Origin of the sequence: Pseudoselenomonas ruminantium, assembly GCF_900113715.1 — a bacterium.
GTDB lineage: Bacteria > Bacillota > Negativicutes > Selenomonadales > Selenomonadaceae > Selenomonas_A > Selenomonas_A caprae.
The window spans coordinates 1-53540 of record NZ_FOQK01000011.1 but is presented as its reverse complement, the minus strand read 5'-3'; the positions used below and the strand labels follow the sequence as shown (position 1 = coordinate 53540).

76 protein-coding genes and 1 pseudogene (1 of these 77 running past the window's edge) are annotated in these 53540 nt (G+C 48.1%); 63 read left to right on the top strand and 14 right to left on the bottom strand.

Features of this window, described 5'->3' with window-relative positions:
* The 12 genes from BM181_RS07375 to BM181_RS07320 form a co-directional block, all read left to right on the top strand.
* Positions 1–802, top strand: partial view of a pentapeptide repeat-containing protein gene (locus BM181_RS07375; protein ID WP_075443460.1) — the 3' portion only. Its footprint begins 257 nt before the window's first position; 802 of the gene's 1059 nt are visible here — the last part of the coding sequence; its start codon lies off the left edge, out of view; it ends in the stop codon at positions 800–802.
* A complete protein-coding gene (locus BM181_RS07370) occupies positions 777–1346 on the top strand; it encodes a hypothetical protein (protein WP_075443458.1) in 570 nt (189 codons plus the stop codon). The genes BM181_RS07375 and BM181_RS07370 overlap by 26 nt, the downstream gene beginning before the upstream one ends.
* A 31-nt stretch (positions 1347–1377) precedes the next feature.
* Entirely contained in the window at positions 1378–1947 is a 570-nt protein-coding gene (locus BM181_RS07365) for a hypothetical protein (RefSeq protein WP_218150106.1), read from the top strand.
* Between the two features lie 27 nt (positions 1948–1974).
* Complete coding sequence (locus BM181_RS07360) at positions 1975–2523, top strand: hypothetical protein (protein ID WP_075443454.1); 549 nt, start codon at positions 1975–1977, stop codon at positions 2521–2523.
* 122 nt (positions 2524–2645) lie between these two features.
* On the top strand, positions 2646–3335 hold the full coding sequence (locus BM181_RS07355) for a WecB/TagA/CpsF family glycosyltransferase (protein ID WP_075443559.1): 690 nt from the start codon (positions 2646–2648) through the stop codon (positions 3333–3335).
* A gap of 12 nt (positions 3336–3347) precedes the next feature.
* Complete coding sequence (locus tag BM181_RS07350; protein WP_075443452.1) at positions 3348–3980, top strand: phosphatidylserine decarboxylase family protein; 633 nt, start codon at positions 3348–3350, stop codon at positions 3978–3980.
* A complete protein-coding gene (gene pssA, locus BM181_RS07345) occupies positions 3980–4690 on the top strand; it encodes a CDP-diacylglycerol--serine O-phosphatidyltransferase (RefSeq protein ID WP_075443450.1) in 711 nt (236 codons plus the stop codon). Before BM181_RS07350 ends, pssA begins: the two co-directional genes overlap by 1 nt.
* Before the next feature lie 33 nt (positions 4691–4723).
* Positions 4724–5959 (top strand): glycosyltransferase family 2 protein, encoded by a 1236-nt coding sequence (locus BM181_RS07340; RefSeq protein WP_075443557.1) that lies wholly within the window; start codon positions 4724–4726, stop codon positions 5957–5959.
* Positions 5960–6115: 156 nt separating this feature from the next.
* Positions 6116–6763: a hypothetical protein gene (locus tag BM181_RS07335; RefSeq protein ID WP_143092138.1), complete on the top strand. Its 648-nt coding sequence runs from the start codon at positions 6116–6118 to the stop codon at positions 6761–6763.
* A gap of 115 nt (positions 6764–6878) precedes the next feature.
* The gene (gene queD, locus BM181_RS07330) at positions 6879–7256 is read left to right on the top strand and encodes a 6-carboxytetrahydropterin synthase QueD (protein ID WP_075443446.1); all 378 of its coding nucleotides are present in this window, start codon (positions 6879–6881) and stop codon (positions 7254–7256) included.
* 3 nt (positions 7257–7259) lie between these two features.
* The gene (locus BM181_RS07325) at positions 7260–7991 is read left to right on the top strand and encodes a 7-carboxy-7-deazaguanine synthase QueE (protein ID WP_075443444.1); all 732 of its coding nucleotides are present in this window, start codon (positions 7260–7262) and stop codon (positions 7989–7991) included.
* A gap of 268 nt (positions 7992–8259) precedes the next feature.
* Positions 8260–9141, top strand: coding sequence for an Rpn family recombination-promoting nuclease/putative transposase (locus BM181_RS07320; protein WP_075443442.1), 882 nt, complete (start codon positions 8260–8262; stop codon positions 9139–9141).
* Positions 9142–9553: 412 nt separating this feature from the next.
* On the opposite strand, the gene BM181_RS07310 is transcribed toward BM181_RS07320, so the two are convergent.
* Complete coding sequence (locus tag BM181_RS07310; RefSeq protein ID WP_075443438.1) at positions 9554–9898, bottom strand: helix-turn-helix domain-containing protein; 345 nt, start codon at positions 9896–9898, stop codon at positions 9554–9556.
* 435 nt (positions 9899–10333) lie between these two features.
* On the opposite strand from BM181_RS07310, the gene BM181_RS07305 reads away from it, so the two are divergent.
* Genes BM181_RS07305 through BM181_RS07290 form a run of 5 tightly spaced genes read left to right on the top strand, consistent with a single transcriptional unit; the run spans position 10334 to position 12716 of the window.
* Positions 10334–10723, top strand: coding sequence for a helix-turn-helix domain-containing protein (locus tag BM181_RS07305; RefSeq protein WP_075443436.1), 390 nt, complete (start codon positions 10334–10336; stop codon positions 10721–10723).
* Positions 10724–10764: 41 nt separating this feature from the next.
* A complete protein-coding gene (locus tag BM181_RS15290; protein ID WP_177207179.1) occupies positions 10765–11004 on the top strand; it encodes a hypothetical protein in 240 nt (79 codons plus the stop codon).
* Positions 10955–11473: a hypothetical protein gene (locus BM181_RS07300; RefSeq protein ID WP_075443434.1), complete on the top strand. Its 519-nt coding sequence runs from the start codon at positions 10955–10957 to the stop codon at positions 11471–11473. Before BM181_RS15290 ends, BM181_RS07300 begins: the two co-directional genes overlap by 50 nt.
* Positions 11463–12146 carry a hypothetical protein gene (locus tag BM181_RS07295; protein WP_075443432.1) on the top strand — a complete coding sequence of 228 codons (684 nt, stop codon included), beginning with the start codon at positions 11463–11465 and terminating at the stop codon, positions 12144–12146. Before BM181_RS07300 ends, BM181_RS07295 begins: the two co-directional genes overlap by 11 nt.
* Before the next feature lie 12 nt (positions 12147–12158).
* On the top strand, positions 12159–12716 hold the full coding sequence (locus tag BM181_RS07290) for an N-acetylmuramoyl-L-alanine amidase family protein (protein WP_075443430.1): 558 nt from the start codon (positions 12159–12161) through the stop codon (positions 12714–12716).
* 51 nt (positions 12717–12767) lie between these two features.
* Here the strand turns inward: BM181_RS07290 and BM181_RS07285 are convergent, their stop codons facing one another.
* A complete protein-coding gene (locus tag BM181_RS07285) occupies positions 12768–13772 on the bottom strand; it encodes a PDDEXK nuclease domain-containing protein (RefSeq protein WP_075443428.1) in 1005 nt (334 codons plus the stop codon).
* Between the two features lie 304 nt (positions 13773–14076).
* Between BM181_RS07285 and BM181_RS07280 the strand changes: the two genes are divergently transcribed.
* From BM181_RS07280 to BM181_RS07200, 17 genes are all read left to right on the top strand, one after another.
* Complete coding sequence (locus BM181_RS07280; protein WP_075443426.1) at positions 14077–14274, top strand: hypothetical protein; 198 nt, start codon at positions 14077–14079, stop codon at positions 14272–14274.
* Positions 14264–14947 (top strand): hypothetical protein, encoded by a 684-nt coding sequence (locus BM181_RS07275; protein WP_075443424.1) that lies wholly within the window; start codon positions 14264–14266, stop codon positions 14945–14947. Before BM181_RS07280 ends, BM181_RS07275 begins: the two co-directional genes overlap by 11 nt.
* An 11-nt stretch (positions 14948–14958) precedes the next feature.
* On the top strand, positions 14959–15519 hold the full coding sequence (locus BM181_RS07270; RefSeq protein ID WP_075443422.1) for an N-acetylmuramoyl-L-alanine amidase family protein: 561 nt from the start codon (positions 14959–14961) through the stop codon (positions 15517–15519).
* Positions 15520–16234: 715 nt separating this feature from the next.
* Positions 16235–16588, top strand: a complete 354-nt coding sequence (locus BM181_RS07265; RefSeq protein WP_075443420.1) for an N-acetylmuramoyl-L-alanine amidase family protein — start codon at positions 16235–16237, stop codon at positions 16586–16588.
* 241 nt (positions 16589–16829) lie between these two features.
* The gene (locus BM181_RS07260; protein ID WP_075443418.1) at positions 16830–17051 is read left to right on the top strand and encodes a helix-turn-helix domain-containing protein; all 222 of its coding nucleotides are present in this window, start codon (positions 16830–16832) and stop codon (positions 17049–17051) included.
* The gene (locus BM181_RS07255; protein ID WP_075443416.1) at positions 17044–18135 is read left to right on the top strand and encodes a DNA cytosine methyltransferase; all 1092 of its coding nucleotides are present in this window, start codon (positions 17044–17046) and stop codon (positions 18133–18135) included. Before BM181_RS07260 ends, BM181_RS07255 begins: the two co-directional genes overlap by 8 nt.
* Positions 18135–19175: a DNA cytosine methyltransferase gene (locus BM181_RS07250; RefSeq protein WP_075443414.1), complete on the top strand. Its 1041-nt coding sequence runs from the start codon at positions 18135–18137 to the stop codon at positions 19173–19175. Before BM181_RS07255 ends, BM181_RS07250 begins: the two co-directional genes overlap by 1 nt.
* Positions 19176–19190: 15 nt before the next feature.
* Positions 19191–19979: a hypothetical protein gene (locus BM181_RS07245; protein WP_075443412.1), complete on the top strand. Its 789-nt coding sequence runs from the start codon at positions 19191–19193 to the stop codon at positions 19977–19979.
* Between the two features lie 10 nt (positions 19980–19989).
* On the top strand, positions 19990–21033 hold the full coding sequence (locus BM181_RS07240) for an McrB family protein (protein WP_075443410.1): 1044 nt from the start codon (positions 19990–19992) through the stop codon (positions 21031–21033).
* Position 21034: 1 nt separating this feature from the next.
* The gene (locus tag BM181_RS07235; RefSeq protein WP_075443408.1) at positions 21035–22522 is read left to right on the top strand and encodes an LlaJI family restriction endonuclease; all 1488 of its coding nucleotides are present in this window, start codon (positions 21035–21037) and stop codon (positions 22520–22522) included.
* A 4-nt stretch (positions 22523–22526) separates the two neighbouring features.
* The gene (locus BM181_RS07230) at positions 22527–22898 is read left to right on the top strand and encodes a very short patch repair endonuclease (RefSeq protein ID WP_256211320.1); all 372 of its coding nucleotides are present in this window, start codon (positions 22527–22529) and stop codon (positions 22896–22898) included.
* Positions 22899–23101: 203 nt separating this feature from the next.
* A complete protein-coding gene (locus tag BM181_RS07225; protein ID WP_075443404.1) occupies positions 23102–23959 on the top strand; it encodes a hypothetical protein in 858 nt (285 codons plus the stop codon).
* A gap of 377 nt (positions 23960–24336) precedes the next feature.
* Complete coding sequence (locus tag BM181_RS07220) at positions 24337–24870, top strand: super-infection exclusion protein B (RefSeq protein WP_075443402.1); 534 nt, start codon at positions 24337–24339, stop codon at positions 24868–24870.
* Positions 24871–25031: 161 nt separating this feature from the next.
* On the top strand, positions 25032–25259 hold the full coding sequence (locus BM181_RS07215; RefSeq protein WP_075443400.1) for a DUF1659 domain-containing protein: 228 nt from the start codon (positions 25032–25034) through the stop codon (positions 25257–25259).
* Positions 25260–25280: 21 nt separating this feature from the next.
* Positions 25281–25496 (top strand): DUF2922 family protein, encoded by a 216-nt coding sequence (locus tag BM181_RS07210; RefSeq protein ID WP_075443398.1) that lies wholly within the window; start codon positions 25281–25283, stop codon positions 25494–25496.
* An 11-nt stretch (positions 25497–25507) separates the two neighbouring features.
* Positions 25508–25651 (top strand): YvrJ family protein, encoded by a 144-nt coding sequence (locus BM181_RS07205; protein WP_072022702.1) that lies wholly within the window; start codon positions 25508–25510, stop codon positions 25649–25651.
* A gap of 306 nt (positions 25652–25957) precedes the next feature.
* Complete coding sequence (locus tag BM181_RS07200) at positions 25958–26182, top strand: hypothetical protein (RefSeq protein WP_075443396.1); 225 nt, start codon at positions 25958–25960, stop codon at positions 26180–26182.
* A gap of 64 nt (positions 26183–26246) precedes the next feature.
* Here the strand turns inward: BM181_RS07200 and BM181_RS15130 are convergent, their stop codons facing one another.
* Entirely contained in the window at positions 26247–27191 is a 945-nt protein-coding gene (locus BM181_RS15130) for a hypothetical protein (protein ID WP_143092136.1), read from the bottom strand.
* A 173-nt stretch (positions 27192–27364) separates the two neighbouring features.
* On the opposite strand from BM181_RS15130, the gene BM181_RS07185 reads away from it, so the two are divergent.
* The 20 genes from BM181_RS07185 to BM181_RS07090 all read left to right on the top strand — a co-directional run bounded on the left by BM181_RS07185 (position 27365) and on the right by BM181_RS07090 (position 38148).
* On the top strand, positions 27365–27949 hold the full coding sequence (locus BM181_RS07185) for a ClpP family protease (RefSeq protein ID WP_075443390.1): 585 nt from the start codon (positions 27365–27367) through the stop codon (positions 27947–27949).
* 15 nt (positions 27950–27964) lie between these two features.
* Complete coding sequence (locus BM181_RS07180) at positions 27965–29383, top strand: type IV secretory system conjugative DNA transfer family protein (protein ID WP_075443388.1); 1419 nt, start codon at positions 27965–27967, stop codon at positions 29381–29383.
* A gap of 2 nt (positions 29384–29385) precedes the next feature.
* Positions 29386–29877 carry a hypothetical protein gene (locus tag BM181_RS07175; protein WP_075443386.1) on the top strand — a complete coding sequence of 164 codons (492 nt, stop codon included), beginning with the start codon at positions 29386–29388 and terminating at the stop codon, positions 29875–29877.
* Positions 29878–29879: 2 nt separating this feature from the next.
* Positions 29880–30761 carry a metallophosphoesterase family protein gene (locus BM181_RS07170; protein ID WP_075443384.1) on the top strand — a complete coding sequence of 294 codons (882 nt, stop codon included), beginning with the start codon at positions 29880–29882 and terminating at the stop codon, positions 30759–30761.
* Positions 30762–30764: 3 nt separating this feature from the next.
* Positions 30765–30965 (top strand): nucleotidyltransferase domain-containing protein, encoded by a 201-nt coding sequence (locus tag BM181_RS15760; RefSeq protein WP_075443382.1) that lies wholly within the window; start codon positions 30765–30767, stop codon positions 30963–30965.
* 143 nt (positions 30966–31108) lie between these two features.
* Entirely contained in the window at positions 31109–31846 is a 738-nt protein-coding gene (locus tag BM181_RS07160) for a metallophosphoesterase family protein (RefSeq protein ID WP_075443380.1), read from the top strand.
* 8 nt (positions 31847–31854) lie between these two features.
* Positions 31855–32157 carry a TnpV protein gene (locus BM181_RS07155; protein WP_177207178.1) on the top strand — a complete coding sequence of 101 codons (303 nt, stop codon included), beginning with the start codon at positions 31855–31857 and terminating at the stop codon, positions 32155–32157.
* Positions 32158–32168: 11 nt separating this feature from the next.
* Positions 32169–32477, top strand: coding sequence for a hypothetical protein (locus BM181_RS07150; RefSeq protein WP_075443376.1), 309 nt, complete (start codon positions 32169–32171; stop codon positions 32475–32477).
* Positions 32478–32815: 338 nt separating this feature from the next.
* Positions 32816–33010 carry an antitoxin VbhA family protein gene (locus tag BM181_RS07145; protein WP_075443374.1) on the top strand — a complete coding sequence of 65 codons (195 nt, stop codon included), beginning with the start codon at positions 32816–32818 and terminating at the stop codon, positions 33008–33010.
* Between the two features lie 8 nt (positions 33011–33018).
* On the top strand, positions 33019–33330 hold the full coding sequence (locus BM181_RS07140) for a nucleotidyltransferase domain-containing protein (protein WP_075443372.1): 312 nt from the start codon (positions 33019–33021) through the stop codon (positions 33328–33330).
* A 73-nt stretch (positions 33331–33403) separates the two neighbouring features.
* Entirely contained in the window at positions 33404–34243 is an 840-nt protein-coding gene (locus tag BM181_RS07135) for a hypothetical protein (protein ID WP_075443370.1), read from the top strand.
* Between the two features lie 146 nt (positions 34244–34389).
* Entirely contained in the window at positions 34390–34677 is a 288-nt protein-coding gene (locus BM181_RS07130) for a hypothetical protein (RefSeq protein WP_075443368.1), read from the top strand.
* Positions 34670–35236 carry an RNA 2'-phosphotransferase gene (locus tag BM181_RS07125; protein WP_075443366.1) on the top strand — a complete coding sequence of 189 codons (567 nt, stop codon included), beginning with the start codon at positions 34670–34672 and terminating at the stop codon, positions 35234–35236. Before BM181_RS07130 ends, BM181_RS07125 begins: the two co-directional genes overlap by 8 nt.
* Before the next feature lie 118 nt (positions 35237–35354).
* Complete coding sequence (locus tag BM181_RS07120) at positions 35355–35660, top strand: TnpV protein (protein ID WP_075443364.1); 306 nt, start codon at positions 35355–35357, stop codon at positions 35658–35660.
* A gap of 24 nt (positions 35661–35684) precedes the next feature.
* A complete protein-coding gene (locus tag BM181_RS07115) occupies positions 35685–35990 on the top strand; it encodes a hypothetical protein (RefSeq protein WP_075443362.1) in 306 nt (101 codons plus the stop codon).
* 112 nt (positions 35991–36102) lie between these two features.
* Positions 36103–36402 carry a hypothetical protein gene (locus BM181_RS07110; RefSeq protein WP_143092134.1) on the top strand — a complete coding sequence of 100 codons (300 nt, stop codon included), beginning with the start codon at positions 36103–36105 and terminating at the stop codon, positions 36400–36402.
* A 241-nt stretch (positions 36403–36643) separates the two neighbouring features.
* Positions 36644–36871 (top strand): DUF1659 domain-containing protein, encoded by a 228-nt coding sequence (locus BM181_RS07105; protein WP_075443358.1) that lies wholly within the window; start codon positions 36644–36646, stop codon positions 36869–36871.
* A 21-nt stretch (positions 36872–36892) separates the two neighbouring features.
* On the top strand, positions 36893–37108 hold the full coding sequence (locus BM181_RS07100; protein WP_075443356.1) for a DUF2922 domain-containing protein: 216 nt from the start codon (positions 36893–36895) through the stop codon (positions 37106–37108).
* The gene (locus BM181_RS07095; RefSeq protein WP_255449436.1) at positions 37108–37266 is read left to right on the top strand and encodes a YvrJ family protein; all 159 of its coding nucleotides are present in this window, start codon (positions 37108–37110) and stop codon (positions 37264–37266) included. Before BM181_RS07100 ends, BM181_RS07095 begins: the two co-directional genes overlap by 1 nt.
* Before the next feature lie 702 nt (positions 37267–37968).
* Positions 37969–38148 (top strand): DNA cytosine methyltransferase, encoded by a 180-nt coding sequence (locus tag BM181_RS07090; RefSeq protein WP_218150105.1) that lies wholly within the window; start codon positions 37969–37971, stop codon positions 38146–38148.
* 520 nt (positions 38149–38668) lie between these two features.
* Here the strand turns inward: BM181_RS07090 and BM181_RS15285 are convergent.
* Together BM181_RS15285 and BM181_RS07085 are read right to left on the bottom strand one after the other, a co-directional pair.
* Positions 38669–38818, bottom strand: a complete 150-nt coding sequence (locus tag BM181_RS15285; protein WP_177207177.1) for a hypothetical protein — start codon at positions 38816–38818, stop codon at positions 38669–38671.
* Between the two features lie 79 nt (positions 38819–38897).
* Positions 38898–39473 (bottom strand): beta-class carbonic anhydrase, encoded by a 576-nt coding sequence (locus BM181_RS07085; RefSeq protein ID WP_075443354.1) that lies wholly within the window; start codon positions 39471–39473, stop codon positions 38898–38900.
* A 189-nt stretch (positions 39474–39662) separates the two neighbouring features.
* Between BM181_RS07085 and BM181_RS07080 the strand changes: the two genes are divergently transcribed.
* The 3 genes and pseudogenes from BM181_RS07080 (at position 39663) to BM181_RS07075 (ending at position 41152) form a co-directional block, all read left to right on the top strand.
* On the top strand, positions 39663–40376 hold the full coding sequence (locus tag BM181_RS07080; RefSeq protein WP_075443352.1) for a metallophosphoesterase family protein: 714 nt from the start codon (positions 39663–39665) through the stop codon (positions 40374–40376).
* 26 nt (positions 40377–40402) lie between these two features.
* Positions 40403–40534 (top strand): annotated as a pseudogene (locus BM181_RS15755) (efflux RND transporter permease subunit); the annotation flags it as partial.
* A gap of 21 nt (positions 40535–40555) precedes the next feature.
* A complete protein-coding gene (locus tag BM181_RS07075; RefSeq protein ID WP_075443350.1) occupies positions 40556–41152 on the top strand; it encodes a YSC84-related protein in 597 nt (198 codons plus the stop codon).
* A gap of 77 nt (positions 41153–41229) precedes the next feature.
* On the opposite strand, the gene nadE is transcribed toward BM181_RS07075, so the two are convergent.
* The 5 genes from nadE to BM181_RS07050 form a co-directional block, all read right to left on the bottom strand.
* The gene (gene nadE / locus BM181_RS07070) at positions 41230–42006 is read right to left on the bottom strand and encodes an NAD(+) synthase (RefSeq protein ID WP_075443348.1); all 777 of its coding nucleotides are present in this window, start codon (positions 42004–42006) and stop codon (positions 41230–41232) included.
* 14 nt (positions 42007–42020) lie between these two features.
* On the bottom strand, positions 42021–43238 hold the full coding sequence (pncB, locus tag BM181_RS07065) for a nicotinate phosphoribosyltransferase (RefSeq protein WP_082336219.1): 1218 nt from the start codon (positions 43236–43238) through the stop codon (positions 42021–42023).
* A 39-nt stretch (positions 43239–43277) separates the two neighbouring features.
* The gene (locus BM181_RS07060) at positions 43278–43835 is read right to left on the bottom strand and encodes a cysteine hydrolase family protein (protein ID WP_075443344.1); all 558 of its coding nucleotides are present in this window, start codon (positions 43833–43835) and stop codon (positions 43278–43280) included.
* A gap of 15 nt (positions 43836–43850) precedes the next feature.
* Entirely contained in the window at positions 43851–44642 is a 792-nt protein-coding gene (locus BM181_RS07055; protein ID WP_075443342.1) for an NUDIX domain-containing protein, read from the bottom strand.
* A 129-nt stretch (positions 44643–44771) separates the two neighbouring features.
* Positions 44772–45725, bottom strand: coding sequence for a LysR family transcriptional regulator (locus tag BM181_RS07050; protein ID WP_371263014.1), 954 nt, complete (start codon positions 45723–45725; stop codon positions 44772–44774).
* A 105-nt stretch (positions 45726–45830) separates the two neighbouring features.
* Between BM181_RS07050 and BM181_RS07045 the strand changes: the two genes are divergently transcribed.
* Positions 45831–46946 carry a 5-methyltetrahydropteroyltriglutamate--homocysteine S-methyltransferase gene (locus tag BM181_RS07045; protein ID WP_075443338.1) on the top strand — a complete coding sequence of 372 codons (1116 nt, stop codon included), beginning with the start codon at positions 45831–45833 and terminating at the stop codon, positions 46944–46946.
* Between the two features lie 14 nt (positions 46947–46960).
* Here the strand turns inward: BM181_RS07045 and BM181_RS07040 are convergent, their stop codons facing one another.
* A complete protein-coding gene (locus BM181_RS07040) occupies positions 46961–47773 on the bottom strand; it encodes a tRNA 2-thiocytidine biosynthesis TtcA family protein (RefSeq protein WP_075443336.1) in 813 nt (270 codons plus the stop codon).
* A gap of 147 nt (positions 47774–47920) precedes the next feature.
* Complete coding sequence (locus tag BM181_RS07035; protein WP_075443334.1) at positions 47921–48286, bottom strand: hypothetical protein; 366 nt, start codon at positions 48284–48286, stop codon at positions 47921–47923.
* Positions 48287–48473: 187 nt separating this feature from the next.
* On the opposite strand from BM181_RS07035, the gene BM181_RS07030 reads away from it, so the two are divergent.
* From BM181_RS07030 to BM181_RS07015, 4 genes are read left to right on the top strand one after another with little or no spacing between them, the layout of a single operon-like run.
* The gene (locus BM181_RS07030; RefSeq protein ID WP_075443332.1) at positions 48474–49499 is read left to right on the top strand and encodes an aldo/keto reductase; all 1026 of its coding nucleotides are present in this window, start codon (positions 48474–48476) and stop codon (positions 49497–49499) included.
* 5 nt (positions 49500–49504) lie between these two features.
* Entirely contained in the window at positions 49505–50341 is an 837-nt protein-coding gene (fliB, locus tag BM181_RS07025) for a flagellin lysine-N-methylase (RefSeq protein ID WP_082336224.1), read from the top strand.
* 12 nt (positions 50342–50353) lie between these two features.
* Entirely contained in the window at positions 50354–51562 is a 1209-nt protein-coding gene (locus BM181_RS07020) for an MFS transporter (protein WP_075443330.1), read from the top strand.
* Between the two features lie 39 nt (positions 51563–51601).
* Positions 51602–52174, top strand: coding sequence for a peptidoglycan recognition protein family protein (locus BM181_RS07015; RefSeq protein WP_075443328.1), 573 nt, complete (start codon positions 51602–51604; stop codon positions 52172–52174).
* A 202-nt stretch (positions 52175–52376) separates the two neighbouring features.
* Here the strand turns inward: BM181_RS07015 and BM181_RS07010 are convergent, their stop codons facing one another.
* Positions 52377–52571 (bottom strand): hypothetical protein, encoded by a 195-nt coding sequence (locus tag BM181_RS07010; protein ID WP_075443326.1) that lies wholly within the window; start codon positions 52569–52571, stop codon positions 52377–52379.
* A 47-nt stretch (positions 52572–52618) separates the two neighbouring features.
* Positions 52619–52831, bottom strand: coding sequence for a hypothetical protein (locus tag BM181_RS07005; protein WP_075443324.1), 213 nt, complete (start codon positions 52829–52831; stop codon positions 52619–52621).
* Positions 52832–53301: 470 nt separating this feature from the next.
* Here BM181_RS07005 and BM181_RS07000 point away from each other — a divergent pair.
* Positions 53302–53540 (top strand): helix-turn-helix domain-containing protein (locus tag BM181_RS07000; RefSeq protein ID WP_143092131.1); only part of this gene is annotated, 239 nt, incomplete at its 3' end.

Below are 53540 nucleotides of genomic sequence, written 5' to 3'. Positions count from 1 at the left end.
AGGACAGTTTATGGATAGTGCGAGCTTGAATTGTCTATGGATGATGGAGCTGTGGAAAAAATTTGAAGAAGAATTGTGTGATGAGCGGGAATATATTCGGTCACTTGTTCATCCTGTAATGTTCCGTCGTTTCTATCCGGCTACTGTTAGAAAAATAATGGCAGTGCTGGGGGAATATATGAAAGTATGGCTGGCGCTAGACTTGGATAAGATTATGGAAGGGATATTGCGAAATGAAGAATTCTATGTGACCTATGGTGAGTATATAGGTAAACAAGAGATAATAGGACGATTGCGTCCTAAAGTTGACTTGCTGAAATATATTGACAAAGAAAATCTGCTTGAAGATGATTTGAAATACCGTTCCTTTGCAAAGAAACGATATCGAATGAAAAAGATAGACGAGATTGATATAGAAAACAGTAAATTCGGACAGTGCCTATTTGAGCCATGGACGTTCGGTAAAACAAATTTACGTAATGTAATATTTGATGATTGTCATTTCCATTTGACAAAATTCGAAAAAACAAATCTGACTGGAGCCATTTTTGTGAATTGCATATTCGACACATGCAGGTTTCATTCGGTGAAGGCAGATGATGAAAATAGCCGATATCCGTTGTTATTCATGGATTGTTGTTTCGCTGATTCAAAATTTTTGAATTGTGATTGGATGGATGTAGAATTTGTTGATTGTGAGTTTGCTTGTATTAAACTTACTGATTGTGTAATGAATGATAAAGCATTGCAAGAAATAGGAAAGGCTGGCGCTAACAATGATAGAAACATCTGTAAATACTGACGGATATGAGGTTGCTTTTCGTGGACACAAATATCATTTCACGGCAAGAAAGTTTTATGATGATAAGTTTTCGGTGCAATTGCCGGATTCATTTGTAAGTATGCCTGAACATGTACGAGAAATTTATCAACCAGGAAGTCATCCTGGACAGGTATTGTTAGCAGATGATGCAGGACAGTTCTCGTTTGGTCTGTTGAAAGCAGAAGAGAAAATAGATGCTGCTATCATGGAAAAACAAGTAGAGCTTTGTAAAGTCGTCTTGCCTAAAATGGCAGCAGGAGTGCATGTATATGAAGCTGATATTTTAGACGGTGTTTATCAGCCAATTGCATATTTTGAGTATATCAATGATGGCTTGTTGGAACGTATGTATAATTGTATGTTCCTGACAGGATTAGAAGGACATATGGTATGGGGGTCGATTTCTTTTTCGTATAACGATCGCAAACTAAATGAACTGGCGAAAGAAATCGCATGTTCATGTCATGATTTGACTATCGATAGAGATTGTACAGAAGAAAAGGAAAATGAATATAATAAATAATGGCAATGCTATAAGCAGAAAGGTGTTTGGTATGAAGGTTCTTTTATATTTAGTAGGTTTTGTGTTTATGGTTTTGGCTGTGGCGTTTCAAGGCGGTAATGTGAGTTTTTTTGTTCGTCATGAGTTGACGGATGATTTTTCGACTTTGTGGTATCCCGTTAAGCATGAACAGAAGGATGGGAAGATGTTTTCGATGGAGCTGCCGATGGAGCCGGAGGCAAAACATGCGAAGACGGAGAGCGGAATATTTGAGCGCATCGATTCCTATAAAGGAGATAGAGATGGTGTCAGGGCTTTAGTCGTTCATGCGACGACACGGAAAAAGGAGGATAAGGTCGGCTTTGGCTATGAGAACTTCCAAGAGGTATTCACGATGAAGGGGGAGATGGCAATCAAAGGCGAGGGCATCCGGGAAATACAGGGCAGAACGGTGAAGACGATTGAATGCACAAGCAAGTCCAAGGGGCAGGAAAGTACAATCCAGCTGCTCGGGTTCCAGGAGGGGCAGGATGTATGGTGGCTGCTTTATCAGTACAATCCAAAGAATGATGCTGCTAAGGCCAGGGTGGAAAATTCGATTGAGACAATCACGGTACAGTGATTTTTGTTACAGGGGGACTTATATAATATGATGTCAGTTTATTTCTTTCTTCATTCGATCGTTATGTTTTTCGGTTCGCTGGGCAGCCATCTTTCGCTGGAGGGAATCAGTTTGTTTGGCGAGACGGAGCGGGTAACGGTATCGACGCAGCAGGAACTGCAGATAGAAATGCCGGAGCAGTTCAAGGCGTTGCCGTATGATGATGGGGCCTGGCAGGTCGCGCAGGCAAAGTGCAGCAATATGTTCATCGACCTGCATAGCAAAGACGTTGACACGCCACAGCCGGCAGAGATGGATAAGACTATCGATCAGCGGGTCGGCAGGACACTGGAGCGGTATCAGGTCAGGAATGCCGAGCTGCAAGGCCAGGAGGAAATCAGTGTCCACGATATCCCGCTGGAGAAATACCATTACACGGGGCAAAAGGCCGGCAAGGATTTTGAAATCGATGCGGTAGCTGTCAAAGCCCCGCAGAAGGTGCTGGTGGTCACGTATTTCTACCATGCGGGCGATGCGGATGCCAAAGAAGATGTGAAGGACAGCATCGAAAGCATGAAGTATGTCAATAAAGGGTGATGCGCGGTTGACGCTACTATTCTTTTGTAGTACACTAATTCAATGAGTATTTCTGATTTATTGGAGGGAATAGTGTGTCCGACAAGATCGATATATTGGGCGTGAATGTGGATTCTGTTACGATGGCGCAGGCCGTGGCGCAGGTGCAGGATTACATGGACGAGAAGAAGAATGTCCTTATCGCGACGGCCAATGCCGAGATGATTATGCGGGCGACGCATGACGAGGAGCTGCGGCATATTTTGAATGAGGCCGCGCTGGTGGTCCCGGATGGTGCTGGTACGGTTTGGGCTGCCCATCATCTGGGCTATGAGATGCCGGAGCGTGTGGCAGGCTTCGATTTGGCGCAGGAGCTCATGCGCATTGCACCAGGCAAGAAACAGCGTATTTTCTTTTTCGGTTCGGCACCCGGCGTAGCAGAGAAGGCTAAAGCCAAAGCAGAGGAGCTTTATCCGGGGATTGAGATTGTCGGCGTACGCAATGGGTATTTTTCGGCGGACGATGAGCCGGAAATCATCGCGGAAATCAAGGCGGCTAAACCTGACCTGCTGCTCGCGGCACTCGGCGTGCCCAAGCAGGAGAAGTGGCTCTACCAGCATAGAGACGAGCTCGGTGTGCCTGTATCCATCGGGGTTGGCGGTACGCTCGACGTCATGGCAGGGGTCATGAAGCGTGCGCCGCTCTGGATGCAGAAGGCCAAGCTCGAGTGGCTGTTCCGCGGTGCCTTGCAGCCAAAGCGCGCAGGCCGTCTGCTGGCACTGCCGAAGTTCGTGCTCAAGGTACATGCTTCAAAAAATAAGAAACGTGTTTGAGGAGGTGGGAGCTTGACTCCTATTATATCGGAAGGGTATCCGTTCATATTCGGCTGTGCGGCACTGGGCGTCCTGCTTGGTTTTTCGGTGCATCCGTATGTGGCTGTGATTCCCTTCGTATTGATGCTATATTTCTGTTATTTTTTCCGCAACCCGAAACGTCATATCGAGCTTGACGAGTCGGCAATCCTGTCGCCGGCCGATGGCACGGTAACGGATATCGTCGAGCTGGAGACGGATGAGTTTGTCAAGGAACCCTGCACGAAGGTCGTTATCTTCATGTCAGTGTTCAACGTGCATGTGAACCGCAGTCCTATCAATGGGCAGATCAAGCTGCAGAAGTATTTCTGCGGCCGTTTCCGTCCTGCGTATAAGGACACGGTGGGCTTCGAGAATGAGCATCACGTCATCGGCATCGAGAATGAACGCATCCGCATCAGTGTCAAGCAGATTGCCGGCATTCTGGCGCGCCGCATCGTCTCGTATGTGACGCTCGATGATGACCTCAAGCAGGGCGAGCTGTACGGAATGATCAAGTTCGGCTCCTGCCTCGAGGTTGTCATGCCGAAGAAGGTAGAAATCAATGTCAAGGTCGGCCAGAAGGTGGCCGGCGGACAGACTGTTCTCGGGAGGATTAAAGACTGATGGATTATCGACGGTTTATACCGAATCTCTGCACGTCTATGAACCTTGTGTTTGGCATGTGCTCGATTCTTTCTACGTATAGTGGTGATTTTGTCTGGGGCTCGCTTTTCATCCTGCTCGCGCTCGTGGCTGATGGCCTTGACGGGCGCACGGCTCGTTTTTTTGGCGTATCGAGCGAGATGGGCAAGGAGATGGATTCGCTCTGCGATTTAGGCTCCTTCGGCATCGCGCCGGGCTTTTTGGCCTGGGCCTTTGTCCTGCATAACCATGGGCTTTTGGGCATGGCGGTCGTCATCTTGTTTGCCGTCTGCGGCATGTGGCGCCTGGCGCGTTTCAATGTCAATGCTGATGTGGTGCATGGCTACTTCATGGGCCTTGCTATCCCGGCTGGCGGCAATATCGTCGCGATGACGACGCTGCTGTTCGTCCTGCTTGGTGTCGATCCGCTGGGCTTCGGGGTGGCATATCCGATTCTCATGGCGATTGTCGGCTATCTGATGGTCAGCCATGTCCACTATCCGAACTTCAAAGGGGATGGCGGTGAGCCGATTTACCTTGGCACGAAGATTTTTGCAGCGGCTATGTTTGCAGCCATCCTCTGGCTCGGACACGCAGCTATCCTGCCGGCGCTGGCTGTGGCCGTGTTCTGCACCTATGCAGCCGCTGGCATCGTAAATACGCTGATTGCATTATTTGCAAAGGAAGGCTGATGATTTTTGTTTAATTTCCCATTTGATATCATCATGGTTCCCATGCAGATCATGATTTTCCTGTTCACGCTTTATTTCTTTGTCATCGGTTTCTGTGGCATGTGGCGGCGTGGCGAGACGAAAATCAAGACCCCGAAGAAGACGTTCGCGCTGATCGTGGCGGCACATAACGAGCATGCCGTCATTGGGCAGCTGGTCGAGAATCTGCAGGGCCTCAACTATCCGAAGGATATGTATGATATCCATGTCATTGCTGATAACTGCACCGATAACACGGCAGAGATTGCCGCAAATGCCGGTGCCATCGTCCATGCGCGCACGCATCCGACGAAGAAGTCGAAGGGCTATGCGCTCGAGTGGATGTTTGACCGTCTGTTCAAGATGGAAAAACAGTACGACGCGGTCTGCGTATTCGATGCGGATAACCTCGTGCATCCGCAGTTCCTCATGGAGATGAACAATCGCCTCTGCAAGGGCGATAAGGTCATCCAGGGCTATATGGATGCCAAGAATCCGTACGATACCTGGGTGGCAGGCACGTTTGCGATTGCCTTCTGGGTCATTTGCTACATTTCGCATCTGGCGAAATCCAACATCGGCCTGTCGGCCTGCCTTGGCGGCACGGGCATGTGCTTCTCCTCCGATATCCTCAAGGAGCATGGCTGGAATGCAACCTGCCTGACGGAGGATATGGAGTTCACGATGAAGTGCATGGCCCAAGGCATCAAGACGAGCTGGGCGCATGACGCCATCATCTATGACGAGAAGCCGCTGACGTTCAAGCAGTCCTGGAATCAGCGCAAGCGCTGGGCACAGGGCCAGTTCGATGTAGGCAACCGCTTCATCCCGAAGATGCTCAAGGCTGGCTGGAAGCACAAGGACATCCGCATGTGGGATGAGTGCATCTACCTCATGCAGCCGCACTTCCTGATGATCTCGACGTTCTTCGTCATCATCAGCTATGTGCAGCTTGCCTTCCCGCCGTTCTATACGAACATCTATAACTTCATGCCGTCGCAGATCATGACGGCTATCATGCTCGGCCAGTACATCCTGCCGATGATCATCCTCATCAAGATCCGGGCGAAGTGGAAGTCCTGGCTTTACATGCTGCTCTATCCGGTATTCATCTATTCGTGGATTCCTATCATCTTCCTGGGATTCATCAACCGCAACAATCACGAGTGGAGCCACACGCAGCATACGCGGGCGATGAGCATGAGCGACATCGTCGGCAACGTGAAGAATACGAAATCGATTGACCAGTAAAATGGGCTAGGAGACAGCAAATTGACGTGTCAGCTTTGACCGGTCAATTTGCTGTTTTTGCTTGACCTGTCAAAAAGTCCGGCAGGAAGGCTGCGGCCGGATAGCGAATAAAGCGTGTAAAGAGAAAGGGGTATTATGATCAGGGAGCGGAAAAATATGTATTACGATGAAGAGACGAAAGTCTATCAAGATGACAAGGGGATCTTTATCCATCGCAAGCGGCTTGATGATACGGGGAAATACGTCTATGCCGGTGATACGCCGGTTTGCCGCTTTGCGCTTGATGAGCAGTGGGCGATTCTCGTGCGCTGCGAAATCCAGGAGAATTGCTTTACGATTCAGCTGCTGAAGGGGCAGGAAGTACATCATACGGCACAGGCGGAAACGCTCGATACCTTGAACGACTTCCTGATTCCCTGGTGTGTCCATGCCTATTACAACCAGAAGGTATTGGAAGCGCGGCAGCAGTATCATGGCTTTTTCGTCGGCATCGAGGAAGCCAACGATGGCATGGTCTTCTTCACGGCCTGCCTGATTATCATCGTTATCGGCAACTATTTCGGCGGCCTCGTGGGCGTGCTGATCGGCATTGCGCTGGCTATCGCCATCATGAACGTTGTCGGCTCGCGGGTCATCAAATACTCGGAGGCAGCAGGCTACTACAGGGCCAAGGCCGAAAATGTCGCGCGCCGCTATGATTTAAACGGAGCCAAAGATGATGCGCAGCAGGCGGCTGTCATGGATGCCAATCCGGCACAGCCGGCAGAAGATGCAGCGGCGGAATCCTCTGCGGAAGAGAACTGAGCCGGCAGCGTTTTTCTGCGTTGAAATGCCAAGCGGAAGTTTTGCCTGCGGCAAGATAGGAACAACGGCGTTATAATATATTTTTGTTTGTTAGACGAGGAGTGAGTTTTTTTATATGTATACGTTAAAAGTTGAAGGTGCTTTTGAAGCTGCCCATATGGTCAATGGCTATCCGGGCAAATGCGCACGGCTGCATGGCCATAACTGGGTGGTCGAGGCAGTGGTAAAGGGCCGTGAGCTTGATGAGCTCGGCATGCTCGTGGACTTCAAGATCATCAAAAAGGCGCTCAAGGAGACGCTTGAGCGCTATGACCACCGCTATCTCAATGAGCTGGAGCCGTTTGCCGGCGGCGTGAATCCGACGGCAGAAAACCTGGCCCGCATCATCTTCGAGGAGCTGGCAGGGCATGAATGCTTTGTGCGTGATAGCGAGCTTCATGCGATCACGGTTTTCGAGTCGCCGAAATCCAGCGTCACCTATACGAAGGACTGAGCCATGAAAGAGAATCTGATTGAAATTTTCTCGTCCATCCAGGGCGAGGGTAAATACGTCGGCTGCCGCCAGGTATTTGTGCGGTTTGAGGGCTGCAACCTCGACTGCCGCTACTGCGATACGGAAAATACGCCGGGCAGCCATGCGCAGTGCGAGGTCGAGACCTATGCGGGCAGCCGTGAATTCGCGAAGCTGCCGAATCCGCGCTCGGTGGAGCAGGTGGCCATCGAAATCAACCGCCTGTGCCAGGAAGTCCCGCATCAAGCCGTGAGCTTCACGGGCGGAGAACCGCTGCTGCATGCCGCCTTCATCCGTGAATTGGCAAAAAAAATAACGGTGCCGGTGTTCCTCGAAACGAACGGCACCCTGCCCGAGCAGCTCGCAGGTATCCTCGATGCAGTCGACATCATCAGCATGGACATCAAGCTGCCGAGCATCATCCGCACCCCGCAGTGGGAGGCACATAGGCACTTCATCGAAGTGGCCAAAGCGAAAGACCTGTATATAAAGCTGGTCGTGGGCGAGGAAACCACGGAAGAAGAATTCCGCCAGGCAATCGACCTCGTGGCGGACACCGCACCGGAAACACTCTTCATCATCCAGCCCGTGACCCCATACGGCGGCTGCAAAGCCGCCAGCCCCGAAAAGATCCTGATCTGCCAGAACTACGCCCTGTCCAAGCTCAAGGACGTCCGCGTAATCCCGCAGACCCATAAAATGATCGGGCAGATTTGATTGCTGATCCTGCATAAAGCAATACGAATACATGACAAAGGAGCGCTAGAATAATACTAGTGCTCCTTTGTCGTCGTAGGCCCAGCTGCTTAGGCTGTTCCATGGTTAGAGGTTGCGGCAAGATATAGTATAGCACAAATCCAGCAGGGCAGCGCCATGCTGGCCATAGATTACGGTGGCCAGAGGGGGACGGCCTGCTTACAGGAAAATCTTGCCTTTTCGGGGGCAAAGTCATAGAATATAATTAAGTAGCACAGGAGGAATAATCATGGCAGGATTTCGCATCAATCGGACAAATGACGCGGTATTCAAGGCGGTTTTTGCCAAGCACCCTCAGATAACCATATCTTTGATTAACGCCTTTTTCGAGTTTCAAGGCACGGAGCTTATCCAAGACATTGAGTTTATCGACCGGGAAATGGACGCGGACGAATACGAGGGCAAGGAATCACGGCTGGATATTTTAGGCCGCACGGCTTCCGGTACCAAGGTCAATATCGAAATGCAGGTCAATGCTTTGGCCGCCATGGGCGAGCGTTCCGTTTACTACTGGGCGCGAAACTACGCCGACCTCAAGCGGGGCGAGGAATACGACCAGTTAAATCGCACCGTGGCCATCAACATTTTGGGCTTTAACCTGTTTGACGCGGGTAAATACCCGGATATGCACAGCTGCTTTGGCATTTATGACGTCAAAACCGGCTGCCAGCTGACGGATAAGCTGGAGATACATTTCCTTGAACTGCCGAAATTCAAGGCTAGAAGTGTAAAAGATATGAACCGCATGGAGAAATGGGCGGCCTATTTCTCTCCCAGCACTCCGGACGAGGAGCTGGCGGAAATCGCGGCAAGCGAGGCCGCAATCCAAGAGGCAATGGAGGTGGAAGACGTGTTCACTAAGGACGAAGTGGCCAAGCGGTCTTATGAGAAAGCAGAAAAATTCCGCCGTGACCAGGCGGCGCAGCTAAGATATGCAGCAGAAGAAGGCCGCAAGGAAGGCCGGGAAGAAGGCTTGAAAGAAGGCATCAAGGCCATGATTACCACATTAAAAGAGATGGATGTGGATAAGAAAACCACTATCGACAAGATTATGACACGTTTTAATCTCAAACTGAATGTGGCGCAGGGATATGTAGAGGCAAACTGGTAATAGGCAAAACGCAAAGCGGGTAGTTGATCGGGCTAATTTGCTTTTTCCGTTCCTGAAAAAGCGTAAATCGCATAATCCCTTGTCAGCAAAGGCACCATGGAGTTTTCCGTGGTGCCTTTTTGTATTGCTTTTCTGTGAGCAGCTGCGGATTGTTTTTCATCCCTTTGACATGTCAAAAAGTTTCGGAAGCGATGGTTTTGCTTGTGGATAAATCTGTGGATTTCCTGTGCGTAATTTGTGTATAGTTTTTTGTCCAGCTTGGTTTGCGGGCAGGTATGCTGGAAAGGTTTCGGGTCTTTCTGCGGATATATCAGGCCCGCAAGGGGGCTGTCCTTCCTTGTGCCTGCTGGAGCCGCGACGGCTCTAATACATAGATAAGACAAAGATAAATACTTTCTTTAGTAGTACGGGGTCATTTTTTTTCCAGCATGTCCTCGATGAGGGCCAGAACGATCCGCTGGCTTTTTTCGGGCAGGCTTTGCATGCGCTCAACCAGCCGCTCGGTGGCATCCTGTTTGGAAATGCCAAGCAGGTAGTCGGCGCTGACGCCAAAGAATCCGGCAAGGACAGGGATTTGTGCCAAAGGTGGCAGGGCCCGGCCCTGTTCCCAGTTGGAGTATGAGGGAACGGCAATGCCGCAGAGTTTGGCCATATCGCTTTGGCGCAGGCCTTTGCCTTCACGGAGTTCCTTCAGACGTTTGCTGAAGGTTCCGTTGAGGCTTGTTGTTTCTGTCACTTTCGGTGTTTTATCAGTCAAAATCTATACACCTCCTTTTAGCCATATTTTACCATAAAGCAGTATAAAAAGCTATAATACAATAACAAATAGCATAAAATGCTAGACAATAAGATGCGATAGTGCTATGATAATAGCAGATAAAGCTAAAGAGAAGGTTCTACTACGTAAAAACTGCTATAAAGGCGGCTTATTCTGCAAAGCTGCCGGCAAAATCTGACGAGTGAACATTTGACCTGTCAAATTTGACAAGTCAAGTGAAAGGGGAGATTGACTTGTCAATTGCTGCGGTTTGTCAGCTGGTAGTGGACGGATAGCTTTAACGATTTGAGGAAAGGTGTGATGCTATTTGACGGCGAGAAAAATCTTGCGCACGGTCAACAAGTACATGATCCATCGGCGGGCGGCTGACAAGCGGCTGGAAAAGCAGGCTGGTCATGCCGGGGCCGCCAGCTGATGGATACGCTCGGGGGCTGGCTCAACGAAATCCGTTTCTTCTATAAGCGGCAGGTGATGCTGCCATTGTCGCCACATGCGCAGGCGCTCTGGCATTATCTGATGTGGCGGGCCAATAATGTGTTTTGGCAGTTTCCGCTGCGGCTGTCGCTTGCTGAGATCGCCGGCGGCACGAAGATGAGTGCGTCGATGGTGAAACGGGCGCGGGCTGAGCTTACGAAGGGCGGATATATCCTGCATGAGGCGTTTGGGGGGAATAAACCCGCAGGGTACTGGGTTTTGTCGTGTATAAAGCCGGGGATGTTACTGGCCCCGAAGGGGAAATTACAAGACCCGAAGGATATCGGGAAACACAATACGCGAAGCGATTTGCAGGCGGGAGGTGAATGATGCCGGATGGTTCGGTCGAGTGAAAGCGGGGATTGGAGAATATGAGTTTTTCAGAAGGCACGGCAACAATTACGGGAGCAGATGAAGTCGAAAGCTATATTTTGCTATGTATGCAAGAATCGCCATGGCAGTTCGAGCTTATGGATCATGGTGCGGGTATCGGTTCGCGATGCCTTGCGTACATAGCACCTGAGAGACAGTTCATGTCGATGGAGAATGAAGGGGATCGTTATGACGGGATTGACAAGTCAGAAAGCAGAGAAGCAGAGTGCCATCATTGAGGTGCGGTTCAACAGCCTGCAGATGCTGGCAATCGACAGGGCCTTGGGGAAGGCCGCAGGGTGTTTTCCGATGGCGCAGGAATGGTATCAGCTGAATCTCGCGCACCATGCAGAGCTTGCCCGGGGACGGTCGGTGCTGCTGACGTTTCCGGCACAGCTCGGGGTGATGCCACGGCTGCATGGTCAGCTGCCCGATTGTCATGCTGAGTGGCTGCCGGTAATCATCAAGGCACTGCGGGCGCATAGGGGGACAATCCTGCTTGCTGAGGTCATGACAGGGCTGTATGAGGCGGTTGCCTGGGGCTTTGCCCAGGAGCTCTATGCGTTGGACGGGATATTCGATGTAGCGACTATGGCAGGGCGTCAGCGGCTTTTGGCCCGCCGCAGCGTGATGGAGCGCCTGCACGGACTGCCGTCTGCGTATTCGGATGTGCAGGCAGCGCTGGAGGCGATGCGTCATGGATGCTAAATTGACGGATAAAGCGGAAAGACTCTATGCGTGCATCCAAAAGAAAGGCGGCGGCGCCATCGAAGAATGGTGGCTGCGCGACCAGACGGGCCTTTCCCATGGTTCGTTCTGCGCCGCCCGCAAGGAGCTCGTGGCGGCGGGGCTGCTGGTGCTGGGCAAGGATATACGCAAGACGACGTATGAAGTGCGGGATTTGACCGCTAAGAAGGCAGAGAAGGCGGATTTGACTTGTCAGACAGGGCGGAAGAACGTGCTGACAAGTCAGCCGGAGGCATGTGATGTTTTGACAAGTCAAAAACAGGACACGCAGGAAAAGGCGCAGGCGGTAGAGCATTTGCCGCCCGCCGCGCCTGCTGAAAGGGGGCCCTGCGCTGCTTTTTCGGAGCCGGTGCGGCAGGCAGACGGTCTTTCTGTGGAAACCGTGCAGGAGCCTGAGCCAAAGCAAGCGGCACGGGGCGGCGACTTCTTCTTTGCGTCGCCCATGCCCCATGTGGCGGGGACGTTCTTTGACTTTGACGAATGGACGGATGCGCTGATGAATGCGCTCGGGGAATGCCTCGATATCAGCGAAAGCCTCGTGGAGGAGGGCACGTATACTGTCTATTCCCATGATTTTGAGAGCGAAGATACTTATCACACGGAAACGACAAGTAAGGGTTTTATCGTAAACTGAGGAGGGAGCTGTATGCGTGTCTTTTTGAATCCAGGTCATTCGCTGGGCGGTAATCCCGACCCTGGCTGTGTCAATCCGCGATGCCGTTTGCGCGAGTGTGACTTGGCCATAACCTATGGCAGCCTTTGCGGTAAATATCTGGAGGCGGCAGGCTGTGAGGTAAGTCTCCTGCAGAGCCATAACCTGGCCGGCGAAAGCCCTGAGTATCCCTGTGTCGTGGCGGCGGCCAATGCGTGGGAAGCGGATGTTTTTGTCAGCATCCACGTCAACGCGGGCGGCGGCCGCGGGGCGGAAACCTACTGCTATAACCTTGGCGGTAAAGGCGAACGGCTGGCTCACTGCATCCAGAACCAGCTCGTAGCCGCCATCCAGCCCATCGACCAGGGCTACCGCGACCGCGGCGTCATGGAGCACCCGACATTCTGCGTGCTGCGGAATACCAATATGCCTGCCGTACTCGTGGAGGTGGGATTCATCGACAGTGACGACGTGGGCGTGCTGACGCTGCACGGCGATGAAATCGCAAGGGCGCTGGCTAGAGGGATTACGGATTATTGGCAGGATATGTGAATAGCTATACAAAAAGTGCAGACACCGTCTGCACTTTTTGTATATCAGTATTTACTTGTTAAAGTCTGCCCCGGTGGGGAGTTGGGTTTTCAAGTCTTCCGGCAGTTCCTGTGTCAGACGGTATTCGCTGACGCCCATCGGTTTGCTCATGTCTCTTAGCGAATATTCCGCTACTACGTTATTTTTGTTTTTGCAAAGAATGAGGCCGATAGAAGGATTGTCCCATTCGTGGCGAAGCTGGCTATCCACTGCAGATAAGTAGAAATTTAACTGACCAGCATACTCTGGCTTGAAGTCGCCAGTTTTTAGTTCGATGACAAAATAGCACCGCAGATTCAGATTATAGAACAAGAGGTCAATGAAGAAATCATCGCCGCCCACATTCAGATGGTACTGTTGCCCGACAAAGGCAAATCCCTTGCCTAGCTCCAACATGGTCTTGGTTACATCTTTGACGAGTGCATTTTCGATGTCCCGTTCTAGCATATCCTCCCGTATTTCGATGAAGTCAAAAAGATACGGATCTTTCATGGTGTCCTTGGCCAGTTCACTTTGGGGATTGGGCAAAAGCTGGGAAAAATTGCTTATCTTTGGCGCCATTTTTTGCCGTTCGTATAGTTTTCCTTCAATTTGATGTGTTAAAACATTTTTTGACCAGCCGTTTTCGATCGCTTTATGGGCATACCATAAGCGTTGTCCCTTATCCTTGACTTTTTCTATTAGGACAATATTGTGTGACCAAGGTAATTCTGCAGACACTGTCTGCAGAATCTTTTTATCTGTTATCTCAGCAAATTTCTTCATATACCACAGGTTGCGTACAGAAAACCCTTTTAATTTTGGAAAATCGCGTTTGATTTCTGCGGCCAGACTTTCTACAAAAGAGTTGCCATAGGCAGCATTTTCGTTTAACAGCGTGCCAATCTGCCAGTAAAGTATAATAAGCTGGCTGTTGGCTTGCAGAATGGTTTTATACTGTGCCTGCCGGATTTGCTCCTTTATGGTATTTATAAGCTGTAATTGCTCAGCGTTTGATACAATGTTATCTTGTTTCATTGGTAACGTTCAATCTCCTTATGATAGATACAGACGCCCATTCAAGGCAATCGCTTGGTATATAGCCTATTATATTGTCAGTGCATATTTTCCGCAATACTTTGTTCGTTGTTTTTATAGTAAAGGGGGAGCCCGATGTTTATTTAAAGAAAAATGCCTAGAGCCGTGCAGCTCTAGGCATTTTTCTTTTCAGCATGTATAACAGGCTTATTCTGGCTTAATGCCAAACCGATAGAAAGCTTCCCTTAACCACTCTTTTTTAGCCATATTTTACCATAAAGCAGTAATCCTGCTCGCTAAGGTCATGACAGGACTGTATGAGGCGGTTGCCTGGGGCTTTGCCCAGGAGCTCTATGCGTTGGACGGGATATTCGATGTAGCGACTATGGCAGGGCGCCAGCGGCTTTTGGCCCGCCGCAGCGTGATGGAGCGCCTGCACGGATTGCCGCCCGAGTATTCGGATGCGAAGACGGCGATGGAGGCAATGTGCCATGGCTATTAATCTTTCGGGGAAAGCGGAAAAACTCTATGCGTGCATCCAAAAGAAAGGCGGCGGTGCCATCGAGGAATGGTGGCTGCGCGACCAGACGGGCCTTTCCCATGGCTCGTTCTGCGCCGCCCGCAAGGAGCTCGTGGCGGCAGGCTTGCTGGTGCTGGGCAAGGATGTACGCAAGACGACGTATGAAGTGCGGGCTTTGACCGCTAAAAAGGCAGAGGGGGCGGATTTGACTTGTCAGACAGGGGAAAAGGACGTGCTGACAAGTCAGCCGGAGGCATGTGATGTTTTGACAAGTCAAAAACAGGACACGCAGGAAAAGGCGCAGGCGGCAGAGCATTTGCCGCCCGCCGCGCCTGCTGAAAGGGGGCCTTGCGCTGCTTTTTCGGAGCCGGTGCGGCAGGCAGACGGGCTTTCTGTGGAAACCGTGCAGGAGCCTGAGCCAAAGCAAGCGGCATGGGGCGGCGACTTCTTCTTTGCGTCGCCCATGCCCCATGTGGCAGGGACGTTCTTTGACTTTGACGAGTGGACAGATGCGCTGATGAACGCGCTCAGGGAATGCCTCGATATCAGCGAAAGCCTCGTGGAGGAGGGCACGTACACCGTCTATTCCCATGATTTTGAGAGTGAGGACACCTATCATACGGAAACGACAAGTGAGGGCTTTATCGTGAACTGAGGGGGAAGAATATGCGTGTGTTTATCAATCCCGGCCATGCGCTGGGCGGAAATCCCGACCCTGGCTGCGTGAATCCCGCCATTCATCTGCGGGAGTGCGATCTGGCCATAACCTATGGCAGCCTGTGCGGTAAATATCTGGAGGCGGCAGGCTGTGAGGTAAGTCTCCTGCAGAGCCATAACTTGGCCGGTGAAAGCCCAGGGTATCCCTGTGTCGTGGAGGCGGCCAATGCGTGGGAAGCGGATGTTTTTGTCAGCATCCACGTCAACGCGGGCGGCGGCCGCGGCCCCGAGACGTACTGCTATAGCAAAGAGGGCGCGGGCGGCAGGCTCGCAGGCTGCATCCAAAACCAGCTGCTTTGGGGGCTTTGTCCGTATGACCGTGGCTATATCGATCGCGGCGTCAAGGCACATCCAAGTTTCTGCGTGCTGCGGAATACCAATATGCCAGCCGTGCTCGTGGAGGTGGGCTTTATCGACAGTGACGACGTGGGCGTGCTGACGCTGCACGGCGATGAAATCGCAAGGGCGCTGGCTAGAGGGGTGACGGATTACTGGCAGAGGAGTAGTTAAAAGAAAAGCAGCCGGGGGGAACGTATCGGTCAATCCGGCTGCTTTTCTTGTTTTTGGGTAGTTTTTGAAAGGGCGTGATTTTTACATCTAAAACATTATATACGGTCTGATTTTGCAAGTAGCGATAATTCGTTGTGCAAAAAAACGACATAGGAACGTATTGATTATCCTGTGCATCACGGCCAAGTTCCTTTACAAGGAATAGATATAGATATTCCAGTCCTTCCTGGCTGTACATCAGATAATCCGCCTCAATCAGGGGGCCTGCACGTTTGGGATTGAATTCTCCAAAGAAAAATGCCTAGAGCCGGATAGCTCTAGGCAATCAAATCATGTTGGCATTTTTCTTTTCAGCATGCATGACATGCCTATTCAAGTTCTGGCTTAATGCACAAACCGATAGAAAGCTTCCCTTAACCACTCCCTTGACCAAGCGGCTAAGCTCATAAGCACCGGAAGGGATAGCCCTTTCCTTACTTAGAATATAGCATAGCTATCTATATGCGTCAAGTTTTTTCTAACAAACAATACGTTTGGAGGAAATTTTTCTCTCCGCCTATATCAACATGGGCGCTACGCGATGGAGGACGGATTACTGGCAGGGGGAGTGGAGAAAAAGAGGCTATGAAATAACATAGCAAAAAGGCGATTCGCAGACCCTTGTGTCAGTGAATCGCCTTTTATTAGGGGCTGTGCATCTTTAAAGCCCATCAAAATGATACTTATCTTTTTGAACCCAGGTCATTCGCTGGGCGGTAATCCCGATCCTGGCTGTGTCAATCCGCGATGCCGTTTGCGCGAGTGTGACTTGGCCATAACCTATGGCAGCCTTTGCGGTAAATATCTGGAGGCGGCAGGCTGTGAGGTAAGTCTCCTGCAGAGCCATAACCTGGCCGGCGAAAGCCCTGAGTATCCCTGTGTCGTGGCGGCGGCCAATGCGTGGGAAGCGGATGTTTTTGTCAGCATCCACGTCAATGCGGGCGGCGGCCGCGGGGGCGGAAACCTTCTGCTACTGGCAACACGGCGAAGGCGGGCGGCTGGCCGCCTGCATCCCAAAGCAGCTCATTGACACCATCCAGCCCTTCGACAAGGGCTATGCCGACCGGGGCGTTAAGGAACGCAAAGGCCGTGGCGTTGGGCATTATGAATTACTGGAAAACCGTGTAATCCATCTTCGTATGACAATGTGTTTCACATGTCATTTTCCAACATTTTATAGCGATATCTGATAAAAAATTATTAGATATCGCTATTTTTAGGTTGCTATTTGATTACAAATTCGGTATAATTTCCACTCGGGAGGGATACCGATGAATCACCTTTGCTATAAAAAACTGATGAAATTATTAGTAGATCGTGAAATTAAACAAAAAGAGCTTTGTCAATTGGCAGACATTAGTACCTCTACTATGGCGAAGCTCAAGAGAAAAGAAAATGTAAATACAGAAGTCTTAGTAAAGATATGTGCTGCGCTCCATTGCGATATAGCAGATATCTGTGAAATAGAAACGGAGGACATGAAAGATGTATAAGGTAGTCGATCTCTTTTGCGGATGCGGCGGACTTAGCGAAGGGTTTAAACTGTCGGGATATCAGATTGTCGGCGGTGTGGATTTCAACCAGCCAGCTATTGACACATTTAACCTTAATTTCAAAGGTGCCACCGGATATTGCGGTGACTTATCTGAAATGGATAAGGAAAAAATCACTGAGGTCTTTGGTGATATCACAGATATTGATATTATTATTGGCGGCCCCCCTTGTCAGGGCTTTTCTTCAGCCAATCGCTGGCAGAACGAACAGGATGATCCCCGTAATCGATTATTTTTTGAATTTGTAAAGTTTGTTGATATGGCTAATCCCAAAGCCATAGTTATTGAAAATGTACAGGGGATAATTACAAGAAATAACGGGTATGCCAAAAAGCGTATCTATGAAATTTTTGAAAGCAGAGGCTATTCTGTGAACCACTGCATCCTCAACGCAGCCGACTATGGCGTCCCACAATACCGTAAACGAAATTTCTTTGTAATACTAAAAGGTAGTCGTAAATTTGATTTTAACAAATTAAAAAAGGTTGATAAACCTGTAACTGTTGAGGAAGCTATCGGAGAATTATATAATTTTGAGTCGCATAATTCAAACGCCCCATTATTCCTTGATAATGCTCCTTTGACTCCTTATCAGAAATATCTAAGAAACAAAAACGATACTATTCTCAATCACGAGGTAAAATATCCAGCAGAGAAGGTACAGGAGCGTATTTCTCACGTTCCACAGGGTGGCAACTGGCGTGATGTTCCTGCAGAGCTATGGCCCAGCAATCGCCAAAACCGACATTCCTCTGCCTACAAACGCTTAGATCCCTCTGATCGGTCCTGTACCATTGACACTGGCAATGCACATAGTAATTATTTTCACCCCTTATATAATAGGATACCAACGCCACGTGAAGCAGCAAGATTACAGTCTTTTCCGGATGATTTTGTGTTTAACAGTAACCGGGGGAACAATTATCGGCAGATTGGCAATGCTGTTCCCCCGCTACTTGCCAAAGCAATTGCAGATGCTTTAAAACCAGAAATAAAAAAAATAGAAGAGGATATTAACGAGTAATGAAGAATAGAAATAAAATAGTAGATCTTTTTTGTGGTTGTGGAGGTCTGAGTCGTGGCTTTGAAATGGCAGGCTTTGAAGTCGCCGCAGCAATTGATATGTGGAGTGATGCGGTTAATACTTATAACCATAATGCAAAGGGACATAAAGCGTATTGCGAGGATATTCATAATTGGGACAATACGTTTCTCGATCGTTTGAATGCAGACGGCAGTATCGTAGGTGTAATAGGCGGCCCTCCATGTCAGGGATATAGCACTGTCGGAACACGGGATATAAATGATCCTAGAAATCACTTATACCGTGAATACTGCCGCGTAGTTGAACATTTGAATCCAGATTTCTTTGTTATCGAGAATGTAAAAGGTCTAACGACCTTAGCAAAAGGTGCCTTTCGCGATGATATCATCCGTCGATTTGAAAAAATCGGCTATCATGTGAAATACCAAATCCTTAACGCTGCTGACTATGGCGTACCACAAAATCGTCATCGCGTTTTTTTTGTTGGAATGAAATCCGATAAATTCGATTTTGATGAAATTGAAAAGGTCGAACATATTGTTACAGCCAGTGAAGCAATTGGTGATCTTCCATCTCTGATCGGAGCCGAAAAAATCACAAAATACACGGCTGCACCACAGACTCCATATGAAAAAATGATCCGAGATGGTTCAACAACATTAATGAATCATGAAGGAACTAATCATAGCGATCAAACCCGCCACATCATCAGCCTTATAAAAGATGGCGGGAAAATAAAGGATCTTCCCGAAGAATATTGGAATGTACGCAAATATAATAAAGCCTTTGAACGAATGGGCAGCGACCGTCCGTCTAATACGGTGGATACAGGACATCGTAATTATTTCCACTATAAGGAAAACAGAATACCTTCAGTACGCGAAAATGCCAGACTACAGTCATTTCCTGATACTTTTGAAGTGCTTGGTTCAAAAACCAGCCAATACAAACAGATTGGGAATGCTGTTCCTCCATTATTAGCATACGCAGTTGCAAAAGAAATAAAAAAAACACTTTAAAGGCAGGGGGATAATATGGATATCATTGTTCGCAACACACCATCACCAGGTTCTTCGTTTACCCAGAATACTAAAAACAGTATTATTTCTTATTACGAATACTGTCAAGAACATATACATGAATCTGGTGCATTTAGGGATTACAGAAATTATGTATGTACAGAGAAAAATACCAATGCAAAAAATGATAGAACTATTTTCCCTTTGTTAAAAAATCTAGGTTTTATGATATATAATCCTCACGATATCATCAAGTATTCCAAACTATTTACTCCCAAAGGAATTGCGCTCGTTAAAACATTTATAATGGAACAGAAGCTGGAAGAAAAAAAAGATAGTCTCCCATCTGACAATTATTATGAATCAAAAAAACATATCAATAACGCTATTGAGGAATTGATATTTGATGGAATTTGGAACGCAATAAAAGAGCATCCTGAAATGACATATCGTGATGTGTTAATCCTTTCTATTCAATTTCTGTTGAAATATAACAGTTTTGACAAAGTTGAGTTTTGTTATATGTTGTATTGTTCACAAAACAACATCACTAATTACGCTGAATCAGAACAAATCATTCAACAGTATCGAGCTGGACATTTAGAAATAAATGTAAAATCAGATACATATGATAAAAAAACAGGCGATGCATCGCAAAGAAAAATTTCAGGAATAGACAGTATCACTTGTTATACATATATTGCCAATTTACTCAGTAATGCAGGAATTGTTGACAAAACAAATAAGAAGCGTTTCGAATTACGTAGTAGCAATAAAGAAAAAGCAGCAGCACTCATAGCATAGGAGAAACAATATGGACTACGAACATAATGATGATGTTTTACAGACTAATATTACGAAAGAACTTCAGGGCGTTGCAGACATTCTTAATCTAAATATACAAAGTCATAAAAAAAATACGAATAGTTATGGAGAAAAAAATGCTTCAAAAATAGATCGCCCTTATAATCGCATCATATTTGGTGCTCCTGGAACTGGGAAAAGCTACGAACTAAAAAAAGATCAGGAGAATTTTTTTCCTGATGAAGATTGTTTTGAACGCATCACATTTCATCCTGCTTATTCCTATGCGCAATTTTTTGGTTGTTATAAGCCAGTGGGAAAAGGGAATGATATTTCATATGAGTATATACCAGGCCCATTTCTTAGAGTATTGCTAAAAGCATTATCTAACCCTGAAAATAATTATTTACTGATTATTGAAGAGATAAATCGTGCTAATGTTGCAGCTGTGTTTGGTGATGTTTTTCAGCTCTTGGACAGAAAAAATGGAAAAAGTGAGTATCCAGTTGATATCAGCAATGAAGTGAAGGATTACATTGTTAAATATCAAAATGACAATAAGAAGATTAATCTTACCATGGGCGATAAACTTTATCTTCCTAGTAACTTCTATATATGGGCTACCATGAACTCTGCTGACCAAGGAGTTATGCCTTTGGACACCGCTTTTAAACGTAGATGGACTTTCAGCTATCGTCCTATCGATGCAGATGAAGATAAGGTTCACGACTTTAAAACAGAACTTTATCTAACCACTGGTGAACAACAAATTTTAGAGTGGAACAAAACGCGGCATATTATTAATAATTTACTGAGAAAAGCTCATGTTAATGAGGATAAATGGCTTGGCCCCTTTTTCCTTGCCACAGATATTTTAAAAGATCCAGACCTATTGCGACAAATGTTTGCCAGCAAGGTTTTGATGTATCTTTTTGAAGATGCAGCCAAATATGACATGCGAACTGTTTTCGGACAGGAATACCATGCTTATTCTGATCTTTTAAAAGACTATCAAGAAAACGGCTTGGCTATTTTCGCCTCAGAAGGTGATTAAAATGCATACCGCTTGGTTTCGTGAACTTTGCAGTTATTCTGAAAGTTATATCTGCAACCAATTAAAACTAACATCAGAAGAAGGCCGCTCTATTATTACCCGTTTGCAAAACAGCAACATCCTTCGACGAGTAAAAAAGAGCAATTCATTAGATGGAGACGTCACTCTGGAAGATATAAACGAAATTCTTACTGATGATAATCGCTACTTTACTTTCACCTTTGTGGGAATACTCATGTTGAATGATGTTGTCATTCGCTGCTATCCAAAATACCTAAAAAACGTCACCTCTAGCAGCTTGCCCACCCAATTTAATATTATTCTGTCAGTCATCCGCAAATACGAAAAAAACAAAGAACAAAAAATATACCTAGGAGCCAGTAGCCGTAATTCATTAAAATCACTATCTCTCCTTTCGATTGTATTGGAGATAATCGAACAATATCGGAAAACAGGCTTCTATCAGGTGCAGGAAACTGTTGAGGAAATTAATGGTATGGGTGACATCAATTGGGAAAGAACAGTTCATGAAACGCAAACTTTGATATCTCATGGACGGCCATTCTATCCGAATATGTATACAAAACAAAACGTATGGGATGACCTGAATTTTTTTTACTGCCTGCATAAATGCATTATCAGTGAATGCTTTGATCTCATTGAAAAAGCTGATTTAGCAACATTTGTTGGTATCCAAGGACGGTATAGCTCCGATATACGTCGCAACTCACTTGGTTCTGACGAATTTTTATTGCGACGAATTGAACAGGAACTGACACGTCAATTTATTACAAGTAAACGTCATATTTTGCAACTCATGCAACTTTACCTTCTTCGTCAAGGAGTGCGGCGTCAAAGCAAGTTATACTTCTATGGTACAACTACAATGAACCTCATTTGGGAAGCCGCTTGTGGTGAAGTACTTGGCAACCAACTGCAATTAAAGTTTACAGAGAAAAATTTCCCTGAACTTGCTAGTAAAAAAATAAATAGTTTTAGTGCCAAAGGCAAAACGTTGTTGCAGATGATTGATCGCCCTGAATGGGTTTCTAATGGCTTTTTGCATGGCATAAAAAAAGATACTTTAATACCTGACTGCATTCGGATACGAAATGATCAAAACGACCAGTTGACTTTCTGTATTTATGATGCAAAATACTATAATGTTGTATTTAATTCCAATGCTGTCAGTGGTCAGCCAGGGATAGAGTCAGTGACCAAGCAATATCTATACCATATGGCCTATTATAAGCTGCTAGAATATTTTGAGATAAATAATGTCCAAAACATCTTTCTTTTTCCTTCGGAATCTGCAAGCAGATGGCTAGGACATGTTACACTGCCATTACTGAAGAACGTAACCGGGACAGATATTCTTGCCTTGGCCTTGGATGCAACAAAGGTTTTCCAATACTATCTTGACGATAAAGAGCTGCCTATAAAGGAAGTGTTTTATAATAGATACACATACGAAAGCCCAGCGTCATAGAAATATGCAACGGATTTGTGCCAAAGATACAAAACCTGAGCTAATCCTACGAAAAGAACTATGGGCACGTGGACTGCGTTACCGTAAAAATTTCAATAAACTGCCCGGGAAACCAGATATTGTGCTGACCCGTCAAAAAATCGCCATCTTTGTTGATGGCGACTTTTGGCATGCGCGTGGATATCAAGACAACCCTGGGGCGCAGGTTGGTTCAAATAAAGAGTATTGGCAGAAGAAGCTGGCCCGCAATGTGGAACGGGATAAAGAGGTTAATGACGAACTAACCGAAGCGGGCTGGCTGGTTCTGCGCTTTTGGGAGTCAGACATAAAAAAGGATTTGACCAGCTGCATCCATCAAGTTGAACAGTATTTGTAACATTAAATATAAACTAATTTCTCAAAACACCGTTTTAAAATCAAAAGTAAAGGATGAACTAAAATGACAAAAAATATATATATAAATGGTTTTTATATTTTGTTTTACCCCTTTTAATTATTTGTGGAATTATACTAGGGGTACAAAAATTCTATTACTTAAATTGGATAGAACACGCTTTTAAATATGAAGATTTAACCGTATTGATTAGTTTTTCGAGTGCAATCATTAGTGTCATAACCGCTGCTGTCGGGATTTACGGCGCAAGAATTGCTTATAAAAAATGGAAGGAAGAAAAAGATAAAGAAGAAAAGGAAAGAAAAAAAGAAAAGGAACAAGCAGCAAAGAAAAGAGAATTAAACATTCAAGAACGTGCACGTCGGGAAAATAATCGAAGAAATATAGATGAGCCGTTGGTTTCTTATATAATCCAGCAGGAAGCATATCGAAAAATGTACATGAGTCATGATGATAGGTGTTCTAAGGATAATTTACCTATCATAACGTATTTAGATGAATTTACAGGCAATCACCCAAAAGTGAAAGAAAGTTTAAGTAAAGCCAAATTCTCAGAGCTATTAGAGAAGGCAGATAAGAGTTGTGTCAGTTTTGAACTTTTACAGCTTATAAATCTATATCTGTTTTTAGATAAACTTGAGCATGATATAAGACAAGAAATTATTAACTGTTATACTAAATCTATTTTGAACATACAAAAGAAAGATTTAGTACGACAGTTATGGGATGTTTACCTTAATCCAGATACTTTAAAACTTAATTCTATATTAATAATACCTGAAGGATTTAAATATGTAGCAATCATAAAACAGCAAAAAAATATTGAAAACCAATTAGTAAATGCCATCATCGATGAATATATTAATGATTTGAAGATGTTAAATCTTTCAACGCCAACACTCACCTGGGATAATATACTTGATGGAACATGTATTGATAAAATACCTACCGACAAAGAAGCCAGCGAGCTCGTTTATGATTACACAGACAAGGCCTCAGGATATTCTGTTTTACAAGGAAAAGTCTATTTACCAACAACATAAAATAGTGCTTGCATTTGACCGGTCAACTCCATATTTCAGGAACTGAAAGAACTTTCTTATAACAAATACCAACTGAATACATTTTCGAAAATGATAAATTTTATGGGTATCTGGCGCGACACTTCGCTTGGTATATTGGGGGTGTCATATTACGTTCATACATGATAAGCACGTTGTCCTGTCGAAATTCATTTCCCCATATACATGAAAAAATTAAACTGGCAGATAATGACTAAATACAAGCATTACCTGTGGACGATAAATGTTATAAATATTTGAAAATTCCACCATGGAAATGTATTTAAGGGTACGTATGAATTTAACGAATAACCTATAATTTACTGGCGCATATTTCACGAGAATAAAGGAGAAATATAATGGCTGAAAGTATTAAATCAATTTTGGCATTATTTAGGTTATCCATTGAAAGCCATATTTGCATTACATTGTTTACAGGTTCATGTTTATTATTACCCAAAGAGGTATTAGAAAAGATTGATGTATTTGTAGTGGTTAATAATTATCGTTCAATTATTGGTACAGTGTTTCTTTTATCTATATGTTTTATAGTTGTCAAAACAATAAAATATATCATAGATAAATATCAGAGAAGCAAGTTAAGACGAATAGAGAAAGAATATTTATTAAATCTTGATAAATTCCAAACACAAATTATTATGGAATTACTTCAGTCTCGTGATTATACACGAGAATATGATTGTAAAAATGGAAGCATAACAAAATTGGAGCAATATAGGATTATATACAGAACATCTAGTGTAACTGCTAATTATGATATGCAACATATATTTTTTCCATATACATTAAATCCTTGGGTATTAGATGCAATCGACGATGATAAAAAATTAAAAAAGAAATTTTCTCTTGCTTTTGACAGGTCAACTCGGTAAACTGGCCTTAGAAACGAAATATTGAAGCATTGCGGAATGCTGACCTTTGGGATTTGGGTATCTGGCGCGAGGCGCTTGATATATATGGTTGTCATTCCGCAACAAAGCCGCGCGGGGTGACGACCGGGCGGCTTTGTTGCGTTTCTGAAGGAGGTTTTATCATGGAAGCCAAGAGAGAAGATCAGACTTGTGCGCTGAAGCTCAAATACGTTAAGGGGCAGAACTCGGCAGGCAAGGATGTCTATGCGGTGGTGACGTTCCCGCATGTGAATCCGGAGGTAACGGATGCGGATATGTACGAGACGGTTGTCCTTATGGGGCGGCTGCAGGCGCGCAGTCTCCATGCGATTGTCCGCGAGGATAGTGCGTCGCTTATTCCTCAGGGTTGAGCGTAAAGGAGGAGTATTATTATGAAAAAAACGCTTATTGTCAGATTCAACCGTCTCGATGGAAAAAAGGCGGAGCTGGTATTTGCCAATCCGCGTGATGACATCACGCCTGCGGAAATTCATGAACTGGTGGAAAAGATTACTTCCAAGAAGTTCTTCATCATCAGTGGCATGCCGTTGGTGTCTTTGGATATCGCATTCGTCCGCACGGTTGAGGATGAGGCAATCGTCGGCTGATGGATGCTGCCATGGAGCAGACGATTCTGACGGCGATATCGGCCGTGGGGTTCCCAATCGTGGTGACGTTCTACCTCTTGACCCGTTTCCAACGGTCGATGGATAATCTGACGGACAAGATCGGGGAGCTCATCAAGGAACTCCAGCGGCATTAGCCAAAGTTACTGCCATTCCCATAATCTAAAAATCCCTGCACGCGGGCGGCTGACAAGTCAAGTTGACAAGTCAGCCGCCCGCGTTTGTGCTATAATTGTGGCAGGTGTCCTCGTTTCCAATTCCGCAAGACGCTTGTAAGGCCACTTTTCCCATAAAGTGGCCTTTTTTATTTGCAAACTACCGAACATAATTTCTTGATATATATGTTCGGCTGTGCTAGAATAAAAGCATAAGGGAGACCGAACGTAAGTTTATATTGACGTGTCAAATGTCAAAAGTTAATATCCTGGGAAAGGAGCTGCATCATGGAGCGCTATTATATGCCAAAGTCCAACTGCGCCCAAATATTCATGCCGTTTGATGTTTTGGCGGGATTCCTGCAGATTGAGGAGGAGATTACGCTGGTTTGCAGTAAGTTTGGCGAACAGCGCCGTGTTCATGGGCGGCTAAAGAAAATCGACTACGCCTGGCGGCAGCTGGTGCTTGACTGTGGCGTCGTGGATGCGGATGCCGTTGTGGCGATTGAGTGACGGAAAAAAAATACGAACAGCAAAAAGACAGCTCAGGCGAGCTGTCTTTTTGCATGTGATGATATTATTGGCCATCTTCCATTTGATACAGGGCTTCTAGTGACTGTTCATAGTCCTGCATGAATTCGTCGGCGTCAATAAGATCGGCTGCTTTGTCAGAGGCAGGGGCGGCAGTGCCGCTTAGGGTACTGGCCTGATACACGACTGTTACCAGATTTTTGTCCGGGTTTACGGTGTGGTCAAGGATATGGTTCAAGGCAAAGCCTTTGCGCAGAGCAGTCTCGATTAGTGTCTGGTCGAAGGATTCCTCATCGGTCGTGATGCTTATCTGAACTTTAGCGATGGGGCCTGTCTGTGTGGACGGTGCTTTATGTCCCTGGTAAAACGGTTTCCAGTCGGCAGGAACAAGATAGCAGCTTTCGTCATTGTAATTGAGTTTGGATATTTGACTTAATGGAGGAAGCAATACGCCTGGCTCATAGGGAATGTAGAACATGGTCTTTTGGCGGCCCAGCTGAATCTTGATGGCGCCGAGCTTGAACATGTCACGGTAGCAGATTTCGGCAGATTTGCGTTTGGCATCGGGGGCATCATCGCCCTGCGTATATTCCTTGGGAAAAATCAGGGGAAAGTCCCAAAAGTCTTCGGAGGGCAGGGAGATGTTGGGAATCTGGCTGCGCGTGATCTTAGTCCAGTCGGGGATATTGCCAAGGAACTCGCGGCAGAAGCTGCTATTGTTTACGCGTTCATCCTCTGGGTGTTTGCGCTGATATTTTCTGAGTTCTTGTTCGATATTTATTCGCCGCGTCTGGCGGGTGAAGGTACATTTCTGAGCCAGATACTGCCGCAGCATGGCTTCATCGTAGATGACACGGGCGCCTTGGGCGGGCGCGTCTTCGATATGATCCACACAGTGGGTGATGTGGCGGATGATGTAATTGCGGCTCAGTTTTAAGCGTGACATGAGTTCGCTGATGGATATACCAGGTGTATCTTCTGGATAATTCATGGCTGCACTCCTTTAAAATGGATATTTCAGTATGATTATAGCCTAACAGTTTGGAGAAAACAAACCGATTCTGCAGAAAAAATGCTTGCCAAATAACTAAAGTTAAGCTATGGTGTAACAAACACGGAAACCATGGCTACGCTGTTCTAAGAAAAATTCAGGAGGAAGACTATATGCAGACTTTAATCAAAAGCGTGAATGGGTATCAGCCCATTCCTGTCGATGCCTGGTTGAATGCCAGACGGCTGCTCTTTATTCAAGGGGAAATCAATGACCAGCTGGCCATGATGGTGGTCAAGCAGGCTGCTTACTATGTGCAGGAGGATGCGGCCCAGCCCATCAAGCTGTTTATCAATTCCTGTGGCGGGGAAATAGACGCGGGGATGATTATTTACGACGTGATCCAGTCCTGTCCGGCACCGATTTATATTTATTGTACAGGCAAGGCGTACAGCATGGCAGCTGTACTGCTCTGCTGCGGGAAAGCGGGGCAGCGTTATATCCTGCCACACAGCAAAGTGATGATTCATGAGCCGCTTATCGCCAGTGGTGTGGGCGGCAGGACCAGCTCGATACAGACCATAGCAGAAAGCATGATGAAGACCAAGGATGAGATGGTTGCCCTTTTGTCCCGGCATACAGGGCAGAATCTGGAAACCCTATATGAGATGACCAAGACAGATCACTATTTTTCGGCAGAGGAAGCTGTGGCCTTTGGGCTGGCGGATAAAGTGGCCGAGTTTGCGGAAATGATATAGCAGGGAGTGGGCAGGATGAAAAAACGTAAGAGAAAGCAGCAGCATAGTCTGGTGATGGAGGATAGGTTTCAAAAACCGTGCCGGCAGGAAAGCTTTGATGTCTACCGTCTTGGCAGCGACAGCCGGGTACATGTCACGACAGATTCCCGCACGACAGGCTGTAACAACAATTATCTGATAGTGGGCGGGTCTGGCAGCGGCAAAACCGAGAGCATCGCCAAGCCCATGATTCATAGCACGGTCAATAGCAATCTGGTGGTAGTCTGCACGAAAAAAGAAATCATCCAATATACGGTAAGTGATCTCAAGGAAAAGGGCTACCGAACCTTGTTGCTTAATTTGGTTGAGCCGGAAAAATCGCTATATGGCTATGATCCGTTGTTCTATTGCCAAAACTCCGTGGATGTCCATGACCTGGCGCACACTTTTATGCGGGCAACCAATCATAGGGAGAGTGATAACGATCCTTTTTGGTCAAATTCAGCTGAGAATCTGATGGCAACCATTATGGATGTTGTCCGTTCAGGAAACTATGAAAAAGGAAAGTCAATGGATAAGGCCCTGTACCTGTTAGACTATTTGTTTTATAGCGACAGTGAGGATTGGAAATTAATCGAAGCGTTGGATACAGAGGCGGAAATAGCAGAAAAAAAGAAGAGGCAACGGGGGCCACTGGATATACTGATAGAAAAGGAAGAAAAAAAGAAGAGGCAACGGTATCCACTGCATATACTGATGGAGGAAAAAGCAAAAAAGAAGAGGCAATGGAATATTGTGTGGGAGACATTTATCAATCTGCCGGAACAAACCGGCTCATGTGTGGCAGCTTCGGTTCAGGAACCGTTGAATAAGGTGTTTACGGAGGAAATTCGTACATTACTTAGAAATGAAAAGAAATTTACCTTTGCAGAACTGCTGCAGCCAAAAACAGCGGTAATTGTATATGTATCGCCGGTAAACAGGGCCAATCATGCCTTTGTCAGCATATTTTATCAGCAACTGTTCAAGAATCTTTTTGAGCTTGCAGAGAAGAAAGACAGTGGGAAACTGCCGTATCCTGTGCAGGTAATCTGCGATGACTTTGCTACGGGCTGCAAGGTGCCTGAGTTTCAGGAGTTGATTTCTATCTTTCGTGAAAAACGTATTGGGGTGACGCTTTTAATACAGTCGGAAAGCCAGCTGGCGGCCATGTACGGAGATAGAAATGCAACCACCATCATCAATAACTGTGATACGTATGTTTATCTGGGGGGCATGGACCTAAAGACCTGCGAAAGCATAAGCAAAAGGCTGAATATCCCCAGCTATGAAGTATTGAATATGCCTATTGGCATGGAATATGTCTTCCGCCGTGGACAGGAGCCGATAAAAATGAAGCGGTACAGCGTGCAGGACGTGAATGAGAAGACAACCAAACGAAGCAAGGAGAGATGATGATGTATTGCGAGACCGATGAAGAAGAGACGCTATACGATAGGTGCGGCTGGCGTGCGGCCTATCATAATATTGCCCCCGAAAGCGAAGATATATTGGAAAAAACCATTGCCTATACAGTGCTGCAGGTGAAGAGTAATATGCAGGGAATGACGGAAACAGGGGAGAGTATGTTTGATCCTCATGGCCGTCTGGACGCCAGATATCTATTGGATTATGCGTGTGGAAACACCGCCTGGAAACTGTATAGGGACTGCATATGCGGGGATTATAATCCCCTCATGCGGCAGGCCGTGGAATCGGTGGCCTGGCAATTCATGTATCGGGAGACGGCGCGTATTCCGCAGGACATTTTAAAAAAGCTTTTTGACCGTTTTGGCGCCGCAGGCTTTCCGTACAGTTATCCCACGGAAAAAACAACCCTTAGCAGCCAGGTGGCAGAGCCTTTGATGGATTATTTGTATACCCTGGCGGATAAGGAAAGAGGTTATTAAGGATGAGCATGATCTATCTGATCACGGATACGCATCTGGGGCATGCCAATATGGTCAAACATTGCGGCCGGCCGGCAAATTTTACGAAACTCATCTACAACAATTGGAGCAAGAAAGTCAGGCATGATGATACGGTTATCCATTTGGGGGATATTGCATGGACGGAGACGGATTTGCAAAAGATGATGAAACTGCCCGGCAGGAAAATCCTTATCCGTGGCAACCATGACAAGCGGCGCACGCAGGAGTATCTGGATATGGGCTTTATTCTGGTGGCAGATGAGCTGACCATGGATTTTGATGGTATGAAGGTGTTGTTTACGCATAAGCCAAAGTTTGGGCATACGGCGGATATCAATATTCATGGACATTTGCACAGTCTGCATAGGGAAGATATTTCAAGGCTCTACTGGCCGCTTAGCTTGGAACATATGGGGTATCGGCCAATCGCACTGAATCAGGATGTACTGCATCAGCTGCATTCGTGGGTAGCGAAAAAGCATGTTCCATCGTTGGGCGAACTTGTGGCCTTTCGGCAGAATCACGTGGGCGCGCCAAGACTGGTTGACTATATGGGAAACACGCTTATGCAGTCAGGAAAGGCTCCGGAATTGATTACAAGTGATGGTGAGGTTATTCTGTTACCGATTGCGGAGCTGATAAGGTTCAGCTATGGGCCGGAATATGTATATATGGTGCTGACGAAGGACTTCTTTGACAGGCATATGCAGGACAAGAGGATAAGCCGTTGTAAAATAATGAAAAATAATGACCAGGTAACGGAGGCCATTATTAAAGCCTGCCGTCATGAGGTGATGGATAAAACTGAGAGCCTGACGAAAAAAATGGTGCTGATCTGGATGCATACAGGAGAGCAGTGGTGAAGGATGGCTTCCGTTAAACCGTTTTTGAATAGGAACAGGATATTTCCTACACAACAAGAGGCTGTGGCGGAAATGATCGAGGTTTGTAAAAAGATCCCTAATATCAGGAAAATTATTATATTTGGCAGCAGTGTAACACCCGAATGCAATCCTTGGAGCGACATTGATATTTACTTTGAAACAGAAAAAGAAATGAATAGGTGACCTTCAATCGGAAGTTATACGGTGGTGTTTGATAAGTGGGACAATTTTACCGTTGATAATAACCTGCGTGAGGAAATAATGAAAACCGGTGTGCTCGTTTATGAGAGGCAGGCGCATGTCGGCTCCGTGGAAGGAGAAAAGTAATGAGAAAACTGGAGCAATATAAGCGAATTATTTCAATTGGTGATATCCATGGCCATTATGACAAGGCCAAAGAGCTATGGGAGAAAATCCGTTTTAACGATGAGGAAGACCTGCTGATTTTCCATGGAGACTATATCGACAGAGGGGCAGAGTCCGTCCGCACCCTGCAGTTCGTAAAATCCCTGGTGGAAGGCCATGAAAATATCATCGCCCTGAAAGGGAACCACGAGGATTTCATGCAGAGCTTCTTCGACATCTATTCCATTGAGGATGCGGACTGGTGGAACCTGTATGACTTATGGCTTGACCCGCGCAACGGCGGGGATGTGACCCTGAAGCAGCTCAGCAAAATTGACCGCCGTGAGTTTTATAAGCTCCTGCGCTTTGTCCAAAAGCTGCCCCTGTATTTAGACCTGGGGGAATATCTCTTTGTCCACGCAGGCGTTCACCCCCGCAAGGAGCACCTGGCTGACCAGACGGAACATGATTTCCTCTGGATTCGGGATAAGTTTCTGAAATACTACAGAGGCAAACAGACCATCGTTGCAGGCCATACGCCGGTGCAGTATCTGTACAGAAAATGCACCGTGCCCATGATGCTCTCCAACAACATTCTGCTGACAGATACAGGCACAGCCTTCGGCGGGGAGCTGTCTGCGGTGAATGTGCGGGACTTAACTTACCTGCAGAGTGGCAGCACAACGGACAAATGGAAAAAAATTGATAGCGAGGGATAAGCATGTATATGACAGACGAAGAGCTTTTGGCGAAAAACTATGGCTTCTGGGGAAATGCGCATAGAAAGTTTATGTATGAATACCGCAGTCCGGACTGGGAGCTGCTGCAGGATGCAGGAAAGCTGGAGAGCTATTTTATGGAAATGAATGATAAATTCACTCGGAAGGAAAGAAAAATGCTTGATAATGCACTTCGCAGGTCAGGCATGATGGCAGCGTTGAAAGACCAGGATGCAAACGAATGGACGCCCCGCTACATCAGGGTCAGAGAGGCCATACGGAAGCTCCTGTTAAAAGAGGTTGGCTATTAATAAGGGAAAAAATGGTTACAGTAACTTTTAAGTTCAAAAAAGAAAAGCTGAAGGAATACGGTAAAACAGAGGATGAGTTGCTAAATCCCTTTCGGGAAGATCTAAAGCCCTGGACTGTTAGTGAAATAGCCCCTGGCGTATTTCAAAAGGACGGCCAAGATGCATTGGTCATCTTGGATTTTCCGTTAATGTATATAAGAAAAAACCTTTACTATTTACAGCTGTTGGATGAATGGACATTGGATATAGATGGCGATATCGAAAACTGTAAGGAAGAACTGATTAATTATTACAGGGAGAATGGACAAGCACTTGAATAAAGAATTTTGTAAAGCCATAGAACGAGGACAAATAAAAAAGAGAGGTCATTAAATAACCTCTCCATTAAGAGTTCCCTGCTGGTTGTCAGCCGCGATACCCAAAGTGGGGTATCCTTACGGTTCGGGAATCATTAAGTCCCCCGACTGGACTACAACTTTATATCCAAGTTGCCTGGCGCGATACCCAAGGTGGGGTATCCTGGTGATGGCGCTTACCCTGTCCCATCTACAGCACAACTTTTTACGATGCTCTCTCATCGAGGATATTACTATCCTGCCTCTATTATACTATACGGTTCATAACCGAACAAGCAGGAAAACAAAGGAGCAGCAGCCTTATGAAACTTCCCAACACCCCGAAGAATCAAGCCATCGCAGAGGTGGCAGCTACCCTGGCCATCGAAAATATGTATCCCGACGAAGCCTTTATAAAGGAAATCCTAAAAGTTGAAAACGGCGAAAAAACCTATGAACAGTTAAGACAGGAGATACTGGCTGAATATAGAGGAGAGAGGCGACCAAGATACAGATAAACGAATTGATGATGGATTATGTAACGGAACTGAAAAAGATATACGGCCATAAACTGTTGCGTGTCTCCCTGTTCGGCTCCTATGCCAGAGGCGATAACCGCGCCTATTCCGACATCAATGTATTCATTTTGGTGGATGGCAGGGACAGTGATTTACATGACTACTCCGACAGGCTCTACGAAATGACCGTTGAGTTTAACATGAAAAATGATGTGGATGTCCAAACGGTCGATATGAGTACAGCATATTACAACAAATGGGAACATGTACATCCCTTTATTTTGAACATAAAAGAGGAAGAAATAAGGTTTTATGGATAAATTTCATATGCTGACCTTATCGGCAAAAGTTTTCCCCATCTGATTAGTATGGAAATGGAAAGGAAACCTGAATATGTACAAGCTTAATAAAGAATTTATCCATAACAGAATAAAAGAAATAAGTGGGACGGATAAATTTCGCCATTACGAAAGACATACATATCCCTTTACAGAGGCGGCAGAAGCCATAGTAAGAGTGTCCGGCGTAGACCCGGATATTGTTTTTGCGGTAATAAACAAAGGGGATTATATCGAAGACGAGGATTTTGTCATAAGCGTAGCAAAAGCCCTGGATGCCCAAGTGGAGGAAGTTGCCTCGTCAGTAGAGCAAGAGGATAACCGGAAGCTGATGACAAGAGACCTGAGAATACCGTATATCTACTGGTGTGATGTACGAAGAATTGCCTCAATCCAAGAAGAAAAGAAGATATCCCGAGAAGAAATACATGCGTTCATGAGCAGGACTATGGGGTTGTCACATGCTGAAGTGGAGGCCTTGCTGAAAGGTGTGCCGACGCAGGATGCAAAAAGGGTTTCCTATCTGGCACTCTGCCTGAGATATGATTCATTCGGCATAGTAAGAGCCAAGGAGGTAGGAATACTGCGTTCAAGGAGACAGGAGCCGAATGTTAAAGAACATTGTTATTATTCTTTTTCAAAAGATGAATTCCGTAAAGCCATAGGAAGGCATCAAATAACACAATATGATATTGACCTGTTTGAGCGTGTATATAACAGGCTGCATAGGACATGGAAGTTCGACAGGATGATGCAGAGGATAAGATTTGCGAATGGAGAAATGAAATTATGTGCAGAGGCTATCCAGGATAATGACCTTCACCATGGAAACTGTCTTGCAATTAAAAGGCGGGTAGAAAAAACCTGGCGTATATGCATGCACGTTATTTATTGATGAAGGTAGTAGGATATACCGACTTTCAGGATATTTTAACAGAAGTGGGAAGCAATGACGGATTCTCAAAATGGCTTTGGAAAAATCTAAACTTTATTTATGATTAAAGATAAGGAAAACGTGAAAAGAGCTGGGAGATGTTAAAGATGATAAATCCATTTTTGGGCTTTCTGGACGGGACAAAAGTTGTCTGTTCTGACCCGATAGATATTGATGGCAGGATGTGTGTGCGTGTTCTGTTTGAACGCTGGAGCGATAAGCGCAATGATTTTGACCGTATGGAGTGCCTGCTGCCGGACGGGGAGATGACGGGGGTTAAAGGTTTTAGCAAGGCCGAAGTTTGCTATCACCATAGGAAGATGATTCAGATGCAGGATAGTATTCTGGAATGGTCTAAAGAAGATGCCGAGGAGAGGCATGAGAAGGATGAATGAGAAACAGTTTTCGGCAGTCGAGGTACGAATAAGCAAGTGTATTTCTCGTATCCTGCGGCACAGGCCGGAAGAGGCAGGTGTGGCCATGGATGAACATGGATGGGTGGATACGGAGGACTTGAGGAAGGCTCTGGAACGTCGGGGGTATTCTGTGGATGCGCAGTGTCTTGACCGCATGGTGTACGGCAACAGCAAAACACGGTTTGTCTATAATGAGAACAAGTCAAAAATCAGGGCCTGCCATGGGCATACGGTGAAGGTGGATGTGGAACTGAAGGCCGCACGGCCGCCGCAGTTCCTATACCACGGAACCATTGGGGAAAACATGGCTTCCATTGCAACGGAGGGGTTGCTGCCGATGAAAAGGCTATATGTCCATTTGTCTGCTGACGTGGAATCTGCGCAGCAGGTGGCCAAAAGACGAAGGACGGCCAGCGGGTATATCATATATCGCATTAAATCGAAAGATATGATGTATGATGGACATACCTTTTGGCAGGTGGAAAACGGGATATGGATGACAAAAGTTGTACCGCCGCACTATTTGGACATCTTGTAATACCTTTTGGACTGGTAACAGTCCCGCTGAGAGAGCATCGTTAAAAGATGTGCTGCAGAAGGAATGCTGTAATGCGAAGTCTGAAGGAGTATAAGCAGGAAAGAAAGGAGCGTATAGGATGCTGAGTGATGAGGAGATACTGGCGAAAGACTATGGCTACTGGGGGAATATACGGAAGCGAAGTCTCTATGAATACCGACCCGGAGAATGGGGGTTGCTGCAGGATATGGACAGACTGGAATACTATCTGGAAAAAGTAAATGCGGAGTACACGGCAAAAGAAAGATATAAGCTGGATATTATGCTGAAAAGGTTTTGTGTGGATGAAGAACTCAAACGCCTTGATGCAGTAGCATGGAAAAAACGATATGATCGTACCAGAGAATATGTGCGGAAGAATTTACGTGAGGAGCTGGAGCGGTGAAATACATGGGAGGAGAGATTTATCATGCAGTATTACATTGTTAAGGAAGCGCTTCAATCCCTGCTAGATGAAAGCAGGTATGAAGATGCAGCGGAATTGTATGATGTGCTCAAGTGGGAGCATGCAGAGTGCCTTTCGCTGCTGCAGAACGGAGGGCCGACGCGGAATCTGTCGCTTGTTGGCGATATATGCCGTCTGCTTAACGCCGTGCCTTTCCAGTTTACGATGACAAAGGAAGAATACGGCGATCGTCATCCAAGGGACATAAAGGCTGTTCTGGCAATGGCAGACGCGCCGCTTGACTATGATATCCGTCATTTTGAAAGCTAAGCAGTCATGGTTGACATGTCAAGCTGCCAGCCATGAAACATCATGGATGGCAGCATATGCTATACTGTAAGGAAAGGAAATAACTGTAAATTATTTATCCAGAGGTGAAAGGATGTCAAATATGATCTATTGCTACGGGGAATTAAAGAAAGATTGTGTGGCTGACTGGGAAAATGTGAAGGATCCGTTTTCGCTCTTTGCCTGGAAAAAAGAGCTGACGATTTTCCTAAGCCAGGCCATACAGGCCGAGAAATGGCTGCGGGATAAACGGCAGGTCGACTGGGGGGCTTTCGCCAGCCGTGGTGGATATGATGAGTTCTGTAAATTTTTTACGGAACTTGGACTGGAAGAGGAAAAAGAAGAGCTGCAGCAGGGCAAAGAGTATGTTTTTGCCAGTATTGAAATCGATTGAGTTGAAGGGAGAATTCCTGCTCAGGTTTTTCCTAGAGAACAGAAAAAATATCCAGAAGATTCTTGCCTTTGACATGTCAACTCGGTAAACTGACCATAGAAACAAAAAAACGATAGCAGTGGTACCTTCACTTATCTGGTATCTGGCGCAAAGCGCTTGATATATTTGGTTGTCATTCCGCAATAGAGCCGCGCGGAGTGACGACCGCGCGGCTCTGTTGCGTTGTAAAGGAGGTTATATCATGGATGCTAAGAAAGAGGATTTGACCTGTACGCTGAAGCTCAAGTTCATCAAGGGGCAGACGGTCACAGGGAAGGATGTCTATGCGATGGTGACGTTCCCGCATGTGAATCCGGAGGTCTCGGATGGAGATATGTACGAGGTGGCAGCGCTCCTGGGGAGACTTCAGGAGCGTACCATCCATGCGGTTGTCCGTGTGGACAGTGCGTCGCTGGTTGCTGTGGGCTGAGCGTAAGGGAGGTTTTGCATCATGAAGAAGACGTTGATCCTTATTTTCAACCGTACCGATGGCAAGACGTCGGAGATGGTGATTTCGGAGCCGCGTGAGGATGTCACGAAAGCGGAGGTGGATGCCTTTGTAACGAAGGTACGGGAGACGAAGTTCTTCCTTATCAACGGTATGGAGCTGGCCTCCTTGAAGAAGGCGCTCATCCGCACGGTGGATGAGGCGGAGATTACAGCTTGATGGCAGATGGAGCCATGGAGCAGACTATTCTCACGGCTATTTCTGCCGTTGGGTTCCCGATTGTGGTGACGTTCTACCTCTTGACCCGATTCCAACGGTCGATGGATAATCTGACGGACAAGATCGGGGAGCTCATCAAGGAACTCCAGCGGCATTAGCCAAAGTTACTGCCATTCCCATAATCCCAATCCCTTGAACGCGGGCGGCTGACAAGTCAAATTTGACAAGTCAGCCGCCCGCATTTGTGCTATAATTGTGGCGGGTGTCCTCGTTTCCAATTCCGCAGGATGCTTATGAGGTCACTTTTCCCATGAAGTGGCCTTTGGTGTTGAAAAATGTCGAACATAGGTTTATATTGACAGGTCACCGCATGATGACTTGTCAGTATGCGGTGTAAATGATATAATAAAGCAACAAACGAGAAAAGATGGTAGCCCACTGGGTTTACCGATAAGAGAGCTTTCAGGCTGGTAACCTGTGAAGCTCTTTTATTTTTGAGCCGATACAAAAAGGCTTGACCACTACAACATGACTAATAGTATATTTTTAATCAGCCTCATGATTTTGGTAAAGGTATGCACGCTGTAAATTGTTCATGTCAATGACAAGGAAATAACAGATTTACCTATTTTGCAGTATTAGGCTATAATTGAATTACATATTTTGCAAAAAGGGCTGGTAATGGAGTTAGAATATAAACAGTACAAGTCAAAATGAGAAATCCTAAATAAGTTCATGACATGGTACAATATATGTACCTATCTTGAGGCGGATTTCAGAATGGCTAAACAACATGACAAACAGTTTAAGCTTGACACAATTCAATATTACGAAGATCATAAGGAGTTTGGCTTGCGTGGTTGCAGACCTTCCCCGATGACTATCTGTTCAAGGGAACTAAAGAAGAAGTCCGCCGCCAGATTGGCATGGCAGTTCCTGTGGAAGGTGCCAGAATTATTTTTGAAGCCGTGCTTAAAACCTTTGCTGGGGTTGAGTACGAGCATGTGGATTGTAATCTTAAATTCGATAATGACAACTAAATAAATAAGCAAGAGCAGCTTGTCAATAGGCTGACATTATGGTATACTGTAACTACAAATGAGGTAATGATGTTAGCCCATGGCTTTACATCGGCAAAAGAGCTTCCAGCTTGGTTAACTGGAAGCTCTTTTGTTGTGCATATAAATAGAAATCGCCAAGACATACGTCCTGGCGATTCTTGCCATCAAGCTGGTTGGTTAGTCCATCTTGATGACAGTGTTAATGTTTGCCGCTTTTCCTGAACACGTCGTAGAGCCAAGCTGCCAAAAGGCTGCTGGCAGTGCCTACGACAAACGAGGTAATAATGTTTTCACTCATGACTTTCACCTCCCTCGCTGCCGTGGTATTACCATGGTTAGAGGTTGCGGCAAATATTAGTATATCACAGAATGAAGGCCCTGGGCGGGAAACGTGGACCAAAACTCTATATTACACTCCCTGGCAGCTAAAATGTATGGTATTTGAGCTGACGATATAAAAACGCACCAATGCGATATGCACTGGTGCGTTTTTGTGTCCTTATCTATAATAAATGACTGTTTTGCGTTCGATATGCCACTGCTTAATCGGACGATTCGGACGACGATCATCAGTAGGATAAACGTAACGCTTGCCGCCGGCCACCTTGTCCAGTTCCATATTGTTCATCTGGTTCATGAGCTTTTTCATTTTGTTTTCCTCCTCCACATCTTAGCGTGTTGTTTTCTTGCTTTCTGTTCTTTATATTCGTGAACTTGGAAAGTGTTTGTTATTTTTTTGCATAATCATAGCCTTCTATGATGACATCCAGTTTTCCCGTTCGCGGATGGAAGATCAGTCCGTGGACAGGGACGTCGGCAGGGATCAAGGGATTCAAGCGGATGGCTTCGACGGTGTCGATGACGTTTTGTTCGGGATGCTGGAATTCGTCGGCCCATTCTTTTAGTTCCTTGGCAATCATGTGGATGGCTTCTTTGGGGACGCCGCGTGAGAGCATGGCCTTGGTGAGGCTTTGCGAGGTGGTCTTGGACATGCCGCATTCGTGGTGGCCGATGACGAGGATTTCCTTCACACCGAGCTCATAGATACAGACCATAAGGCTGCGGATGGTGCCGTCGAAAACGCCTGTTACGGAGTTTCCTGCTGTCTTGATTACCTTGGCATCCCCGCGGGCCAGGCCTAAAGCGGGTTCGAGGAAATTGACCAGCCGGGTATCCATGCAGGTAATGATGGCTACCTGTTTCTGGGGCAGTTTGCTTTGCTGGTGGTCTTCCTGCGTATAGTCCATCGGTGGGGCGGCGCAGAATGAGGCGTTGACCGCCAGGATATCTTGTAGTACGGACATCGTGTGTTCCTCCTTGCTGTTGTTTGTTTCTTTCTTTCCTATGTAGTTCTTTTGCCGGCGGCATTTTTCCTGCCTGGGGTGCGGATTTGACATGTCAATCCGGCTATAGCCAGGGGGTGTTGCTGGGGCTATAATATAGGTAATAGACAGGATAGCGAAGTCGGCGTGATGGCTGGGAGATGAAAGGCAATGAAAATAGAACGGTTATTGGTCGTTGGCGATATTCATGGGCAATGGGACAAATTCCAGTCCCTGTTTGCGAAAGTAAGATTCAATCCCGAAAGGGATCTTATGGTCTTTTTGGGCGATTATCTTGACCGCGGCGATAAGCCTGTTCCGCTGATGGATTTTATCCTGGCGCACCAGGAAACCAAGGGGATGATTTTCTTACGGGGAAATCATGAACAGATGTTTCGGGATGCCCATTATGCTATGCCGGCAGAGAAAAAGGGCTTTTGGGAGTGGCTTTCATCCCCAAGGCAGATGTGGCTGGACAATGGCGGGCGGGTTACGTGTGACAAAATCAAGGAATCTGGGCGCGGGGAAGCGTTGACCCGTGCTTGGATTGAATGGGTTGAGCGGCTGCCGCTGTGTACGGAACTATCGGCAGCCGGTAAGACGTATTGGTTCATGCATGCAGATTGTGATCCAGGGCTGCCGCTTTCTAAACAGGATCAGAATGTGCTGCTATGGGGAAGGTCTTTGGCGAATCATCCGGAATTGCATCAAGGCGAAACGGTTATCGTATTGGGACATACGCCGGTACAGTATTTAGGCTATGCGGCCAAGCCGCAATGGCTGAATCATGGCAGACTGGTGCTGATGGATACCGGCAGCTACTGCCCCGACGGCTGTGTATCCTGTGCGGATCTCTTGAGCCGTACCATCTATCAATCCGATTGATGGGCAGGGGGCCGCTGGGCTGCGATAGGAACAGCATGGGAACGGCGGTAGTAGGCGGCATGATTTTTGCTACCATACTGGGAATCTTCCTGATTCCCGTCATGTATTGCCTGGTGGTTTGGATTACAGCCAGATTCAAGAAGAATAAGGCCTTTTGAAGCGATAAGGAGCGTGAAAGTATGAGACAAACCTTGCAGAAGAGAACGGCACTATGGCTGCTGGCCGTGCTGATGTTGTGCCTGCTGCCGGCCACGGCTTTAGCGGCCAATCCGGCTAAGATCCAGAAAGAACGGACAGAGATCGAAGCGTTGTCGGCCAAGGCGCTCGAAAACCTGTATGCCAAAGTCCCTTCGTCAAGGGCGGTCATCCGGGATTGCTACGCATATGCTACGCTTAGCAATACGGGCATGAAGCTCGGGCTTTTCGGCGATGCTCATGGCCGCGGGCTCGCCGTGAATAATAAGACCGGCGAGAAAAAATACATGCGCATGAAGGAGCTGGGGCTGGGCCTTGGCCTGGGGGTCAAAGAGTACGACCTGATTTTCGTCATCGGCACGGAGCAGGCCTGGCAGTCCTTTATCGCAGGCGATATCAAGTTTGCCAGTGCGGCCGATGCTTCGGCAAGTGACGGGCAGGCTGGCGGTGCCGTAGAGGGCGCCTCGATTGCGGCCAAGGGTATCTGGGTATATCAGATGACCAAGAAAGGGCTTTCGCTGGATGCCTCCATTAAAGGCACGAAAATCTATGCCGACAAGAAATTGAATACCTACGAATAACAAAGCGTTTGCCGCAGAAAAAAGCCACGCAACAGAAGTTTTCTGACAACTGTTGCGTGGTTTTTTCTTACCCTTTGTTATCTTGCCACCATGGGCATGGGCGCTAGTTTATGTTTGTTGCAGGCGTGGAGATGGTCGATCTTTTTTTTGATGGTTTCGTCTTCGCAGCTGCCGGTCTTGATGTAGCGGTCGAGTACGGCGTAGGTAAAGCCGAGGTTGTCTTCGTCGGTCTTGCCGCAGAGACCATCGGCAGGGGCTTTGTGGAGAAGGTGGGCGGGGAGAGCGAGTTCCTGCCCGATGGCCAGCACTTCATCGACAGTGTAGGCGGCCAGCGGCGCGACGTCGCCGGCACTGTCGCCGTATTTGGTGCTGTAGCCGACATAGTCTTCGGAGCGGTTGCAGGTGTTGATGACGCGCCCGCCGCCTGGAATGCCCTGGGCGATGGCGTAGAGCGTTGCCATGCGGAGCCGTGGCGGGAGATTCTGCTGCAGGGCATCGGTGACGGAGAAGTAGAAGTTGTTGTGGGTTACGGCTTCGGTGTATTGCAGGGCTTTTAGCATTTCTTTATAGGGCGTGCCGATATTTACGATGCGGTAACGGATGGCGAGATGTTTGACGAGGCTCAGGGCATCATCAAGGTCTGCCTGGATGCCGTTGGGCATCAGGACACCGATGACGCGGTCTTTGCCCAGTGCCTCCACGCAGAGGGCGGCGGCCACGGAGGAGTCTTTGCCGCCTGAGATGCCGACTACTGCCTGGGCCTCGGGGCCGTTCTTGCTGAACCAGTTCTGGAGAAAGACGACGATTTTCTGTTTGTCTTTCGCTGCCTGGAATCTTGGATATGCCTGTTTCATGATAGCTGCCTCCCTCAGTCGTTGTGCCTTAGCCGCCAGTCGATGGCCCGCTGCAGATAGTCGACGTATTCCTGGTTCTTGCACATGCCTTTGCCCGGCGTGTCGGATATCTTGGCCACGTCCTGGCCGTTGCATTTGGTCACTTTCATGACGATGTTCAATGGCTCGGCGTAGGTGTCGTTGGAAATATAGGTGCCGATGCCAAAGGCGGTCTTGGCCTTGCCCTGGAAATAGCGGGCAATCTTATCGGCTTTGGCAAAGTCCAGCGAATCGGAGAACAGCAGGGTCTTGGTGGCGGGATCGATGCCGAGCCGCGTGTAGTGGTCAATGAGCTTGTCGCCCCAGGTAAAGGGGTCGCCGGAGTCGTGGCGGACGCCGCTGAACAAGGTGGCCAAGGTCTTATCGAAGTCGCGCAGGAAGCAGTCGGTGGTGATGGTGTCCGTTAGCGCAATGCCGTTGTCGACACCGTATTCCTTTACCCAGGCTTCGAGGGCGACTTTGTTGGAGTAGGCGGGATTGTAGAGATGGTTGCCCTGGCCCATGCACATGATCCATTCATGGGCCATCGTGCCCACAGGCTTCACGCCGTATTTTTTCGCCAGATAGACGTTGGAAGTGCCGACAAAGCAGGAGCGCAGTACATCGCTGCGGTCAAGGTCAGCGAATTGCTCAATGGCATATTCCTGTACCTCGGCACAGAGCCGGCGGCGCAGGCCAAACTCGGAGAAGACGGGCAGCCAGTAGTTTCCGGCCCGCAGCATATCGGCTTTCTTGCGGGTGCGCTCCTTGGCATCGGCGACGAGGGCCTCGTAGTCGGGGCGGAAGCGGTAGTAGACTTCGTTCACGATGGCCAGCGTCGGGATCTCATACATGGACGTGTCAAGCAGTGTGCCGTTGGTCTCGATGATAAGGCCGCAGGCACCGCCAGCTTCGATGGTGAAGTCCGCGAAGTTTGGCCGCCAGAGGCGCAGGTGATTGATATAGGATTTCTTTAGCCATTTGATGCCAGCAAGATAGCTGAGTTCTTCTTCGGTAAAGCGCAAGGTGCAGTAGGCCTTTAGCTGTTCCCTGATTTCTGCGACCATTGCCGGCGTGAACTGCACGTCCTTATTGCGGCATTTGAAGGTCCAGGTGGTTTCGTATTCGCTGGCTTGATGGAAGATGGCCTGGCCCATGCTGAACTTGTAGAGATCGGTTTCGAGCAGCGAGTGGATGATCTGGTTGAACTTCATGGCTATTTCCTCCTCAATCATATAGAGATTATTTTCGGTTTATTTCCGCCAAGGCTCCTGTCCCTGGTGAAGGACGTTCACCTGGATGGTTTTCATGGCTGCAAGGGCTGTATCGTGGGACTCTGGCGTGACACCTGCGCAGCAGGCTGCATCGACAACGATGGGGACGTCCGGCAGTGCCGCTTTGGCGATGACGGCGTTGGAGAGCACGCAGATATCGGTGCAGAGACCGATGAACTCGATGGACTCGACGGTGGAAGAATATTTCTGCTGCAGCAGGTTGCCAAGGGCAAGCGAGCCAAACGTCGGTTTATCGATGATGGTATCGCCCTCGGCTATGGGCAAGCGCTTGTCAATCTGCCAGCCAGCTGAGTCCTTGAGGCAGTGGGGGACAGGCAGGTGCTTGCCCTCCTCGGTGTCCAGGTAGTCTTCGTGATGCGTATCACGCGTGAAGATGAGAATGTCGCCATTCTGTCTGGCCGTTTCAATCTTTTGACATACAGGGGAAACAATGGTGGCAGCTTCCTTGGAGCCAAGGGCACCATCGATGAAATCAACCTGCATATCTACGACAATCAGAATCTTTTTCGTGCTCATTTTCTTTCCGTCCTTTCAAATATCACGATTGCTGGGTAAATACTTGTACAGCGTCGTTTTGCGTTTGCCTTCCTGGGCGTATTGGCCAAGTTCCTTGACGCGGTGTTTGCCAAGGTAGTCGCGCATGAACATGCGGCGGAAGTTCGGCTTGTCGAGCTTCTGGAACAGGATGGCCTCATGGATGCGCAACAGCTCTAAGATATCGAAGCGGTCTTTGTCCTGCAGCAGAGAGAAGGCATCGTCGGTATAGTTCAGCCGCCCGCGCAGGCGCTTTAGCGCCGTTATGATCAGGTCTTCATGATCGAAGGCGATGTTCTTCATCGTGAGCGAGCATTTATCGCCGACGAAATAGATGGAAAGGTCGCCGTTTTCGTCATAGCCCTTGCGTATCTTGAATAGTTTTGCTTCTTTGGCGTCATCGCCGGCCTTGGGCTGGAGCAGTCCTTTGGGCACCAGTGCGGTGTAGACCACGCTGACCACATGGGTACGCGGGTCGCGGTCGGGGGTGCCGACCGTGATGAGCTGCCGCAGGTCGATGCCATCGTCGGCCTTTATGCCGGTTTCCTCGTAGAGTTCGCGGGCTGCGGCTTCGTCAATCGATTCCCTGCCGGTTTCCAGAAAACCTCCGGGGATGGCCCAATAATCCTTGTAGGGATGATTGCCGCGCTTGATCAAAAGGATATTGAGCTCGTTGTCATCGTCCATCGTGAAGATGATGACATCGGCTGTGACGGAAGGCCGCTCGTATTTTGACACGTCATATTGGTCGAGGAAGGCTTTCTCCGCCGCTGTTTGTTCCTGATCCATGAAAACACCTCATTTCCTGACAGACTGGGTTCGTACCTTTTGTTGTAGTCTGTGTGACTTTTTTATTTATTGTCTGTTTGACTATGTATAGTATAGTCTTATTGACTATATAGGTCAATGCTTTTTCGATTAGGTTTCGATTAAATCTTTCAAGATGGTGAGGTAGGTTTGCGTCAGCCGCGAGGGCCGCGTGCTTTTTGGCAGGATGTAGCCGATTTCCATGTAGTCATCGACAGCGAGCGGGCGGGCGATGATGTTCGAGCCGTTGAGTTCTTCGCTGATGACACCGCTGCAAATGGTATAGCCGTTGAGGCCAATCACCATGTTGAAGAGGGTGGCGCGGTCGCAGACGACGATTTCCTTGTCGACGGTTTCGGTGCTTAGAATCTCTTCGGAGAAATAGAATGAGTTGTGGCTGCCCTGCTCATAGGAAAGGCGTGGATAGGGGGCAAGGTCGGCAAGCGTGAGCTGCGCTTTGTGGGCGAGCGGACTGTTCTTGCTGATAAAGACATGGGGCTTGGCGGTAAAGAGCGGGGTGAAGGCCAGATTGTTTTCCTTTAGCGTCTTGAGGAGGATGGAACGGTTGAAGGTATTGAGGTAGAGAAGGCCTGTCTCACTGCGGCGATGGGCGACGTCATCGATGATGTCGTAGGTCTGCGTCTCGCGCATGTGGAATTCGTATTTGCTGCCATCATAGCGGCGTATGAGTTCGACGAAGGCTTCGACCGCAAATGAATAATGCTGCGACGAGACGCAGAAATGCTGCTTGAGCGGCGACTGGCCGAGATAGCGTTCGTGCATGAGGTCGGCTTGCTCGAGGATCTGGCGGGCGTAGCCTAGGAGTTCATCGCCGGCAGGGGTTACTTCGATGCCTTTGTTGGAGCGCGAGAAAATCGTGATGCCATACTCCTGCTCGAGGGACTGGATCGCAGCGGTAAGGCTCGGCTGCGCGATGAATAGTTTTTTGGCGGCCTCGGTGATGTTGCCGGTCTCGGCGATCGTCACGGCGTAGAGAAGTTGTTTGAGTGTCATGATCTGCCTCCTGTGCATGATGGTATTATGCGCTATTATAGCATCTGCCATAGATTTTTTCTATGAACAAAGCGATGTTTTATGTATTTTACAGAAAGACCGGAACTCCTTATCATAAGAGCAGCAACAAAAAAGATACCGAAAGGATGATGGATCATGAAGACAATCTATACACCGTGCCGTTATGATTTTGTAGGGAGTTTCCTGCGCCCGGCGAAACTGAAGGAGGCGCGTCAGCTTTTCAAGCAGGGGAAGCTCAGCCAGGCGGAGCTTGATGCTGTGACCGATGAGGCCGTGCGCGCTGTAGTCGCCAAGCAGAAGGCCGCAGGGTTCCATGTGATAACCGATGGCGAGTTCCGCCGGGCTTACTGGCATCTCGATTTCATGTGGGGCTTTGAAGGCGTTGCCCATAAGGAAGGCGGCGGCGTCCAATTCAATGGGGAGGTCGCTGCGCTCGATGAGACGTGGCTCGTCGGCAAAATCAAGGCCAAGGCGCATCCGTTTGTCGAATACTTCCGCTTCCTCAAGCAGTTCGAGGATGAGCAGACGGTGGCCAAGTATACGATTCCGGCGCCGGCGCAGATGTATCAGCAGTTCATCATCCCGCAGAATATCGCGGCGACGCGGAAAATCTATGCGACTGATGACGAGCTCATCGCCGATATCGCCGCTGCCTATCGCGAGGTCATCACAGAGTTTTACGCAGCGGGCTGCCGCAATCTGCAGTTTGATGACTGCACCTGGGGCGCTGTCGTCGGCGATGCGGCCAAGCAGCGCTATGAGGCCTTGGGGCTCAATCTGGAGGAAGTCAAGCGCCAGCTGCTCACGGTGAACAATCTGGCGCTTGCGGGTAAGCCTGCGGATATGGTCATCAATTCGCATATCTGCCGCGGCAATTATCATTCGACCTACTTTACGAGCGGCCCTTATGATGCGGTGGCTGACTACGTCTTTGCGCAGGAGCATGTCGATGCGCTCTACCTCGAGTATGATGATGAGCGTTCGGGCGGTTTTGCGCCGCTGGCCAAGGTCTCGCCCGATAAGAAGGTCGTGCTCGGGCTGATTACGACGAAGACGCCGCAGCTTGAGGACAAGGAGGCTGTGATTGCCCGCATCCATGAGGCGGCAAAGTATGTGCCATTGGAGCGTTTGTATCTTAGCCCGCAGTGCGGGTTTGCTTCCTGTGAGATCGGCAACAAGCTGACCGAGGAAGAGCAGTGGGCAAAACTTGCGCTGGTAAAAGAAATCGCCGAGCAGGTCTGGGGACACTGACGGCGATAAAGAGGTTATTTCTGTTTGATGTTATTGCCCATATAGCGGTAGTATGTCTCGCGCATTTCCTTGCGGCTTTGTGCCGCCGGCCAGAGCTGGCCGAGCGAGCCTTCGCGCATGGCCGCGGCGAGGTGATTGTAGCAGTCGGGGATGGACTGGTCAAGGCGCGCGATGAGCTCCTTTATCGTCTGGCGGCTCGTATTGCCATCGTGCGGACAGGGGTTCTTGACCGGATCGAAGCCGTGGAACGCCTGGGCGTCGATGATTTCCTGCTCGCGGAAGTAGATGAGCGGGCGGATGACGGTGACATCCGTGCGGTCAAGGTAGGTGACCGGCGTGAAGGTATGGAGCTGTCCCGAGTAGAGCATGCCCATGAAGAAGGTCTCGACGGCGTCGTCGTTGTGATGGGCATAGGCGACCTTGTGGATGCCGTGCTCGCTGGCGTAGCGGTTCATGGCTCCGCGGCGGAAGAAGGCACAGGTGAAGCAGGGGCTCTTGTAGTCGGTCTCGGCCATGGCACCCTCGATATCGACATCGATGACATCATAGGGGATGCCGAGCTCCTCCATGAAGGTGCGGGCGCGGTTGATGTCGAAGAAAGCGGGCTGGCCGTCTTTGTCCTTGAACATCGGATTGATGGTCAGTGCCGAAAGCGCGAATTTCTTATGCAGGCGCTGCTGCAGAATCTTCATGGCATAGGCGAGGAAGATGCTGTCCTTGCCGCCGGAGATGCCGAGCAGGATATGGTCGCCATCCTTAATCATGTCGAACTCGACGATGGCGCGCAGCAGCTTGCTGAAATAGGCCTGGGGGAGTTTTGCGTTCATGGGGATACCTCGTTTTCTTTTTGAAATGCAATAGGTCTATTATAACGGAAAAAGGGGATAAATACAAAAAAGCCGCTGGCATGTTGTTGCTAGCGGCTTTGTGTAGTTTTCCTGCATTTGCCCCTCATCGAATCCTTGATGCTTGTGTTAAGCGGTGATATTGATAAAAGAGCCAGCTAAAACGCTGTCCATATTGTTCTGATAGTGGCGGATTTCGCGCTGCTCTCCTGGCGAGTAGTTCGTAGCGAGCGTCAAGTTCTTGCCGGTGCGCGAATAGGTATGCGAAGTTACCACATTATCGCCATGAAGTGTCAAAACAACCATAGCTCCATCAGACATACGCTTGGTAATCGTGGCACTATCCACAGTTTCACGTTCCGCAGGTACGTCGCGTTTGGTTGGAGCCTCCTGTGATGAATCCGTTATTGCTGCTGCTGCCCGGATAGCTGAGATTCCCGACGCAGCCAGGCTCCAGATACTGGATGACCCGTTGATTGCACCGATGCCGCTCATATTGATCCCTCCTTTGCACGGTGCAGATGCAGGAAAGACTACTACATATAATTATACCATTAATTGAAAGTTCAGACAATATAATGAGCATAAGATTTGTAAAAATATTTGGGCGTTGAGAGGGAATCTTGGTATAATTGATAGTAAGAGCTAAGCTTTGTGTGTATATATGAGGGAGGCAGTGAGCATGAGACAGGTGACGCTAGGGACAACGGGCATCACAGTGCCGCAGAATGGCTTTGGTGCTTTGCCGATTCAGCGTGTGACGAAGGCGGAGGCCGTAGAGCTTTTGCGGGCAGCATACGAGGGCGGCATGCGCTATTTTGATACGGCGCGCGCTTACAGTGACAGTGAGGAAAAGCTCGGCGAGGCATTCCATGGCATGTGGGATAAGGTGTTCCTCGCGACGAAGACCCATGCCAAGACGCCCGAAGGCTTCTGGCAGGATCTGGAGACGTCGCTGCGGCTGCTGCAGACGGACTGCATCGATGTCTACCAGTTCCACTGCGCTGACCAGTGCTGGCGCCCCGGCGATGGTTCGGGCATGTACGAGGCGATGCTGGCGGCCAAGCAGCAGGGCAAGATCCGTCATATCGGCGTGACCGCGCATAAGATCAAAGTGGCATTTGAATGCGTGGAGTCGGGCCTGTACGAGACGCTGCAGTTCCCGTTCAGCTATCTGGCTTCGGAGCAGGAGATAAAGCTCGTCAAGCTCTGCCAGGAAAGAAATGTCGGTTTTATCGCGATGAAAGGGCTTGCGGGCGGGCTCATCAACCGCTCCGCAGCAGCCATGGCCTATATCGCGCAGTATGACAATGTCCTGCCCATCTGGGGCATCCAGCGCCAGCAGGAGCTAAGCGAGTGGCTTTCCTATATGCAAGAAACGCCGGCCATGGATGCGGAGCTTGCTGCCTATATCGAAAACGAGCAGAAAGAGCTCAGCGGGGAGTTCTGCCGTGGCTGCGGCTATTGCATGCCGTGTCCGGCGGGCATCATGATCAACCAGTGTGCCCGCATGTCGCTGATGCTGCGCCGCGCGCCGTCGGAGGCCTGGCTGACGCCGGAGATGCAGGCCGAGATGAAAAAGATCGAAGGCTGTTTGAACTGCCGTAAGTGTACGACGAAATGTCCCTATGAGCTCAATACGCCGGAGCTTTTGCGCAAGAACTATGAGGATTACAAAAAGGTTTTGGCAGGCGAGGTAACGGTTTGAGCTTGGTGACGATTTATCCGGACTTTTATAAGGACTTTCAGTGCAAGGCGGACAAGTGCCAGCATACTTGCTGTGCCGGCTGGGAGATCGATATTGATGAAAAGACTGCGGGAAAGTACCAAACACTTCCAGGGGCTCTTGGCGATACCATCCGCGAAAATATCATCGCGGTCGCTGGCACCTGGCAGTTCCGCCTGCGCGCAGATGACCGCTGCCCCTTCCTGCGTGCGGATGGCCTTTGCGAGCTCATCCGCACGGCAGGCGAGTCCGTGCTCTGCGACATCTGCACCAATCATCCGCGCTTCTTCGTGACGGTGGGCCCCTATGAACTGGCTGGTGTCGGGCTCAGCTGCGAGAAAAGCTGCGAGCTGCTGCTGGCAGGCTCTGGGCCGTTGTCCTTTCACGACGAAGATGGCACCAAGGTCACGCTATCTAGCTTGCTGCAGCAGCTGGGGCTGCAGCTGCCAGCAGAGGACCTGTGCTACCAGCGGGGTCTCACCAGGGAGGATGCGGTCTTTGTGCTGGACTGCCTGCAGCAGACCGAGCCCATAGATGCAGCGTGGACGGCCCAGCTGGCGCAGCTGCGGGAGATGCAGCTGGCTGCGGATGCTGGCGTGCCGCAGGTCTTTGACCGCATCTATCAATACATCCTGTATCGCGCCCTCGAGCATGTGCCCGTGTATGGTATGGGGGCGGTGCTTTCCTATGCACAGCTCAATACGGACTATATCTATCTGAGCGAGCAATTGACCGGTCAACTTGACGAGTCAATCCGCCGCTGGTCGGAGCAGATTGAGTACAGCACCGAAAATGTCAGAATACTACTGGAATCATTGGCCTGATGGGAGATTTGCATGCGTATGGATAGCCGTAAGATACTAGCCGTCATCATGATGGCATCGTTTTTGACGCCCTTTTCCGGTAGCGCCCTGATCCTGTCGCTGCCAGCGATCGGGCAGGAGTATCAGGTGGGAGCGGACACGCTGAGCTGGGTGATCGAGTCGTATCTCATCACTTCTTTCCTGTTCCTGCTGCCTATGGGTCGGGCCGCTGACCGCTGGGGCAAGGTGCGCGTCTTTGAGCTGGGGAATCTTCTGTTCATGCTGTTTTCCCTGCTGCCTGCCGTGTTTGATTCCTTTGCGCTGCTGCTTAGCGCCCGGGCCTTGCAGGGCATCGGCTCGTCGATGATCTTTGCGACGAGCACATCGATCCTGGCTGATGCCTACCCGGGCAAGAACCGCGGCAAGGCCATGGGCTGGATGGTTTCAGTGGTCTACGCGGGGCTGTCTTTCGGCCCCGTTATTGGTGGGTTTATGAACGATGGTCTTGGCTGGCGCAGCCTGTTCTGGTTTATGGCGCTTTATGCAGGACTCGTCCTGGTGGTGGCCCTGAAAGTGCTCAAGCATATGGCCGGCGCAGCTGCACCGGCTCGGGAAATGCCAAAACTATCAGTCAGCCTGTTTACCGAAAACCGCGAATTTACGCTTTCGTGTCTTACGGCCATGCTCAACTACAGTGCGACCTTTGCCATAAGCTTCCTGCTGTCGCTCTACTTGCAGAGTATCCTCTCGATCAGCGCCAAGACGACAGGTTTTATCCTGCTGGCCCAGCCGGTGCTGATGATGTTGCTCTCGCCACTGGCAGGCTCGCTGTCGGACCGCAAGCCCGCAGCTGTGCTCTGCTCCCTCGGCATGGCCATCATCACGGTGGGGCTCATTGCCTTGGCGGCGATTACCAAGATGCAGCTGCTTTGGCCTGTCATTCCGAGCATCCTTATCATCGGCATCGGCTTTGCCTTCTTCGCGGCGCCGAACAACAACGCCATCATGAGCTCCCTGCCGCGCAAGTATTACAACATGGCCTCATCGCTTTTGAGCACCATGCGCCTGGGCGGGCAGGTACTCAGCATGGCACTGGTCACGCTGCTATTGGCCATTTCCTGGCCGCCGCTTTCGCCTGTGGCCTCGCTTAGCCGCAATATCTCGCTGGCGTTCTTGTTCTTTTCCGTGCTTTGTTTTCTGGGGGTGATTCCCTCGTTATTGCGCCAGAAAAACAAAAGTTAAATGCCAGGCTGATTTTTCGCCGGATAGGGGGAATAGCTTATGAACAGACGTGAGTTTTTATATTATAGTGCGGCGTTATTGCTGGGGCAGATGGCAGGCGGGCAAAAACTGGCAGAAGCGGCTTATTATGAACCGATGATTTATAAGCGCTTTTTCCAGTTTACGGAATATGAAGAGCGCCCCGGTACGGAGTTTTTGGTGATTCATCATACCGGCTTCCCGAATGAGGATAAGGATTCCACGGCGGCGGCTATCCATAAATTCCACCAGCAGGAAAGGAAATGGGCCGGAATCGGCTACCATTACCTGATCCGCAAGAATGGCATGATCGAGCAGGGGCGGCGCCCTGAGGCAGTGGGGGCGCATGCTTCGCATTATAACAAGAAATCTGTGGGGATATGCTTGGCGGGAAATTTCGAAATCGGGAAGCCGACAGAGGCGCAGATGGATGCTGTCAAGGAACTTTGCCGCTGGCTGTGCCGGAAATATGACTTGGATGCCAGGCAGAAAGGCGTGATTGTCGGGCATCGTGATTTGAATGACACCCTTTGTCCGGGCAAACATCTTTATAAGCGCTTGGGAGAGATCCGCCGTTTCTGTGCGGCTGTATAATTATTTATTGCTCGCAATAGACCCTGCATGGTATAATACAATAAAGAACAGGTAAGCAGGTGCGTCCGCCCCTTATTGGTGGGCGAGTGGCGGCTACTTGTTCTTTTTTGTATCAGCATTAATCACTTCCTCCTTCTGAAACACAAAAAAAGAAAGCACATCTGATGATATGCCCTCTGCCACGACTTAGCCTATATCGCTATTATTTACCTTTTGCTGCCAGAATAATTTTATGACCACCACCGATAGGGAGTTTCATTTGTGTTTCATCTACGTTTGCTGCCATAGAATTTGCATTACTGTCATGGCAACCAGGACGAGGACGAGGAAAAATTTTCCCACCAGATACCTTGTCCATTTCCATGTTGTCCATCTTGTTCATGAATTTCTTGTCCATTTTATTTTCCTCCTCACATTCTGATGATATGCCCTCTGTCTGGTTCTTCAGCCGCACACCTTCTTATAAAATTTGCCAATCAGTTTTGGTACTATGTCATATCCCAGACCGTCAATAGCAGTCTCAATTAATCCTTTCAATGTCTTTGCAGGCGGTTTAGAGACTTGTTTGATAGCTTCTTTGAGAGTATCAAATAAACCTCCACCAGCTACCATGTCCAGTTCCATATCGTCCATTTTGTTCATGAACTTCTTGTCCATTTTATTTTCCTCCTCACATCTTAGCGTGTTGTTATCTTGCTTTCTGTTCTTTATATCCCCGAAGTAGGGAAAGTGTTTAGAAGAAAATAAAATTTTTTTCACTACGCCTAGCAATTAATTATGGCTCATCAGACCAAAATCGGGTCGCTCTTGAGAGGGGCTTTCGGTTCTTCAGCTTTTACCTCGGTGAATTCTGCATTCTTGCTGAATCGATTGCAGAGCTGGACGCGGGGGGCGGAGAGGAGCATGAGCTCATTGATGTGTAAAAAATGGTCTGTTGATGAAAACAGGCTTGTGTACCGCGTAAAAGAAAACAACATAGAAATTGCCCAGTCTAAAGGGCATTACTAACGGATGGCCGTCCTTCGGGGCGGCTTTTTGCATGGAAATAATTGGAACGCTGGGATTTGCAGTATCTGTAGAGACCCCCATAAGTTAGACCAAGGAATCTAACTTATGGGGGTCTTTTTATGGCAAAATATAGTGCAGAATTTAAATGTAAGGTAGTCCAAGAGTATTTGAATGGACATATAGGATATACTGCCTTAACAAAAAAATATGATATCCCTTCCTCAAAATGCATTCAAGCGTGGGTCGGAAAATATCGTAGAATGGGGAAAGATGGGCTTCAGCGGTCAAGAAAAAATGAAACCTATTCTTTTCAATTCAAAGTAAATGCTGTAGAGTTATATTTAAGTACAGAGATTTC

Bases quoted from the DNA above. Each gene is read 5' to 3' on its own strand.
- BM181_RS07110 (WP_143092134.1), top strand. From the start codon at position 36,103: ATGTCAAATATGATCTATTGCTACGGGGAATTAAAGAAAGATTGTGTG.
- BM181_RS07030 (WP_075443332.1), top strand. From the start codon at position 48,474: ATGAGACAGGTGACGCTAGGGACAACGGGCATCACAGTGCCGCAGAAT.
- BM181_RS07215 (WP_075443400.1), top strand. From the start codon at position 25,032: ATGGAAGCCAAGAGAGAAGATCAGACTTGTGCGCTGAAGCTCAAATAC.
- BM181_RS07340 (WP_075443557.1), top strand. From the start codon at position 4,724: ATGGTTCCCATGCAGATCATGATTTTCCTGTTCACGCTTTATTTCTTT.
- BM181_RS07280 (WP_075443426.1), top strand. From the start codon at position 14,077: ATGACAGGACTGTATGAGGCGGTTGCCTGGGGCTTTGCCCAGGAGCTC.
- BM181_RS15130 (WP_143092136.1), bottom strand. From the start codon at position 27,191: ATGAATTATCCAGAAGATACACCTGGTATATCCATCAGCGAACTCATG.
- BM181_RS07320 (WP_075443442.1), top strand. From the start codon at position 8,260: ATGGCAGGATTTCGCATCAATCGGACAAATGACGCGGTATTCAAGGCG.
- BM181_RS07290 (WP_075443430.1), top strand. From the start codon at position 12,159: ATGCGTGTCTTTTTGAATCCAGGTCATTCGCTGGGCGGTAATCCCGAC.
- BM181_RS07035 (WP_075443334.1), bottom strand. From the start codon at position 48,286: ATGAGCGGCATCGGTGCAATCAACGGGTCATCCAGTATCTGGAGCCTG.
- BM181_RS07145 (WP_075443374.1), top strand. From the start codon at position 32,816: ATGAAACTTCCCAACACCCCGAAGAATCAAGCCATCGCAGAGGTGGCA.
- BM181_RS07140 (WP_075443372.1), top strand. From the start codon at position 33,019: ATGATGGATTATGTAACGGAACTGAAAAAGATATACGGCCATAAACTG.
- BM181_RS07150 (WP_075443376.1), top strand. From the start codon at position 32,169: ATGGTTACAGTAACTTTTAAGTTCAAAAAAGAAAAGCTGAAGGAATAC.
- BM181_RS07335 (WP_143092138.1), top strand. From the start codon at position 6,116: ATGTATTACGATGAAGAGACGAAAGTCTATCAAGATGACAAGGGGATC.
- BM181_RS07125 (WP_075443366.1), top strand. From the start codon at position 34,670: ATGAATGAGAAACAGTTTTCGGCAGTCGAGGTACGAATAAGCAAGTGT.
- BM181_RS07245 (WP_075443412.1), top strand. From the start codon at position 19,191: ATGGATATCATTGTTCGCAACACACCATCACCAGGTTCTTCGTTTACC.
- BM181_RS07105 (WP_075443358.1), top strand. From the start codon at position 36,644: ATGGATGCTAAGAAAGAGGATTTGACCTGTACGCTGAAGCTCAAGTTC.
- BM181_RS07010 (WP_075443326.1), bottom strand. From the start codon at position 52,571: ATGGACAAGAAATTCATGAACAAGATGGACAACATGGAAATGGACAAG.
- BM181_RS07205 (WP_072022702.1), top strand. From the start codon at position 25,508: ATGGAGCAGACGATTCTGACGGCGATATCGGCCGTGGGGTTCCCAATC.
- BM181_RS07155 (WP_177207178.1), top strand. From the start codon at position 31,855: ATGACAGACGAAGAGCTTTTGGCGAAAAACTATGGCTTCTGGGGAAAT.
- BM181_RS07250 (WP_075443414.1), top strand. From the start codon at position 18,135: ATGAAGAATAGAAATAAAATAGTAGATCTTTTTTGTGGTTGTGGAGGT.
- BM181_RS07295 (WP_075443432.1), top strand. From the start codon at position 11,463: ATGGATGCTAAATTGACGGATAAAGCGGAAAGACTCTATGCGTGCATC.
- BM181_RS07235 (WP_075443408.1), top strand. From the start codon at position 21,035: ATGCATACCGCTTGGTTTCGTGAACTTTGCAGTTATTCTGAAAGTTAT.
- BM181_RS07210 (WP_075443398.1), top strand. From the start codon at position 25,281: ATGAAAAAAACGCTTATTGTCAGATTCAACCGTCTCGATGGAAAAAAG.
- BM181_RS15760 (WP_075443382.1), top strand. From the start codon at position 30,765: ATGGCTTCCGTTAAACCGTTTTTGAATAGGAACAGGATATTTCCTACA.
- BM181_RS07130 (WP_075443368.1), top strand. From the start codon at position 34,390: ATGATAAATCCATTTTTGGGCTTTCTGGACGGGACAAAAGTTGTCTGT.
- BM181_RS07095 (WP_255449436.1), top strand. From the start codon at position 37,108: ATGGCAGATGGAGCCATGGAGCAGACTATTCTCACGGCTATTTCTGCC.
- BM181_RS07055 (WP_075443342.1), bottom strand. From the start codon at position 44,642: ATGGATCAGGAACAAACAGCGGCGGAGAAAGCCTTCCTCGACCAATAT.
- BM181_RS07120 (WP_075443364.1), top strand. From the start codon at position 35,355: ATGCTGAGTGATGAGGAGATACTGGCGAAAGACTATGGCTACTGGGGG.
- BM181_RS07040 (WP_075443336.1), bottom strand. From the start codon at position 47,773: ATGAACGCAAAACTCCCCCAGGCCTATTTCAGCAAGCTGCTGCGCGCC.
- BM181_RS07300 (WP_075443434.1), top strand. From the start codon at position 10,955: ATGACGGGATTGACAAGTCAGAAAGCAGAGAAGCAGAGTGCCATCATT.
- BM181_RS07305 (WP_075443436.1), top strand. From the start codon at position 10,334: ATGGATACGCTCGGGGGCTGGCTCAACGAAATCCGTTTCTTCTATAAG.
- BM181_RS07050 (WP_371263014.1), bottom strand. From the start codon at position 45,725: ATGGCAGATGCTATAATAGCGCATAATACCATCATGCACAGGAGGCAG.
- BM181_RS07360 (WP_075443454.1), top strand. From the start codon at position 1,975: ATGATGTCAGTTTATTTCTTTCTTCATTCGATCGTTATGTTTTTCGGT.
- pssA (WP_075443450.1), top strand. From the start codon at position 3,980: ATGGATTATCGACGGTTTATACCGAATCTCTGCACGTCTATGAACCTT.
- BM181_RS07075 (WP_075443350.1), top strand. From the start codon at position 40,556: ATGAGACAAACCTTGCAGAAGAGAACGGCACTATGGCTGCTGGCCGTG.
- queD (WP_075443446.1), top strand. From the start codon at position 6,879: ATGTATACGTTAAAAGTTGAAGGTGCTTTTGAAGCTGCCCATATGGTC.
- BM181_RS07085 (WP_075443354.1), bottom strand. From the start codon at position 39,473: ATGTCCGTACTACAAGATATCCTGGCGGTCAACGCCTCATTCTGCGCC.
- pncB (WP_082336219.1), bottom strand. From the start codon at position 43,238: ATGAAGTTCAACCAGATCATCCACTCGCTGCTCGAAACCGATCTCTAC.
- BM181_RS07200 (WP_075443396.1), top strand. From the start codon at position 25,958: ATGGAGCGCTATTATATGCCAAAGTCCAACTGCGCCCAAATATTCATG.
- BM181_RS07180 (WP_075443388.1), top strand. From the start codon at position 27,965: ATGAAAAAACGTAAGAGAAAGCAGCAGCATAGTCTGGTGATGGAGGAT.
- BM181_RS07020 (WP_075443330.1), top strand. From the start codon at position 50,354: ATGCGTATGGATAGCCGTAAGATACTAGCCGTCATCATGATGGCATCG.
- BM181_RS07060 (WP_075443344.1), bottom strand. From the start codon at position 43,835: ATGAGCACGAAAAAGATTCTGATTGTCGTAGATATGCAGGTTGATTTC.
- BM181_RS07275 (WP_075443424.1), top strand. From the start codon at position 14,264: ATGGCTATTAATCTTTCGGGGAAAGCGGAAAAACTCTATGCGTGCATC.
- BM181_RS07135 (WP_075443370.1), top strand. From the start codon at position 33,404: ATGTACAAGCTTAATAAAGAATTTATCCATAACAGAATAAAAGAAATA.
- BM181_RS07100 (WP_075443356.1), top strand. From the start codon at position 36,893: ATGAAGAAGACGTTGATCCTTATTTTCAACCGTACCGATGGCAAGACG.
- nadE (WP_075443348.1), bottom strand. From the start codon at position 42,006: ATGAAACAGGCATATCCAAGATTCCAGGCAGCGAAAGACAAACAGAAA.
- BM181_RS07255 (WP_075443416.1), top strand. From the start codon at position 17,044: ATGTATAAGGTAGTCGATCTCTTTTGCGGATGCGGCGGACTTAGCGAA.
- BM181_RS15290 (WP_177207179.1), top strand. From the start codon at position 10,765: ATGAGTTTTTCAGAAGGCACGGCAACAATTACGGGAGCAGATGAAGTC.
- BM181_RS07240 (WP_075443410.1), top strand. From the start codon at position 19,990: ATGGACTACGAACATAATGATGATGTTTTACAGACTAATATTACGAAA.
- BM181_RS07230 (WP_256211320.1), top strand. From the start codon at position 22,527: ATGCAACGGATTTGTGCCAAAGATACAAAACCTGAGCTAATCCTACGA.
- BM181_RS07325 (WP_075443444.1), top strand. From the start codon at position 7,260: ATGAAAGAGAATCTGATTGAAATTTTCTCGTCCATCCAGGGCGAGGGT.
- BM181_RS07370 (WP_075443458.1), top strand. From the start codon at position 777: ATGATAGAAACATCTGTAAATACTGACGGATATGAGGTTGCTTTTCGT.
- BM181_RS07265 (WP_075443420.1), top strand. From the start codon at position 16,235: ATGATACTTATCTTTTTGAACCCAGGTCATTCGCTGGGCGGTAATCCC.
- BM181_RS07160 (WP_075443380.1), top strand. From the start codon at position 31,109: ATGAGAAAACTGGAGCAATATAAGCGAATTATTTCAATTGGTGATATC.
- BM181_RS07080 (WP_075443352.1), top strand. From the start codon at position 39,663: ATGAAAATAGAACGGTTATTGGTCGTTGGCGATATTCATGGGCAATGG.
- BM181_RS07220 (WP_075443402.1), top strand. From the start codon at position 24,337: ATGGCTGAAAGTATTAAATCAATTTTGGCATTATTTAGGTTATCCATT.
- BM181_RS07270 (WP_075443422.1), top strand. From the start codon at position 14,959: ATGCGTGTGTTTATCAATCCCGGCCATGCGCTGGGCGGAAATCCCGAC.
- BM181_RS07260 (WP_075443418.1), top strand. From the start codon at position 16,830: ATGAATCACCTTTGCTATAAAAAACTGATGAAATTATTAGTAGATCGT.
- BM181_RS15285 (WP_177207177.1), bottom strand. From the start codon at position 38,818: ATGAAAAAGCTCATGAACCAGATGAACAATATGGAACTGGACAAGGTG.
- BM181_RS07115 (WP_075443362.1), top strand. From the start codon at position 35,685: ATGCAGTATTACATTGTTAAGGAAGCGCTTCAATCCCTGCTAGATGAA.
- BM181_RS07365 (WP_218150106.1), top strand. From the start codon at position 1,378: ATGAAGGTTCTTTTATATTTAGTAGGTTTTGTGTTTATGGTTTTGGCT.
- BM181_RS07285 (WP_075443428.1), bottom strand. From the start codon at position 13,772: ATGAAACAAGATAACATTGTATCAAACGCTGAGCAATTACAGCTTATA.
- BM181_RS07185 (WP_075443390.1), top strand. From the start codon at position 27,365: ATGCAGACTTTAATCAAAAGCGTGAATGGGTATCAGCCCATTCCTGTC.
- BM181_RS07045 (WP_075443338.1), top strand. From the start codon at position 45,831: ATGAAGACAATCTATACACCGTGCCGTTATGATTTTGTAGGGAGTTTC.
- BM181_RS07005 (WP_075443324.1), bottom strand. From the start codon at position 52,831: ATGGACAAGAAGTTCATGAACAAAATGGACGATATGGAACTGGACATG.
- BM181_RS07170 (WP_075443384.1), top strand. From the start codon at position 29,880: ATGAGCATGATCTATCTGATCACGGATACGCATCTGGGGCATGCCAAT.
- BM181_RS07175 (WP_075443386.1), top strand. From the start codon at position 29,386: ATGTATTGCGAGACCGATGAAGAAGAGACGCTATACGATAGGTGCGGC.
- BM181_RS07015 (WP_075443328.1), top strand. From the start codon at position 51,602: ATGAACAGACGTGAGTTTTTATATTATAGTGCGGCGTTATTGCTGGGG.
- BM181_RS07355 (WP_075443559.1), top strand. From the start codon at position 2,646: ATGGCGCAGGCCGTGGCGCAGGTGCAGGATTACATGGACGAGAAGAAG.